Raw genomic sequence first — 57671 nt, forward strand, 5'->3', positions numbered from 1 at the left:
CAGGCAGGAAGTCGGTATCCGGGGTCTTTTTGGCAGCGACGAACTCGCCCTTGGCCCAGTCGCCCATGACCTGAACAAGCGCATCGCCCTTGATGACCATGGCGGTCGCAAGGTTCCAGTCACGGCCGGAGAAGTTCGGGTCGACATATTCCTTGATCTTGGCAAGGTTGTCGAAAGACTTCTTCATCGTATCTGATTTCAGCGAAGCTTCGTCGAGATCGTTGAAGGCCTTCTTGTAGAATTCAGGACCGCCCGTCGACAGCACGATCGAATCGAACATCGTCGCTTCCTGCCAGTTCTGACCGCCGAGAGCCAGCGGAATGACGCCCGCCGCTTTCGCCTTGTCGAGCAACGCGATCAGGTCGTCGAAGGTCTTCGGCTCGGTGCCGCCGATCTTGTCCATGACGGCCTTGTTGATCCACAGCCAGTTGACCGAGTGAACGTTGACAGGTGCCGCAACCCACTTGCCGTCGTAAACGGAGAATTTCTGAAGAGCCGCTGGAACCGACTTGTCCCAGCCTTCCTTCTTCGCGGTCTCGGTCAGATCGCCCATGACGCCCGCCTGGGCATAGTCGAGAACGGTGTAGCCGAGCATCTGCGACGCGGTCGGATAGGTTCCCGCAGCGACCATCGCCTTCAAAGCGGTCATGGCAGCGTCACCGCCGCCGCCGGCGACAGGCACGTCCTTCCAGGCATAGCCTTCCTTGGCCAGATCGCCCTTGAGCACGTTGAGCGCCGCAGCTTCGCCGCCAGATGTCCACCAGTGCAGCATCTGGACTTCCTTGACATCATCAGCGCGCGCTGCACCGCAGCCCGCTACCATCAGCGCTGCAATCGCAGTCGTCATCATAAACTTGCGCATCGTATTCCTCCCGGTTGCAAGTCGAGACGGAAGCTCCTTCCTCCGCCGTTGAACGCCCTCCCGCCATCACTGGGGTCAAGCAATTCCTCTGCAGTGTTCTCACCGCATGGGATATTTAAAACGTTATAAATTGCACGGAGTCAAGCATCGCGCGGCGTCGTTTGAAACGGAACAGTAAAATATTGAATTGAAACGAGATATCTATGTTTTACGTCGCGCTCATACTACCAGTAGTGTTGCAAAGACTGCGCCATCAACGTTTTCACAAGCGCATTGCCTATCGGTGCGACTGCGGTTAGATAGTCATGTCATCATGGATGGGAGGAACCACGTGAGCGACACTCCCAGGGGAATGGTCCCTCAAACCATTCCAAAGAGCGGCAAGCCCACGCTGCGCACCATATCGGAGATCACCGGGTTTGCGGTGACAACCGTATCGCGTGCGCTCAGCAACGCCCCGCAGATTTCGATCGAAACGCGCAGGCGTGTCCATGAGGTCGCAGCCAACATCGGATATCTGCCGGACCGGGCAGCCCAGCGCCTCAAGACCGGCAGGACCAACGTCATCAGCGTTCTCCTGGACCCGCATGAGGAAATTCTCGGCTACGGCATTTCGATCATGCACGGGCTTGCCAAGGCCCTGAAGGATACGCCCTATCACCTGATCATCACTCCGAACCTCGTCAACGGCAGCAACATTGACGCGGTGCGCCATATCGTGCGCAACGGCATGGCCGATGGACTGATCTTTTCGCGAACCGAACCGTTCGACCCGCGCGTTCGCCTGCTTTTGGAAAACGGCTTTCCTTTCGTCTCCCATGGCCGCACCGAGTTCTCGACCGAACACCCCTATGTCGACTATGACAATTTCAGCTTCGCTTACGAGGCGACGAAGTGGCTGATCGCACGGGGGCGGCGCAAGCCGACGATCATCCTTCCGCCCAAGCGTTTGACCTTTTCCCAGCACCTGCTCCACGGTTTCATGACCGCCGTCAGGGAGGCAGGCGTTGCTTACGAGATCCCCGAAGACATCGACCTTGATTGTCCCGTCGAGCGTATCCGTAGCTATATGAGCTGGCGCGCTGGCCGACCGGAGGCTCCTGACGGCTTTGCCTGCGGCGGTGAGGTCTGCGCGCTTGCCACCATTACCGGGATGAGCGATCACGGGCTGACGCTCGGCCTCGAATACGATGTCGTGGCCAAGCGCACATCGCAACTGCTCAGCCAGATCCAGCCCAAGGTCGAGACGATCTACGAGGACCTGACCGATACCGGAGAGCAGATGGGCCGGTTGCTTCTCGCTCGCATTGCCGGCGAGGAAACGGCCAACCTGCAAATGCTGCTCAAGCCGCAGTTTCATTTTTCCAATCCTGAAAACGCTGCGTGACGTGGCTCCCGGAACCCTGAAGTTCAATCGCCCAGGCGGTGCGTGGACCACACCGCCAGTGGCGCGAGTACGGCTCGGATATCAACCGAAGGGTTTCTCCACTGGCCGGCATCGACCGGCCCTTGCAGAAGCTCAAGGGCCGCTGTTCGTGTCGTACGCAGCCTCGCTCACGAGAGCCGGAATACGTGACGGCCTGGTCAATCCTTAATCGAAGCTCAACTTTTCCCGCTCATTCCGGCAATCCGGCCATGCGATAGCCTTCCGCGAAGTGCTGGACCGCGTCTGCGTTGCGGGCGGGTTGAGCGACTGCCCAGTGAGAAATTTTGAAATACGGCGTCGACGCCATGAAAAGTGTGGCTTCTCGCTTCGCCTCGTCTGTGCGTCCGAGCTGCGCAAGACTAGCTGCAAGTATGCGGCGCGAGGCGCTGCGGTAGGTCGCCTCCATGCGCAAAACCTTGACGGCTTCCTCATACTGGCGGGCCGAATAGTGCGCGAGTCCAAGCTCCCAATAGTACCAGCCCGCGGGATGCGGGTTCAGTCGAAGCGCCCTTTGGATCAGTTCGATCGCCTCTGACGCTCGACCAGCGTAGACTGCAATCTCCGACGTCATAACCAGCGCGTCCGGCTGATTTGGTTCCAACGTGAAGGCAACTGCAAACTCGTGGTCGGACTCGGTCCAGTGTTTTTCATAGGCCAGCAAATATCCGAGAATCCAGTGACTTGCAGCGTCGTTCTCGTCCAATGCAACAGCTCTTCGGGCGAGTTCCAGCGCCCGCGATCGGTTCTCCGCGGTGGGCTCGATGCTGTGTGCCCACAATTGCCAGTGAACGAAGGCCAGCCAGTAAATAGCCTCCGCATATTCGGGATCGATCGATATTGCCCGGCCCAACAGCATCTGAGCCTCGCGGATCGCATCCGGAAAGCTGGTGAACACACTGATTAGGCGTCGCCCCCGAACACAGATGTCGTAGGCCTCCAGGCTCTTTGGACGATATCGCGCTGGCAAGGCCGCCAATCGTCCGACCAGCGCCTCGACGATCTTGGCTGTAACTTCGTCCTGAACGCCGAAGATGTCTTCGACGTCCCTATCGAAGCGCTCCGCCCACAGGTGATCTCCTCCAATCGCATCGATGAGCTGAACGTTGATACGCACACGACTGGCGACGCGTCGTGCACTGCCTTCGACGATGTAGCGAACTCCCAAATCGCGCGCGATCAATCGAACGTCGACCGATTTCCCCTTGTAAGCAAAGGTCGAGTGGCGTGCGATAACAAACAGGCTGGCATTTCTTGAAAGATCGGTAATTAAGTCTTCGGTCAACCCGTCCGTGAACACGGTCTGCTCCGCTTCACCGCCCATGTTGGTGAACGGCAACACGGCGATGGAAGCTTTGACAGGTAGCGGCAACGCCGCTTGTCCGTCATGCCAGATCTTTGCGCCGGGTTCAAAGAGAACACGATAGACATGAACCGGTTCGGCAATGTTCCTCAGGGATTTCGGTCCGAGATCGTCAAAGTCAAACGCGAGCTTGCGTTTGACTTGATCACGGATGCCCGCCGACACGTAGATGGCGCCCGGCTCGGCCAGGCTTTGTAGTCGTGCTGCGATGTTGACACCATCGCCGTAGAGATCACTGCCGTCTATGACGACGTCGCCGAGATTGATGCCGATGCGCAGGACGATGCGGCGCGCCTCCGGTAACGCACCGTTTGCCTCCTCCATCTTCCGCTGCAACTCAATCGCTCCGGCCATGGCGTCGACCGCGCTTGGGAACTCCAGGAGAACCCCGTCTCCCATCACTTTGACGACCCGCCCGCCATGCGCGTGCACCACCGGCTGGAGAATTTTGGACCGGCGCGCCTTCAGCGTGGTCAGTGTTGCAACCTCATCCTCCTCCATCAGACGCGAGTAACCAACGACGTCCGCGATGACGATTGCTGCAAGACGGCGTTGGACGCGTTCTTCGGCCATTGGGCAATATACCCGAGGAGGTGGAACCGCGCCTACGGTATTTGCAACTTGCGCAGAAGTCCATGATCAGCGGACGCACGGTGACTGTGCGTCACGATCCTCGATCGACGTTCGCTCTTCGGAACGCATCAGGCGTTTTCTTCGTCCATTTGCGGAATGCGCGGAAGAAGGCGCTGGGCTCGGAATAGCCGAGCTGTGCAGCAATATCGGCGATCGTCCTTGATGTGTTGGTCAGCAACTCGACAGCCAGGTCGCGGCGGATATCGTCCTTGATGGCTGCATAGCTCTGCCCCTCGTCATGCAGGCGATGGCGCAGCGTCGATGGCGGCATGCGCATCGCGGCCGCCAGTTCCTCAAAGGTCGACCAGGCGGAAGGGGACACATCCGCGAGGCGGCGGCGCACATTGGACGCGAGGCCGGCATCGTAGCGGTAGCGGACAAGGATGTTTGCCGGAGCTGCGCTGAGGAACTGCTTCAGCGCCTGCTCCGTTCGAGAAATCGGCAGGTTCAGCATGGCACTGTCAAAGCCGAGGCGGCTGGTCTCCTGGGAAAAGCGTACCGGCGCGCCGAAGAAGAGCCGATAGTCCGCCCCCTGCTTCGGTTCGGCGCATCGAAAATCGACCATTCGAATAGGAATGCGCCGCCCCACCAGCCAGCATGCGATCCCATGCAGGATGATCCAGTAGGTCCGATAGGCAAATGCAGATCGGGGAGCGCCTGCATCCATCAGCTCGATTTGCGCCAAACCATCGCGCACGACGAGTTCACCGCGGGGATCATCGAGCACGACATCCAGGAAACGCAAGGCCCGGCGCAACGCGTGGCCGAGCGTCGGGGCATGCAGGACACAATGGCAAAGCAGGGTGAAACTGCCTCTGCGCATCGGTCTTGCACCCATGCCGAAGAATTCATCGTCGAGTTCGGCTGCAATCGCCAGCCACAGCGCTCCATAGCGCTCTGCCGAGATCGGCTGGTCGACCTTCAACGGCAGGCCAATGCATTCAAGGAGCGGTGCCGTCGGCCTTGCGAAACGTCTAAGGCTATCAAGAGCCTCCTCGACGAACCCCGGGGCAATCATGCGTCTGTCGGTCTCTGTCACACCCGTCATCACTCATCTGTCATTTAGCCGTCTGCCATTCGCAAGTGGCAAAACTGGCCGATATATTGAAGCAGTTCTGTCATCGCCTGCAATAGCGCGGCGACGTAGACTTGTTGAGATTGTGGCCCTGACCAACGCGGCGAGGAGCGTCTAGCGAACGGCAGGGGCCGCCATTGCAGGACTGTGGGAGCAGAACCATGCAGATCCGTGGAGGAAGTTTTATCGTCACCGGCGGCGGGTCCGGACTTGGTGCCGCAACCGTGCGCATGCTGGTCGAGAACGGCGGTCGCGTCGTTGTCGCCGACCTCAATGACGATGCAGGACAGAGCATCGTCCGGGAACTCGGGGCCGATGTGGTTCGGCACATCCATGCCGATGTCACAAGTGCCGAGGATGGAGAGCGCGTGACGGAATTGGCGCTGAATGCGTTCGGCGGCCTTCGCGGTCTGGTCAATTGCGCCGGCATCGCGCCAGCGGAAAAGGTGATCGGTCGCGACGGACCGCATCATCTGGATAGCTTCGCACGGGCAATCAGCATCAATCTTGTCGGCACATTCAACATGATCCGGCTTGCGGCTGCGGCGATTGAGATGCAGGAGCCGGATACGGACGGCGAGCGCGGCGTCATCATAAGCACCGCCTCGGCAGCGGCCTTCGACGGGCAGATCGGTCAGGCCGCCTATTCCGCATCCAAGGGTGGCGTTGTTGCCATGACGCTGCCGATCGCCCGCGAGTTGGCCCGCTATGGCATTCGCGTTATGGCGATCGCACCCGGGATCTTCGAGACGCCGATGATGGCTGGCATGCCGCACGAGGTTCAAGACGCACTCGGCACGAGCGTTCCCTTCCCGTCGCGGCTCGGCAGGCCGGCGGAATTCGCAGCCCTTGTCCACCACATATGTGAGAACAGCATGCTGAACGGCGAGGTCATCAGGCTCGACGGCGCATTGCGGATGGGCGCGCGCTGACACTGCGTCCAGGAGGAAATGGAATGACACATCAGGATCCCATCGTGATTGTCGGCGCAGCCCGCACTCCGATTGGCGGCTTTCAGGGCGCTCTTCGTGAGGCAGCAGCCCCTGATCTCGGATCAGCAGCCATCCGGGCGGCACTCGAGCGCAGCGGGCTTGCAGCCGAGGCCGTCGACGAGGTGATCTTCGGTTGCGTGCTTGCCGCCGGTCAGGGCCAGGCGCCCGCAAGGCAGGCGGCGATCGGTGCCGGCCTGCCCTTCTCGACGTCCGCCAGCACCGTCAACAAGATGTGCGGCTCCGGCATGAAGGCTGCCATGATCGGCCATGACGCGATTGCTGCGGCAAGCGCCTCGGTCGTCGTCGCAGGCGGCATGGAAAGCATGACGAATGCGCCCTATCTTCTGGATCGTGCCCGCAGCGGCTACCGGCTCGGCCACGGACGCATGATCGATCATATGTTCCTCGACGGGCTGGAGGATGCTTATGACAGGGGGCGCTTGATGGGGACCTTCGCCGAAGACTGCGCCGAGGCCTACCAGTTTACACGCGAGGCTCAGGATGCCTATGCGGTCTCCTCGCTGACGCGCGCGCAAACGGCAATACAGGCGGGTTCCTTCGCGGCCGAGATCACGCCGGTTGTCGTCAGATCGGGCAAGGGCGAAGAGACCGTCAGTCTCGACGAACAGCCGGGCAAGGCAAGGCCAGAAAAAATCCCTTCCCTGAAGCCCGCTTTTCGCGATGGCGGAACGGTGACGGCCGCCAATTCAAGTTCGATTTCCGATGGCGCGGCAGCGCTTGTGATGATGCGCCGCTCCGAGGCCGAACGCCGTGGTATCCGACCGCTTGCAACCATTGTCGGCCACGCCACACATTCCCACGCACCGAACCTCTTTGCCACCGCCCCGATCGGCGCCCTCCAGACGCTGTCTGATCGCACCGGCTGGGCGCTCGCCAGCGTCGACCTTTTCGAGATCAACGAGGCTTTCGCAGTCGTGGCGATGGCCGCCATGCGCGATCTCGATCTGCCGCACGACAAGGTCAACATCCACGGTGGCGCCTGCGCGCTCGGCCACCCGATCGGAGCGTCGGGTGCCCGCATCATCGTCACGCTTCTCGCAGCACTCGAGCAATACGATCTGAGGCGCGGGATGGCAGCGCTTTGCATCGGCGGTGGCGAGGCAACGGCAATCGCTGTCGAACGGCACTGACGGAAGCCTTGAGGAACGAAACGATGATCCTGTCCGACGTTCAGCAGCAGATACGTGATCTCGCCCGCGATTTTGCGCGCGAGCGCCTGGCGCCGGGTGCTGCCGCGCGTGATCGCTCGCACGCCTTTCCGCGCGAAGAGCTGAAGGAGATGGGTGAGCTCGGCCTGCTTGGCATGCTGGTTCCCGAGGACTACGGTGGCTCTGACACCGGCACGGTAGCTTACGCCGCAGCACTTGAGGAGATCGCCGCTGGCGACGGCGCCTGCTCGACGATCATGAGCGTCCACAGTTCGGTCGGATGCGTGCCTATCCTGAAGTTTGGAACCGACGAACAGAAGCAGCGATTTCTGCCGAAGCTGTCGACCGGCGAATGGATTGGCGGCTTTGCGCTCACAGAGCCGCAGGCCGGCTCCGATGCCTCGAACCTTCGCAGTCGCGCTCGCCGCGACAGTGCTCACTACGTCCTCGACGGCGCCAAGCAGTTCACAACCTCGGGCAAGAACGGCCAGGTGATCATCGCCTTCGCCGTTACCGATCCCTCGGCCGGCAAGAAGGGCATCACCGCCTTCATCGTGCCGACCGATACGCCGGGCTACGAGGTCATCCGTGTCGAGGACAAGCTCGGCCTGCACTCGTCCGACACCTGCCAGATTGCCTTCAACGACATGCGCATTCCGGTAGAACTCCGGCTCGGCGCCGAAGGGGATGGCTACCGCATCGCGCTTGCCAATCTTGAGGGCGGACGCATCGGCATCGGCGCGCAGGCGGTGGGCATGGCACGAGCCGCGTTCGAAGCGGCACGCGACTATGCCCGCGAACGCACCAGTTTCGGCAAACCGATCATGGAGCATCAGGCGGTCGCCTTTCGCCTTGCCGATATGGCGACGCAGATCGAGGCAGCGCGCCAGCTCGTCTTCCATGCAGCCTTGCTGCGGGAAAGCGGGCTTCCCTGCCTCTCGGAAGCATCGATGGCAAAGCTTTTCGCGTCCGAAATGGCAGAACGTGTTTGCTCCGATGCGATCCAGATCCACGGCGGCTACGGCTATATCGCCGACTATCCCGTCGAGCGGATCTACAGGGACGTGCGCATCTGCCAAATCTATGAGGGAACAAGCGACGTGCAACGCATGGTCATCGCGCGCAATCTATAGTTCAAATGAAATAGGCCGTCCCGTTCCTGGAGGAGGAGCGGCACCGGCAAAGGGAGGAATGATACGACATGACGGAACCCGCTCAATTGAGCCTGCATGTCCCTGAACCCGCCGTCCGTCCGGGCGGCCAGCCCGATTTTTCCAACGTCAAGATCGCCAAGGCGGGTGCCGTGCCCCGCCCGGAGGTCGATGTCGCCTCCGAAGAGATCCGCGATCTCGCCTATTCCATCATCCGCGTCCTCAATCGCGATGGCGAAGCAGTTGGCCCCTGGGCCGGGATGCTGTCTGACGCGGAGCTGCTTGCCGGCCTTCGCAACATGATGAAGCTGCGCGCTTTCGACGCCCGCATGCTGATGGCGCAACGCCAGGGCAAGACTTCCTTCTACATGCAGCATCTCGGCGAGGAGGCCGTCAGCTGCGCGTTTCGCAAGGCGCTCAACAAGGGCGACATGAACTTTCCGACCTACCGGCAGGCCGGCCTCCTGATTGCCGACGACTATCCCATGGTCGAGATGATGAACCAGATCTTTTCCAACGAGAGCGATCCGCTGCGCGGCCGCCAGTTGCCGATCATGTATTCGTCGAAAGAGCATGGCTTCTTCACGATCTCGGGCAATCTTGCCACCCAGTACGTGCAGGCCGTCGGCTGGGCGATGGCCTCGGCGATCAAGAACGACAGCAAGATCGCTGCCGCCTGGATCGGCGACGGCTCAACGGCCGAGTCCGACTTTCACTCCGCGCTCGTCTTTGCCTCGACCTACAAGGCGCCGGTCATCCTCAACATCGTCAACAACCAGTGGGCGATCTCCACCTTCCAGGGCATTGCCCGTGGCGGCTCGGGCACGTTTGCGGCGCGAGGCCTTGGCTTCGGCATCCCGGCATTGCGCGTCGATGGCAACGACTACCTCGCTGTCCATGCGGTTGCGCGCTGGGCCGCCGAGCGCGCACGCCGCAATCTCGGCCCGACACTGATCGAGTATGTCACCTACCGCGTCGGTGCCCACTCGACGTCGGATGATCCGAGCGCCTACCGACCGAAGACCGAATCCGAGGCCTGGCCGCTTGGAGATCCTGTGCTGCGGCTGAAGAAGCACCTTATCGCCAAAGGAGCGTGGTCAAAAGAGCGTCACATACAGGCCGAGGCGGAAATCATGGACGACGTCATGGAGGCGCAGAAGAAGGCCGAGGAACATGGGACCCTGCACGCCGGCGGCAGGCCATCGGTGCGCGACATCTTCGAGGGCGTCTATGCAGAAATGCCGCCCCATATCCGCCGCCAGCGGCAGAAGGCGGGGTACTGAGATGGCTCGAATGACGATGATCGAGGCCGTGCGCAGCGCCATGGACGTATCGATGGCGCGCGACGACAATGTCGTGGTCTTCGGCGAGGACATCGGCTATTTCGGCGGTGTCTTTCGCTGTACGCAAGGGTTGCAGGCCAAATACGGCAAGACGCGCTGCTTCGACACGCCAATCAACGAATCCGGCATTGTCGGTACGGCGATCGGCATGGCGGCCTACGGGCTCAAACCATGCGTCGAGATCCAGTTCGCCGACTACATGTATCCCGCCTACGATCAGATCACCCAGGAGGCGGCGCGCATCCGCTACCGCTCGAACGGGGATTTCACCTGCCCGATCGTGCTGCGCATGCCGACGGGCGGCGGCATTTTTGGAGGCCAAACGCACAGCCAGAGCCCGGAGGCGCTCTTTACACACGTCTGCGGCCTGAAGGTGGTGGTGCCCTCCAATCCATACGATGCCAAGGGGCTTCTGATAGCGGCGATCGAGGATCCGGACCCGGTCATGTTTCTGGAGCCGAAGCGGCTCTATAATGGTCCTTTCGACGGCCACCACGAGCGCCCGGTCACGCCCTGGTCGAAGCACGAGCTCGGCGAAGTGCCCGACGGCCACTACACGATCCCGATCGGCAAGGCCGAGGTCCGGCGGGCGGGATCAGCTGTCACCGTGATCGCCTACGGCACCATGGTTCACGTGGCCCTTGCCGCCACCGAGGATACCGGTATCGACGCGGAAGTGATCGACCTTCGCGGCCTGCTGCCGCTCGACCTCGATACGATCGTGCAATCGGTGTCGAAGACCGGCCGATGCGTCATCGTCCACGAGGCGACGCTCACCTCCGGTTTTGGCGCAGAGGTGGCAGCGCTCGTCCAGGAGCATTGCTTCTATCACCTCGAGGCGGCCGTAGTGCGTGTCGCCGGTTGGGATACGCCCTATCCGCATGCCCAGGAATGGGACTACTTCCCCGGCCCAGCGCGTGTTGGGCGCGCCTTGATCGATGTCATGGAGGCCTGAGATATGGGCGAATTCACCATCAAGATGCCCGATGTCGGCGAAGGCGTTGCCGAGGCAGAGCTCGTCGAATGGCACGTCAAGGCAGGTGAACCTGTCCTGGAGGACATGGTGGTCGCAGCCGTCATGACCGACAAGGCAACAGTCGAAATCCCGTCGCCGGTCACCGGCACCGTCATCTGGCTCGGCGGCGAGGTCGGCGACACGATTGCCGTCAAGGCACCACTCTTGCGCATCGAAACTGTCGATGACGGCGGGGCGGCGCAACCGGTTCCCCCAACACCTCTTGGCGCCGCGCAGGCGGCCAAGCCTTCCGCAGCAGCGCAGCAGGCACCGATCGCGTCCACCGGTGCGGCAGGCTCCTCTTCCAAGCCGATTGGCGATCGAGGCGACAAAGCCGCGAGCAAGCCCTTCGAGGGGCCAGCGGAAAAGCCCCTCGCCTCACCCTCTGTGCGCTTGTTTGCCCGCGAGCACGGCGTCGACCTGAGGCAGATACGGGCAAGCGGTCCAGCCGGTCGTATCGTGCGGGAAGACATCGAGCAGTTTCTGGCGCGTGGCGCCGTGCCCTTGTCCGCGCAGCCCGGCACCGCACGCAAGACGGCAACCGAGGAGATCAAGCTCACCGGCCTCAGACGACGCATTGCCGAAAAGATGTCGCTCTCGGCATCGCGAATACCTCACATCACTTATGTCGAAGAGATCGACATGACGGCGCTGGAAGAACTCCGCGCGACCATGAACCGCGATCGCAAGGCCGAACAGGCAAAGCTCACCGTGTTGCCCTTCCTAATGCGGGCGCTGGTGAAGGCGGTTGCCGAACAGCCTGACGTCAACGCCACCTTTGACGACGACGCCGGAATTGTCACCCGGCACGCAGCCGTCCATATTGGAGTTGCCGCCCAGACGCCGTCCGGGCTCGTCGTTCCCGTGGTGCGCCACGCCGAGGCGCGCGGCATATGGGATTGCGCAGGCGAGATCGCACGATTGGCGCAGGCCGCGCGCACTGGCACGGCAACGCGTGACGAGTTGAGCGGCTCGACGATCACGATCAGCTCGCTGGGCGCGCTCGGCGGGATCGTCTCGACGCCTGTTATCAATCACCCCGAAGTCGCTATCATCGGCGTCAACAAGATCGCCGTGCGGCCGGTCTGGGACGGTACGCAGTTCGTGCCGCGCAAGATGATGAACCTGTCCTCCAGCTTCGACCACCGTATCGTCGACGGATGGGACGCGGCAACCTTCATCCAGCGCATCCGGGTGCTCCTGGAGACGCCGGCACTCATCTTCATTGAAGGCTGAAATCCATGAAAGAGATCGTCTGCAAGCTGCTTGTGATCGGTGCCGGGCCCGCTGGCTATGTCTGCGCCATCCGAGCCGGCCAGCTCGGCATCGACACTGTCATCGTTGAGGACAAAAGGCCCGGCGGCACCTGCCTCAACGTCGGCTGCATCCCCTCCAAGGCGCTGATCCATGCAGCTGAGGAATTCGATGCTGTCAGGCTCATGGGGGTCGGCAAGCATCCGGCCGGCATTCGCGTGGAAGGAGCCACCATCGATCTCGCGAGAACCGTCGCCTGGAAGGATGGCATCGTCGGCCGGTTGACCAGCGGCGTCACCGCACTCCTGCAAAAGGCAAGGGTAAAGATCGTCCATGGCAGCGCGGTCTTCCTCGATGGTAAGTCGGTGGAGGTCGAGACGGAGACCGGCGCCGCCCAGATCATCCGCGCCGAAAATGTGGTGATCGCCACTGGCTCGAAACCTGTCGAACTTCCTGCCCTTCCCTTCGGCGGCGCTATCATGTCCTCGACCGAGGCCCTTGCATTGAAGGAGCTTCCGAGGAGGCTTGTGGTGGTCGGAGGCGGATATATCGGACTGGAGCTCGGCACCGCTTTTTCCAAGCTGGGCTCCGAGGTGACGATCGTCGAAGCCACCCCCCAGATCCTGCCGCAATATGATGCGGATCTCATCCGTCCGGTGCAAAGAAAGCTCACGGAACGCAATATTCGCGTGCTGACCATGACAAGGGCGCTTTCAAGCGATGGGCTTGGGCTCCTCGTCGAAGCCGCCGATGGCACGCAGGAGCACCTTTCGGCGGAGGGGATTCTCGTGACCGTCGGCCGCGAACCAAACACATCAGGGTCGGGCCTGGAGCAGCTCGATCTCGATCGCTCCGGTCGCTTCATCCGGATCGATGATCGCTGCCGGACATCGATGCGCGGCATCTATGCGATCGGCGACGTCACCGGCGAGCCGATGCTTGCCCACCGGGCAATGGCGCAGGGTGAGATGGTGGCCGAGATCATCGCCGGCCGAAAACGTGCCTGGGACAAGCGCTGCATAGCAGCCATTTGCTTCACCGATCCGGAGATTGTCACCGCCGGTCTCGCACCCGACGAGGCCAGGAGCCAGGGCTACGACATCCGCGTCGGCCAATTCCCCTTCACTGCCAACGGACGCGCCATGACGATGCAATCGGATGAAGGCTTCGTGCGGATCGTGGCCCGTGCCGACACCAACCTGGTGCTTGGCCTGCAGGCAGTCGGACAAGGCGTTTCGGAGCTCTCCGCCGGGTTTTCGCTGGCGATCGAGATGGGCGCTCGGCTTGAGGATATTGCCGGCACGATACATGCCCACCCAACCCGCAGCGAAGCCATTCAGGAGGCTGCCCTCAAGGCACTTGGCCATGCCCTGCACATCTGACAAGCGACCGCTCGCACCGCAATGCTGAGTTGTGGGCCGGCTGTTGGTCAGCCGGGGATCATGAGACCCGTCAACCACTGCGGATGCGGGACCCATGTTTGTCGGTGGAGCCTGGGCGAGACAAGCTCGCCCGTGCCGGTGTTACTTGCGCGCGCCGCCCGGGCGACTCTTTCCACCCTGACCACTGCCGCCAGAGGTCTTGGCGTCATTGGCCTGGCCGAAGTTCGTCCCTCCGAGATGGCCGCCGCCACTCGAGTTGGCAACGTGGCGCTCTGTTCTGCGCTTAATCTCAGCCGCGTCGGTCTTGCTCATTGGATAATCCCTTCGATCGCATAGGTTATCGCCTCTGGCGCCAGGCCAGATGACGTGTAAATCGATTTTGAGAGAAAAGGTCAGCTTGAACGCCAAAGCGGCGTGAAACAAAGCTCGACTAGCAATTTCGACAGCTCAGTGTTGCATGTTGAATGTGTTCAAAGCAAGTTTTAACACGGCGTGGCGGTGGAGCTGGACTGGCTTGTTGCCGGCGTGAGAACCCGCATCCAAATCGTCTTCCGAAATTGCACCGAACGTTGGCCGATTGATGTGGAGTTGGCCCTCTTTGTCGTCAAGGCAGCAAACGGGCAATGGGATTTCAATCGCGCAGCTATAGCGCACGCGCCGCGAGTGCCTCTTCGGCCTCCTCCCGGCTCATGCCGAGAATGGTCTTGGCAAGGCCAAAGCTGAAACCGTTGCGGGCAAACGCCGCTATTTCCTTCGCCTGGCGATCTTCCGCCGCGCCGTCGCGACGAAACGGGCCAAATGCGCGCTTCCTGGCAAATATCACCGCAGCCGGCAGATCGTCGGTCTCCTCGAGCGTCGCAGCGACCGTCTCGCGATCGACGCCCTTGGCCGACAGTCGTTGCGCAATCAGCCGCTTCGACCGCCCGTTGCGCACACCGGATCGTGCGCTGATTTCCGCATAGGCGACGTCGTTCAAGCCACCCAGTTCATAGGCAAATCTGACTGCGGCCTCCGTGACAGCCTGGACCTGGGCATCGGTGATACCCTCGAACTTCTGCCTTGCCTTTCTGGAAATCGCGTAAGACAGCTGCTTTTCGGTCATCATCCTTCGCTCGAGGCGGTAGATGGTGGAGTTTCTCGCCCAGCTCAGCATGCGGGTCGTCGGAGTGTCTGAATGCGTGTCGTCGTCGGCCATGAGTTCACTCTGAGAATCGGTGGTGCGCTATTGTTGCGCAGTAAGCGGCATGTGCGCCAGAATGGCTGGCACTCGACATTGATCGATGCAGCATGCATTCGGTACATATCATTGAAGGCTCCCCCTTTGCCGGTGACGCCCGACCCCGCAGCCGAAACGCATGGCGCCTTTTTTGCTTGTTTTGAGATCCCAAGGAATACCTCGCCAGGGCACGGAAACCAGGGCACGGCACCGACTAACCTCCTGTGTCCCTCGGAGAACCGCAAGCGCTCGAAGCTGCGCGGTACCCGCGAACGCAAGCGCCGCGAGACCGGCAAGAAGGTCGGGGGCCGCAAGACCTACGCCGAAATCGACGGTGGACAGGAGATGGTAGCATTTGCGAAAAGGCTGACTGAGGGCGTGCTCGCAAGCGTTGCTACCGTCACCTACACCATCACCTGGGCCGCGATCCGATCTCGAAATGAAGTCTTGCCGAACAGCCTATTCGGTCTGATAGTGAGCGCCGGATGACGAATACGCTGGCGGTCATTTTTTTGCTATTGGTGTTGATGGGAATGGTGCCGACATGCGCATCATTCGCCCAGTTTCTGCTCGTCGGCCTTCACGGCATCTGGAATCACTATTCCCGGATTGGGCCCGGCACGCCGCGCGTAGCATTCGTGCTGCCGGCATGGAATGAAGCGGATGTGCTTGGCCCCAGCATCGATGCGCTGATGCGCATCGATTATCCGGCTGGCTCCTGGCGCCTCTACATTGTGGACGACGCCAGCACCGACCACACGCCCGAAGTCATGCATGCCAAGGTGGCGCAGTATCCCGGTTCTGTCTTTCATCTGCGACGTGAAAGAGGTGGTGAGGGAAAGGCACACACGCTGAACCACGGGCTTCAGGTGATCCTTGCCGACGATTGGGCCGAGGCCATCATGATCATGGATGCCGATGTCCTCTTCGAGGCAATGACCTTGCGGCGCATGGTCCGCCATCTCGCCGACCCGGAAGTCGGCGGTGTCACGGCATATGTGAAGGAGGGTAGTCATCCCGGTGGGCTGCTGTCGCGGTTCATCGGATTTGAATACATCGTGGCCCAGGCGGCAGCGCGACGTACGCAGAACGTCATGGGCGGGCTAGCCTGTATGGCTGGTGGAGCGCAACTCCACAGTCGCGCCAATCTGATCGCAATTGGTGGTGAGATCGACACCAGTACGCTGGCTGAAGACACCTACACAACATTCCAGACGCAACTCCTTGGTCATCGCGTCCTGATAGAGCCCAATGCCGTTGTTTGGGCTGAGGAGCCCGACAGCCTTGCGGCCTTCTGGAGGCAGCGTCTCCGTTGGGGGCGCGGCAACCTGCAGATCATGCGGGCCTTCAGTGATATCTGGTTCAAGCCCGGCCGCAGCGCACTACTTGGCAATTGGGCGTTCGGCATACTGTGGTTCAGCATAACTCTGATGCCGTTCTTCATGTTCGCAGGCTCGATCGGCGTCATCGGCCTCTATCATCTCTGGACACCCTGGGCGTTGGAAGCCTTCTATGTTGCATCAGGCGTTACCTTGGTCGCCCATCTCTTCCAGACAATGTTCTCCTTTGCCATTGATCCGACTGCCGCGAGACGCTCGTGGTTCGAGGGTATTGCCTTTCCCGGACTGATCTCAATCGGAGTGATGACGATCGCCCTTCTGATGCCTTTCGTCGGCGTCGCCAAGCTGGAAAAGCCCGGCGCTTGGTCGTGGGGCAATCTCTTGGTGCATGCCATCCTCGGATGGTCGGCAATCTCGATCGCGGCGGCGTGGTGCGTCTACCGTATGGACAAGGCAGGCGCGCCAAAGTGGCTGCGCAATGCAATGCTGGTGCTCGTCGGCTACGGGCCAATGTTGGGCGCGATCGCACTCGCCGCGATCGTGGCCGAAATCAGAAAGGCGGATCTCAAATGGGACAAGACGATCAAGACCGGAAAGGTGAGGATTCCAACGAAAGAGCGGCCGTCAACATATTCGATACACTAAAGTCTCATGACACCCGCAATGAACGACGCATCTTCTGGTGCGAAGTGGCGATAATCCACATCACTGCCTTGCTGGTGATCGCCTATCTCGTTGCGTCATCGATTAGTCTTGGCATTCTTTCAGTGCCTCTCCTGTGAGTTCGACGATCTCGCAATTAGCCATTGGTCGGGCGGTTTCTTCGTTCCGATAGCGCTTCATCCAGTCCGACGAGACCGTGAAACCCTCTTTCAGGCCGAATAAGTAGGCGCTGAAGAACTGCCCATGGCCGACGACTACAACGAAGTCACTGTCGGCCGAGATTAATCGATGATGGAACTCAAGCAGTCTCGTCATGAATGACCGGAACGATTCGGCATCCGGCCCATCCCTGAAGTCAGGATCGCAATGAAGCCAATACGCCTCGACCAGGGGGCGACGGATCTCGGCCGTCGACCCGTGACACCGCGCCGGGCTGAGATAGGTCAGTTCGTGGATCGGCCATGTCTCGCATCGTGCCAGCGGCCAGCGGGCACGAATTGGCTCGGCGGTGGCATGGGTACGCAGGAACGGTGACACGATCAGCATGTCAGGCTGGCGCTGGACCCTGTTCGCGACTTCGCGCGCTTGCTGGTGGCCCAGCGCAGTCAGCGGAACGTCGCTGTATCTGGTCGCTGGCAGGCCAGCATTGGAGGTGCTTTGGCCATGCCGGACGAGCCAGGTCAATGCGGGGGGCATAACGCTTCCCATTCGCGGGCATCAAGGTAGTGCTCGGTCCAGTAGCGAACGACCATTAGCTCCTTGAAAGGAAGCAGCCCGGCCGGCAACTGATGGCCCGCGAGTTCGTCTGCCATCAGCCTTGGCATGTCGACGCCCGCTGCGCCGGTCAACGGAAGCGTTCCGGGAAAGCGCGGGTTGACTTCGAGGAGCTTGAACACACCATCTGCCGAGCGCTTGAACTGAATGTTGGCGGTACCGCGAATGCCTATGATCTCAGCTGTGCGCACAGCTGCTTCGGACACTTCAGGCGCCTTAATCGTACGCGAAGCGACAGCGATGCCCGAATCGACCTTCATGCGAACGCGCGGAACGACGGCGATGACACGGCCGTCCCGGCTCACGTAGATGTCAACCGAATACTCCTCGCCCGGCAGGTATTCCTGCAACATCAGCGAGCCGTCCTTGGGCTGCTTGTCGAGATCGGCGCGGCTGTCGATCCTGGCGACGCCACGCGACCCCGCGCCCTCCCGTGGTTTGACGAAGCGGGGGAAAGAAACAACACTAGCGGCCACCACCTCGGTGAGCGGCTCGCTGTCGGGGATCGGTACCTTGCCCCGCACTGCGTCCATCAGGAGCTGCTTGTCGCGACAGGTGCGCAGGCATTCTACGGGCGAGATCGGCAGCTCGACACCAATTGATGCGAAGCTGTCGCGCGCGGCGGCCAGTGGTGCCAGCTCGGCGTCGACCGTCGGCACCAGAGCCTCGATGTGCCGTTCGTTGCAGGCGCGAAGGAGATCCGGAACGAGCTCGGGCGCGTCGCCGCGCGGAATAATGAGCCGGCGGTCTGGCGGGACGAGGTAGAGGCCGGTGGCCAACGGATCGATGTCGGCCATGTGAAGTTCATGGTCCGCCGAAAGGCTCTTCCAGATGCTGATAGCAGATGCGCCGCCCGCGCCCGTCACCAGCATCCTCATGCTTCGCTCCCTTCACTGTCGTATTCGGCGATTGATGAGATTGCCGCGGGCCCGATCCTTGGCCGGCGCGGGCCCGAATTGCTGTCGCGCTCGCGAACGATCTGCAGCGGCTCGGCCAGCACGTGGCCGGCAAACCGGCCCCAGTAACGAGCTGTCGAAAGGATCATGTCGGGCTGAATCGACTCCATGCAATCTACCTGGCTCTTGTGGGCTCCGATCAGGTCGATCTTCCTGTCGATGTAGTGCGTAATGTCGACGAAACGGTGGGGCTTGAAGTCCATCGTCGAGGAGGGAGACTGATAGCAATATAGGTTGGGCACGCCGCGCGCTGCCACCAGACTGGCGGCGTGAACCGCGCGATGGTCCTGGTGCGTGTCCTCGTTCGAATGTGTGTATACATGCGTGGCTTGCAATTCGCCGATCGCGGCCTCGATAATCGAGATCGTCTCCGCACCTGCGTCGATGCCAGTGTCGCGGAGGTTCTCCAACTTAAGTTGTGCGCCAACCATTGCGGCGGCGTTGCGCGCCTCGGCCATGCGGATGTTGGTATCGCCGCCCGCTGCTCCACGCGACAGCGTCAGAATATGGAGCAAATCGTATTCGTCGTAGTGCGCGGCCAGCGCGCCGCCGCAGCCAATCTCGACGTCGTCGGGATGGGCACCGATCGCCAGCACGCGCTTCTGCTGTCGACGGCGACGCGCACTGGCCTCCCTGGCGAGAAGCAGCGCCTGCTCGACGAACTCGGCGGAACCCGCCGGCCTGAACAACAAACCGTCGACACCGCAGCCGATCGCCTTGCGCAAAAACTGCGGCTCCTGATTGTGAGTGGCGATCAGAGTTTCGGTCCAGCGGTAGTTGTCCTTGATGTACTTAAGAAGCGCGAAGCCGCCGGAAGAAATTGCCGGATCCACTGCCACGAGGTCGTAGGGCTCGACCGACAACAGCCGGATTGCGGTCTTTGCGGACGCAGCCACCTCAAGTGCAGCGTCGGCCACGGAGTTGAATGCGCTCCGCAGCTTACTTGTCGCGGCGGAATCAGCGTTGACGACCAGCAAACGCAATCGCTCGCTGGGAATGTGTTGCACGACGTTCAGCCGGCGATTTCCCCGTACATGATGCATTGGCGCGGCTTGATCCTTTCACCAGTTGAATAGAAGGCCAGCTGCTACTCTCGTTGCTGTGTTAATCGTATCGTGGGACACATTGAGTTGTAAGGCAACGGTGTCGGTGATGGGCAGGGATGCGCGTACGTGCAGGTCGACGTTGTCAATGGAGGGGCTAGCGCCGATACCAGCGACGACAAGCATGTTGTGCGGTCCAAGGTAGGTAACGTCTATCACCCCGCTCCACAGGTCGCGAGAATCTTCGAACGCGGCCTGCCGCGAATCGTAGACCGTGGCCGTCACCAGCCAGGATGGCGCGACGGTGGCGGTGAGGCCAGTTCGAATCAAATGGCCGTCGTACTGGTCGGCGCCGAAGGACCAACGGTAACCGCCGAACCACTGCAGATTGTCGGTAATGTATATGGTGGTGCTGCCTTCGAGCCAGTGTTCGGTAGGCTGCACCGAGTAATCACGATAGTCGTATACTAGGGAAAAGGCGTAGCTGAGTGGCACCAGCCGATGGTAACCGACAGTGATGTCTTGCGACGGCAGGGTCGAGAGGCCGGTTTCCGACACCGTCGACAATTCATCGCTATAATGGCGCCAGCCTAGCTCCAGCGTGTCGAATGCCGTGATACCCGCCGTCCCGCGCACTTGGAAGCCCAACGATGTGCCTTCATCGGTCGAAACCGCCAGGGGACTGGTTTCGAGCTGATAGCGGTAGACGTCCCGAGAACTCGACAGGCCGGTTTTCGCTTCCTCATTGGTCGGTTCGATTTCGAGCACGTGCTCGAACTTGGCACGCGCTTGATTTCGGTTGCGTTGAGCCAGGTCCAGCCAGGCCATGCCGTTCAACGCCTCGGGATCCTGAGGGTCGACCGAAAGCAGGCGCTCGTACAACCGGCCAGCCTCGTCGAGTTTGTTCTGGCTGCGTGCGACCCGCGCCAGTCCGAGCATGGCCGGCCGCGAAGCAGGGTCGCGCCCCAGGAATTGCTCATAGACGAGTCGAGCCTCTTTCGGGCGCTTCGCTTCGAGGGTGACGCCAAGCTCGAGCGCCGGATTTGGCTCCTGTGGTGCCATCGCATTTGCTTTGCGCAAGTTCGTGGCTGCCAACTCGCGGTCGCCGGCATCCCGAGCGATGACGCCAAGGAACATGTAAACGCGATAGTCTGTCGAGCCGCTGACACGACATGCCTCAAGCAGGCGCTCGACTTTTGCCGTCGGGCGAGGATTTTGGCCGAACAGGCGTTGCGCTTCCTCGATCTCGCAACCAGGCTGTGCCGCGGCGATCGAAGGGAGCGACGCAAATACCAACGCCAGCAAGCGAGTGGTACGCTTCCTCAATGGTCTTTCGCCCAGTAACCGGGAAAAGGAGAAACGCCTCACGTGACCTCGTTTAGACCGATATTCCCCAAATGGCGTGCCGCCTGAGGTTAGTATGGTCGGATGCATCCTTCGGATCAAGTGCTTCTTTAATCGGGCCGCCTTCGCCCGGACCGCTTCAGCAAAGGCACGCAGCATAAAGGCAAGTGCGACTTCGGGCGCGCTTCGGCAGGTCGGTGATCTGGATGGGCTCGACCTTGCGAAGCGGGAATCGCTCGCCGAAATGGCGCAGGTCCGGCGTAAGGCACGAACGCGGAGACCCATTTGCAGGATGCGACTGAAAACCGGCGTTTTTGACCGATCCGGGTCGATACGATCGTTCTCGGCGCGGTCGAGGTAATCGTCGATCAGCTGTGGGCCGAGGCATGTCTTTGCTCTGCATGCAGGCGAACAGGAGGGCTGTCCCACGATCTTGAGACAATTGCGGCCGAGCAGCAGGCGGTCGTATCCTTGGGCCGGTCTATTTGACTGAGGTACTCTAGACCTCTGCCATTTTGAATGGCTCCCTTTAACTATTCGGGAGGGTCTCTATGTCTAGATGGGGGAATAAATACAGTTTCCTCCGAGGTCAGCATGCATCCGCTTCGTCTTGCAGCAGCCGCGCTCGCAATCGCGCTCGCACCACATGGGACTGGAGCAGCCGCTTCAATGCTGCAGCCCGTGAGAACGATCGGCGCGCCCCAGCCTTTCATCGCTGCTTGTCATCGCTACGCGTGGCTTTGTGGCAGCACTTCAGGCCGCGCGATGAGCGACGTCGACGCGCATGCACTCCTTGCCCGCGTTAACAAACAGGTGAATTTTACCGTCAGTCCTGCCGACGATCGTTCGGCAACGGGCAAAGACGATGATTGGTCTTTGCCGGTCAATGGCAAGGGCGATTGCGAGGACTTTGCGCTGATGAAGAAGAAGAAGCTGATCGACGCGGGCTTCCTGTCGAACCGGCTGGCGATGACTGTAGTGCTCGACCGGCGCGGCAACAACCACGTCGTGTTGATGGCGCGGCTAGCCGATGGCGATTACGTGCTCGACAATCTGAGCCACAGCGTCAAATCCTGGGAAAAAACCGGCTATACCTTCGTTGCCCGCCAGAGCTTCGAGAACAAGCGGGTCTGGCAGGTCATCCTCGCCGGGCCTCGAGCAAGCGGGATCGCTGCGGCCGACCGTCGTGCCGGGCATCCGTCATAACGACAATTTTGTCTTGGGCTCAAATTACCTCGGTCGGTGCTGAAACGTTTTGCATATCCTGGCGAAATGGTTTGGAGCAAATGACCAAACGCACCGAACTCGTCCGCATAATGGGCCGTGGCCGCTTTATCGCAAAGCGTCATGGCGTTTGTATCGACATGAACGTTGCGAAATGCGACCGCGCAGCCTTGTTGCTGAATACGACTTAACCGTCCTCGCCTGCGCCGTGTACCAGTATAACAAACCTGCGGAAAATTCACGCTTCGAGTCACAATATTCATCGTCACTCCCTCCCTTGTTGTAGTCGGGCTCAGCTCATGCCAAGCCGCTACGCACACGGAAGAGGACGTCAACACCATATGGTTGGACGTCGTGACTTAAATCTTCGGCCGCAATTCTCCGTTGAGGCTTTAAGGGTTAGCTCCTAAATGCCTTTTACGTGCCACTTCGGCTTGCAGTGAAAAAAGAGGCCCCGCGAGGCCTCTTTTCAGGTTCAGAGAGTTGGCACTACCGATTGCGGCCGTTACTTTTTGCCGCCGTTTCCGTTTCCGTTTCCGTTACCGTTACCGTTGGCATTGCCGTTACCGTTACCGTTACCGTTGGCATTGCCGTTGCCGTTACCGTTACCGTTACCGTTGGCATTGCCGTTGCCGTTGCCGTTACCGTTGGCGTTACCGTTACCATTGCCGGGATTGCTCGGGTCGGCGTGGCCCGGGTCGTTGCCATTGCCGTTGTCGTCGTGTGTCTTGCTGTTGTCCGCGGGTCCGGTATCGCTAGTGTCAGTGGGTCCGCCGCCGGTGCTCCCCTGGCCGCCGGTGCTCCCCTGGCCGCCGGTGCTCCCCTCGCCGCCGGTGCCACCCTGGCCGCCGGTGCCACCCTGGCCGCCGGTGCTACCCTGGCCGCCGGTGCTACCTTGGCCGCCGGTGCTACCCTGGCCGCCGGTGCTACCCTGGCCGCCGGTGCTACCCTGGCCGCCGGTGCTAGCCTGGCCGCCGGTGCTAGCCTGGCCGCCGGTGCTACCTTGGCCGCCGGAGCTCACCTGTACCTGGCCGCCGGAGCTGCCTTGACCCCGACTGTCGTGGTGGTTAGTGCCCACGTCCTGTCTTCCGCGCGTACCGAAGGTTGTTTTTGTCCGTTCTGTCGTCTTTATAGTCGCTGTCGGCTTGCAGAGGATTGCCTCGACAGTGCCCTGTATGGCTCTACGGCAATTTGCTTTCGATTGAGCGCTTACGACATGAGTACCCTTGGCGCTCGCCAAAAGTGCTTTCTTCGATGCGGCAAAGGATGGGCTGCCAATGAAGGATATTCCGAGGACAATTGCCAAGGCAGTTGTATTCGCGCGTTTCACATTTCCAAACATATTTTATCGCTCCGCAAAAATCGCTCCGACACCATTTTGCCGGTTTGCTATGAGTGATGTAGCTATTGCGAAGCGATGCCGGTTGCTCTTAGCTGCCAATTTCGCGCGGTATTCTGCCAAAGACATTGATTGTTGATCTAATTGCCTCCGTACGCACCGCGGCCCAACCCTAAGTGAATGGTACAACTGTTACGATACTTGCGAGAATAGTAATACAATATGGCGTTGGGAGACCCGCTCGATCGCCTGATTTATGTGTTCACGTCACGCTTACATTTGTTCCGGAAGCCAAGAGAAAAATGTACATGCAAATTCAATAGAGGAGCGGCAACCATGCCTAAGGTGATCGGAACGGCTTTCAGACGCTAGTTTCTGCGTCCACCGCCATGGAGCAGGCTTCCCGCTTGTTCTCTCCTGGATCAAGCGGGGAAACATCAATCCGCTGCCGCTGCTCAAACGAGCCAACTGAGCGAGGCTGTCCTCAATGAGCGAAAACGCGTCAGTATCGCATCACAGGTGAGCTTCCTCGGCGAGGTATCTCGCGCGCTCGACGACGAGTGGCTGGGCCTCACTCTGGCGAAGCAGTTCGACCTGCGAGAGATCGGCATGATCTACCTACGTCGCCGCATCCTCGCGAATATTTCATGACGCTCTCCGTCGTGTTGTCTGTTACGCTCGCTTGGTAAGCGAAGGGCTGGAGCTTCGGATCGACCAGCAGGGCGCAACCCTAAACATTGGGATATCCTATGCGGGATTTCACCGACACGCGGACCGGCGTCAAGCTGAATTCTTCGCCTTGGTGCTCCTGCGGATTTGCTGCAAACTGATTGGACATCAAGTTCCTCCAGTTGCAACTTTTCGTTCATCAGCGGTCGGATACGGCACAAATCCGGAGGCTGTTCGGCGCGACGTTCAGTTCGGTTGCAATGCCGACAGACTAAACATCGACGCAACGCTGCTTGATCATGCCGTTATTGATGGCGATCCCTATCTCGACGAATTGATGGCCAAGCTTTGCAATGAGGCCATCGACACCCGGGCAACGAACTTCAGTTCGTTTCGCGCACTTGTAGAAAACACCTTTACGCCGCTTTTGCCACATGGCGAAGGCAGCGTCGAAAATGTTGCCCGCCAGATCGGCGTCGGCGAGCGGACTTTTGCCCGTCGTTTGGCGTCAGAGGCACGGGGTTTGCCGAGATCTTAGATTGCCTAAGGCATGAGATGACCATCAACTATCTTCAGGAGGGTCTGAATGCATCTCAGATAACCTGGATGCTCGGGTTCCGTCAAAAGAGCTCCGTTACCCAAGCTTGCGGTCGATGGACGGAAAAACCCCTTCCTAACTTCGTCACGTCCATGGCCTTCGTTGATGACCGACGCACGGGGCTATGCTCAGCTCGCGCCTGCGCCGATACCACCGCAAATGCATTTGGCATTGCGGAGCAAACAATTGGCACCTCTAAGCAAGCAGCGCTTTCTATTGCTTCCTATGTGTAAGGCAGGCAGGGAATAGTCCATGCCGAATAGGGAACAATAGACATCATGAAGAAAATGATCTTGGCGGCGACTCTCTCGCTGCTCGCATCTGCAAGCATTTCGTTCGCTGGCGGCGCAACCATCGACCACAACAACAACTCAAAGTCGCAGGGCTCGGCAATCGGTAAGGCTTCGTCCGCCGCCACGCACAACGGCGACGTCGTATCCGGCAACGGTACCGGTACAGGGTTCTTCTCCGGCGACCAGACCACCTACGCTGGCTCGCGTGCCGATGCCGTTCACAAAGCACAGGCAGAAGCTGGCGAGTAACTGATACGCGGTGTCGTTAGCCCAATCACGTAATGTTGGGTGCGGGTATCGGTGAAAACAAAATGATGGCGGTTCGAACTATCGCACCGCCATCGCTGCCTTGGGGCTCGAGTCCTCAACAACGGTCTGTGCGGCCGATCAGTCTCGGCTGCTCGACTTCTTCTTCCTGCTCAGGGTCAATTTTTGCTTGTCATCATGCCCCAGATTCAAACCTGCCGAGCGGCAGCTTCGAAGGTGCGCCACGCCCCAATTAACGTGGGACTTGAGAGTCTGCAGGATTGGAGCAAGGAAGCGCATTACGCCGAACTGCCCCCTCACGCCGCCAGCGCGCGTTTTTGCTTCCTGGAGTATTGAAGCACTCTTGCTCCGTCGCCATATCAGATCGGTGATTGATAGGAGCCTGTCATGAAAGCCATGATCTACAGTTCGTTTTACGCCGCTGCGGTTTTCGTCCCGTCGATAGCCCTTGCGTCGAAGCTAATCGGCAATGGCTGACCGTATTGAGGCGGCCCGCAGGGGGCCATTTGGCAGCAGGCGCATGATCCAGGTGGTGCCACTGCGCGATCCTTCGAACAGAATATTCCGCCGAACCTGAAGCACCACCGGCACGCCACTTTTTCCACTTTTTGTCCCCGCAAAGACGGTGCGTGATAAAGGCCTAACAGTTCAACCAGGAAATTGCGGTGTTCATTCGTAACGCGAAATTGCGTTGCGAGCGCCACGCCATCGCGGTAGGCGGACACATTGCAAGTGCTTTCCCTTCGAGTTTAATGGATCCCCGCCCCAAATGAGCTTCGAGTTTTTCTATCGATTTTTCGATTTCTTTAGCCTGTCAAAATCCAAGTATCGCAATCACGTCGTGCCGTTCCCGATGGATTCACAAATCATCATATCCCCGAACGCCTACGGAAAAATTGTCGGCTTTTATACCTCGAATTCGTTCTACGAGCAGGAGGCGGCACGGATGGCAGCATCCGCCAAGCGCCTCGGGCTGCGCGTTCACACAACTGCGGTGACCAGTGCCGGCAGTTGGGTCCGCAACGCCGCACTCAAGCCCACTTTTCTCCTGAAAGCACGCAAGGAACATCGCGGGCCATTGCTTTATGTGGACGTGGACGCTGTTTTTCACCGGGATCCCTGGCCGGTTTTGATGGCCTGCGGTTGTGATCTCGCCGTTTACCGGGAGGAGGATCGCCTGATTTCAGCAACCATCCTCCTGAATGATACGCCTGCGACGCTCAGGCTGTTGGAAGTCTGGAAAGAACGGTGTGACCGGGATCCCGACATATGGGATCAAGTTGTTCTCCAGCAGATTCTTGATGAGGATCGCGCAAGTGAGAGCCCGCAATACCAGGTTGGCGAACTGCCCGCTTCGTTTTGTTGGATCTTCGACCGGCTTTCAAACGAAAGAACCGATGCTGTCTATATCGAACAACTGCAGGCAAGCCGGGAGGCCACCGCTCACGAGAAGCGGGGTCGCAACAAGTGGCTCGAGCGGCGCAAGGAGCGCATCGAAACGATTGAGGAGATCCTCGCGCCGCTGATGAATGCCACTGTCGACGAACGACCGAAGCTGTAACGACGAACGCGGAACCTCAACATGCCTCAAGGCGTGGCCGGTCGGGTGAGCATTCCTCCCGAGATCAGCCGGGCGGTTTCAAGACGGTCGACGCGCCGTCCGGCACGGGAGCGGATACCCCGCGGCGGGATAGCACTTGATGCCTCATGCAGCGGGAGTGAATGTCCGCTCTCTTCGCAAGTGCACCCCGTCACCCTGCTTGCCGGTAAAGGTCGGCCCATCGACGATGGTCTTGCCCCGGAGCAGAACACGTACCGGCCAGCCTTTGACCTCGAGCCCCTCATAGGGCGTGTAGTCTGCGCCGTGGTGCAGGATGTCGTTTGTGATGGTGACCGATCGTGTCGGATCCCATAGCGCGATATCGGCATCGGACCCGATCGCAATCGTGCCCTTTTGCGGATAAAGACCGTATTGCTTGGCATGGTTGGTGGCAGACAGGGCGACAAAACGGTTGATGTCGATCCGTCCCTTGCTCACGCCTTCGGAAAACAGGATCGGCAGCCGCGTCTCGACGCCGGGAATTCCATTCGGGATCCAGCGGAAGTTTCGTTTTCCCTTCTCGTTCAACTTGCCCTCATCGTCGTCATAGCGGAAGGGGCAATGATCGGACGAAAACAGCTCGAAGGTGCCGTTCTGCAGACCTTCCCAGCAGGCAATCTGGCTCTCCTTGTCGCGCGGTGGCGGCGAGCACACGAATTTCGCCCCTTCGAGCTCGGTTGCATCGAGATCATCGGCGGTCAGAAGCAGGTATTGCGGGCAGGTTTCGCCCCCGACTTTGCTGCCGCGCAGGCGTGCGCGCTGGATCTCCTCCATCGCCTGGCGGTTCGAGACGTGGACGATGACGATCGGCGTGTCGACGACCTCGGCCAGCGACAGCGCCCGATGCGTGGCTTCGCGTTCTGCTGCAACGGGCCGGCTTAAAGCATGGAATTTCGGCGCAAATTCGCCTTTCTCCTCGTGGCGACCGATGAGATAGCGGATCGCATCCTCGTTTTCGCAGTGGACCATGACAAGCGCGCCCGAGCGGCGCGCACTGTCGAGTGTATCGAGAATCTGATCATCGCGAAGCCTCAGGTTCTCATAGGTCATGAATACCTTGAGCGATGTGTAGCCATCCTCGACCAGCGCCGGCAATTCCTGGCCAAGCACATAGGCGGTAGGATCGGTGATCACCAGATGGAACGAGACATCGATATGGCACTCACCATCGGCCTTTGCGTGATAGTCCTTGAGGGACTGGCGCAACGTCGTTCCCTTTTCCTGCATGCAGAAAGGCAGGATCGTGGTGTTGCCGCCGAACGCCGCCGACAGCGTGCCGCTCGCAAAATCATCGGCCATGACGATGCCGTCGCCAGACGGCTGGGCGATGTGAACGTGGCTGTCTATTCCGCCGGGCAGAACGAAGAGCCCCGATGCATCTATGATCTCGTCGGCATCGGCAAGGTCATCGGCGAGCGCCGCAATCTTCCCGTCGCGAATGCCGACGTCGCTCCTGAAGGTGTCGCTCGCCGTGACGACCGTGCCGTTCTTGATGATAGTGTCGAACCGCATCTTCACGCTGCACCCTTTCGCGCAACCCCGTCGCGGCCAAGAATTTCATCGAGCGCCGCCGTCAGCCGGTCAACCTCGGCAAGGGTGTTGTAGTGGACCATGGAGACGCGGACGGCGCCATTATACTGCGGCAGGCCCAGATGGTCTCCGAGCCGGCGGGCATGAAAATCGCCGAAACGGATGGCGATCTTGTAGGCATCCATCGCCTTGCAGATGTCCTCGGAATTGCGACCCTCGAAGACGAAGCTGATCGTGGGAATGCGGCGCCCGTCGCGGTTGGTGCTTTCGCCGATGATGCGGCAGTCGTTGCGGCTGCGCAGGTACGCCAGCAACCTTTCGGTCAACGCATTCTCCTGGATGGCGATGGCGTCGAAGGCTGCAATGATCCGATCCCGGGCAGAACCGGTGGCGCCTGCCTTTTCTCCAACTTCGCAGAGGTAGTCGACGATCCCCGTCAGGGAATAGGCAAGCTCGTAATTGGGGTTTCCGGGCTCCAGCTTGCCCGGCACCTTATCGCGGCCGTAGAAGAAGTGGTAAAGCGGATCGAGCTCCAGCAGATGCTCGTATTTTCCGTACATCATGGCGTAGTGCGGGCCATAGGTCTTGTAGAGGCTGAAGACGTAGTAGTCGACGTCCCAGGCGCGGACGTCGATGGCACGATGCGGCGCATAGGCCACGGCATCGACGCAGATGCGCGCGCCATGCTCATGGACGAAGCGGGCGATATCGGCGACCGGGTTGATCGCGCCCAGGATGTTTGACACATGCGTCACGCAGACGAGCTTCGTTTTTTCGCTCATGAGCGGAACAAGATCGGCGATGTCGAGCTCATAGGTGCGCGTATCGAGCGGCCAGAACTTGATGACGATGCCCATGTCGCGCAGGCCGTCCCAGGGGCCGATGTTGGATTCGTGATCCGAGATGGTGACGATGATCTCGTCGCCGGCCCTGAGTTGGCTGCGCATGGCGCGCGCAAGGTTCTGAATGAGCACCGTCGTCGAACTTCCGAAGACGATTTCCTCCGGACGTGCGGCGTTGACAAGGTGCTGGCCCGCCATGCGGCCCTCAAGCAGTGCCTTTGCCGCCTCTTGCGAGACCTCGTAGCTGCCACCGATCTGGACGTTCTTGTCGTAAAGAAAGCTATTCATCCGCTCGACGGCGCGCTTGAGGATCTGCGATCCCCCTGCATTGTCGAAAAACGTCCAGCCGTGGTCCAGCCCGGGAAACTGACTGCGAACGAAGTCGATGTCGAGTTGGGTTTGAGTTTCCATGGGTTCCTCCAAATTCTCTTGTTAATGATTGAGTACGGCGCGCAGGAAGCCTTTCGTGCGTTCCTCCCGCGGCGTATCGAAAATCTCGTTGGGTGTGCCGGCCTCGACGATGCGACCGCCGTCCATGAAGATCACCCGGTCGGCGACCTGTTTGGCAAACCCCATCTCGTGCGTGACCACCACCATGGTGACGCCGGTCCCGGCAAGCTTGCGCATGACGTCGAGCACTTCGCCGACCATCTCCGGATCAAGGGCAGACGTCGGCTCGTCGAAAAGGAGAACCCGCGGCTCCATCGCAAGGGCACGCGCAATGGCGACACGCTGCTGCTGGCCGCCAGACAGCTGCTCGGGGTACTTGTCGGCCTGCTCGGAAATGCCGACGCGGGCAAGCAGCTCGGTCGCCTTGCGTTGCGCCTCGGCAACGGACGTGCGGCGAACTCGCATGGGAGCGATCATGATGTTCTTCATGACGGTGAGATGCGGGAAGAGATTGAACGACTGAAAGACCATTCCGACCTCGGCACGCACCTTGGCGAGGTTCTTGCCCTTTTCGACCCTGATGCCATCGACCTCGACCCTGCTTTCGGGTGAAAAACTCTCCAGATGGTTGATGCAGCGGATCAGCGTCGATTTTCCGGAACCAGACGGGCCAATCACGCAGACGACTTCACCCTCCAGGATCTCAAGATCGATGCCGTGCAGGACCTGGAAATCCCCGTATGCTTTCTTGAGATTGTGGATGCTGACGATCGTTCTCATGAACGCCTCCTCGTGTTGAACCGGTTTTCGAGGCGGGCGACAATGCTGACGAGCGGCCAGAGAAAGGCGAGATAGATGATTGCCGCGCCAATCAGCGGCGACGGGTTCGCCATCAGGGCTTGTGCCTGCGTCGCCTGCTTCAGGAGGTCGGGCATGGCCACCACGGAGGCGAGAGCTGTATCCTTCATGACGTTGATGCAGTTGTTGGTGAGCGGCGGAATGACGATCTTGACGGCCTGGGGCAGGATGATCTCTGCCATCATGTGTCGATATGAGAGCCCGAGCGCTTCCGATGCCTCGAACTGGCCGCGCGGGATGGCCTCGATGCCGGCACGAAAAATCTCCGCGGTGTAGGCCGTCGAAACCAGCGTCAGAGCGGTGACGGCCGACAGAAAGGGGGACAGGCGGATGCCGACGAAGGGCAGCGCGTAATAGATGACAATCAACAGGACAAGCAGCGGAATGGATCGGAAGATGTCCGTATAGATCTTGGCAAGCGCCCTCACAAAGGGCGCCGCGTAAAGCCTGAGAAGGGCGAGGATCAAGCCGCCGACGAGGCCAGCGACGATGCTGACGACGCCGAGTTCAAGCGTGATCCAGAGACCGGAAAGGAGCAGCGGGAAGGAGCGCTCCAGAACCGCGATGTTGAAGAAAGTCGTGAAAATATCCATTGCACCACCGGCATGTCGTTATGGGACGGGTGACGACCTCAGTCGCCACCCGGATATCGACCGGCCGATCTATTTGGCGGCAGGAATTTCGGCGACCTTGACGGTCGACGTCGTGTCCTCAGGCTTGGCGCCGAACCAGGTCTCGTGCAGCTTGGCGATGAAGCCTTCGCCCTTGAGCGTGGTGATCACGGCGTTGACCTCGGCGGTCAGGGGATCGCCCTTGTTGAACATGATCGAGTACTTCTCGCCGGTCGGAATGCGTTCGACGACCTTCAGCTCAGGCTTGTCCTTGACGTAGTATTGCAGGGCGGGAATGTCGCTGATGTAGCCGTCGACGCGGCCGGCGACGAGATCGAGCATGGCGGGCTGAAGACCCTCGAAGCGGCGGATTTCTCCAAGGCCGTACTTGCCCGTGTTTGCCGTTGCCCAGACGTCCCCTGTCGAACCTGTGTCGACGCCGACGACCTTGCCGCCCATGCCACCGAGCCCTGTGATGCCACTCGCCGCCGTGACTGTCAACGACTGATCGCTGTCGTAATAGGGCTGCGCAAAGCTCACCGATTCCAGCCGCTTGTCAGTGATTGTAATGGAGGAGACCGCCATGTTGATGCGGCCGGACTGAACGGCCGAGAACAGGCCGTTGAAAGGAATGTTGACGAATTCGACCGACTTGTTCAGCCGCTTGGCAATCTCGGTCACGAGATCGATTTCGAAGCCGACCGTCTTGCCGCTTTCGTCCTGGAATTCCCATGGAACGTTGCCGATGTTGGCGCCCACGTTAAGGTCTGCCGCATGAGCCGCGATCGTCCCGGTCAGTGCCAAGACGCCCGAGAGCAGCGCGGTCTTCATGAAGGAAAATGTACGCATTTTGGGTTCCCCTTGATTTGATTTGCGTATACTTGTTGTGGCCTGACTGGTCAGACCAGTCAGGCCAATGAAACATGGCCGCTCGGCATTTGCAAGACAGCGACCAACTAAATTAATGTCGTGGCTGTATGAACGCCGCGGAGGCGCCAGGGAGGCCGGACAGCATGCTCAACAGGACATTGGTTCCGCAATCGGCAGCGCGTGCCATTCAGGACATGATCCAGAGCGGCGAACTTCCCGCCGGACAGAAGATCCCCTCCCAGCGCGAGTTCTCGATCAAGCTCGGCATCAGCCGGGCGTCCCTGCGCGAGGCGCTCCTGACGCTCGAAACGCTTGGGCTTTTGAAGACCGAAGCCGGCCGGGGAACCTTTGTTGCCGGCACACGTCCCTCTTCCGGCAATGCCATGGCGCCCTGGCGTTATTCCGACAGCTATTCGGTCTTTGATGTGTTTCAGACACGCATCATGCTCGAGGGCAGTATCGCCGCCCTGGCGGCCGGACGATTGACCGGCAACCAGCTTCAGGCGATGGAAGACGCAACGCGACGCATGGAGGATTGCTGGGCAAACCAGGATCTCGTCGCCAATGTCGAGGCGGATCTGGAGTTTCACGGCATCATCGCGTCTGCATGCAGCAACGCGATGATGCGGGCGCTCTACCAGGCCGTTCGCGATCAGATCACCGAAACACAGCGCCAGCCGATCCCCATTACCGAGCCGGCCCGCATGCAGGCCTCCATTGCCGAGCATCGCAGGATCATATCCGCCCTGCGCGACAATGCGCCTTCCCGCGCACGTGAAGAAATGGAAACCCATGTGCGCAACACAGCGCGATGCGCGGGGCTCAATCCCTGAAATCGCGGCTTTTCGGCCGCGTCCGGCGCTCTGGTCGGCCTCCCGTAGCCCCTCCGGCCCGCGATCAGTGCACCGGCTGTTGCTTTGCCCTTGCCACGATCTGCGTCGGATTGACGAACTGCAGTGCGATCACCAGCCAGAAGAGTGTCGTCACCATGTAGACGACCGCCATGGCGTCAATCGACTGACCAGCGCGCACGCCTGAGGCAAACACCGCGTAGTAGAGGGACACCACGAGCGTCTGCGTGGTCGGGCCCGCAATCAAGAATGTCAGTTCGAACATGGCAATGGTGCGAACGAGCACCAGCAGGAGTGCTGCCAGCATGCCGGGCAAGAGCAGCGGCAGCAGGATGCGCAGGAACAGGCTTGTCGTTCCGGCGCCAAAAACGCGGGCGGCCGCTTCGATGCGCGGATCGATCTGCTCGATGAACGGGATCATGACCAGGACGACGAATGGCAAGGAGGGCACGATGTTGATCAGCACGACGCCCCAGAATGTCCCGCCGAGCCCCAATCGGTAAAGAACGGTCGCGAGCGGAATGCCATAGGTCAGCGGCGGGATGAGAAGCGGCAGCAGAAAGAGGAGGATCACCAGTCGCTTGCCCGGAAAGTCGCGGCGCGCCAGCGCATAGGCCGTCATGACGCCGAGAATGCCGGAGATGATGACAACGGTAAAGACGATCTCGAAGGTCACGAGCACGACGCTCGAAAGCTGGAACTCCTTCCAGGCGCTGAAATACCACTTGGTCGTCCAGCCTGCCGGCAGCCACGTGCCGAGCCAGCGCGTCGCAAATGAGTTGACGACAACAGCGGCAATGACCGCAAGAAGGTTGAGGATGAAGAGCGTGGCAAGTGCCCAGATGGAGACACGCCAGATCTTTGAGGTGAGACCTTGATCGCGGATCATGACTAGCCTTTCGTGCCGCCGGCGGGGCCGCGATAGAAGAACGACCGGGCGCCGAGCACCGCAAGCACCACGACGAGTTCGACACCACCCATGATCAGCGCGATCGCAGACCCCAGCGAATGGTCATATTGCTCGAACGCCGCCTGGTAGGCAGCAATCGAGATCACCCGCGTCGGGCCTGCCGGCGCGCCGAGCAGTACGGCCGAGGGGAAGACGGCAAAGGCCTGGACGAAGGCAAGGCAGAATGTGACCGCAAGCCCGGGAACGAGCAGCGGCAGAAACACCCGGAAGAAGCGCCGGCGCGGCCCTGCCCCCAGTGTTGCCGCCGCCTGCTCGATCGCAGGATCGATCCCGGTGATGTAGGAAAGGGTCAAAAGGAACGCAAAGGGAAAGCCGGTGATCAGGAGCGAGGCGAAAACGCCCCAGTAGTTGTTGGTCAGCTTGACCGGATTGTCGAGGATGCCGAGGAGGAGAAGCGTGTGGTTGAACCAGCCGCGCGGCCCGAGAAACGTCAACAGACCATCTGCCACAAAAACGGTGCCGAGCGTGATCGGCAGCACAAGAATGGTGGTCAGCAGGCGCTGCCTTTGCATCAACCGGACGCGAAAGGCAATCGGCACGGCAAGGGCGAGATTGATGATCGTCACCGGAAGCGCCAGCCACAAGGTGGCAGCGATGGTGTTGTACTGGAAAGGATCGTCGAAGAATTTTGCGTAATTGGCGTACCAGGCGCCGTCCTTCGGCATCAGCGAATCGGCAACACCGTAAAAAAACGGATAGACGAAGAGCGCCATCATGAAGGCAAGGCCGGGCAAGAGCAGCATCGTCGTGCCGTCAAGCCCGCGCGCCGCAAGCCGCGTCCTCAGCGACGGCCCGCTCATCTTGTCGTGTCCTTGAACAGCAGTGCTCTTCCTGCAACCGGATGCAGCCGGGTCGGTGCGCCACGGGCCAACACGTGGTCGGCGCGGAAATAGAGTTCGGAGCCATCACTGGCTCGCGCCAGGCCAAAGAATGCCCGGCCGCGATATTCCATGCTGGCGACCGTCGCCGGAATGCCCTCGCGTTCCGATGCGACGAGATCTTCGGGCCGTACCGACAGGATGGCGGCATCGCCGAGCTTCAAAGGCGTGCGCATGGCGCCCGATATGCGTGCTCCAGCGATGTCGATCTCGGCCTCGTCTCCCGAGACCCCTGTTATGTGACCTTTGATGCGGGTTCGAAACCCCATGAAGTCGGCCACATCGACATTCACCGGCCGCTGGTAGAGATCCTCCGGCGTTCCGATCTGCTCGATATGCCCCTGGCTCATCACCACGATGCGGTCTGCCAGCGACAGCGCCTCGTCCTGATCGTGGGTCACATAGATGGTGGTCGAGCCGATCTGGTCATGGATGCCCCGGATTTCGGCGCGCATTTCAAGGCGCAGCTTCGCGTCGAGGTTGGAAAGCGGTTCGTCCATCAGGACGATAGGGGGGCGGATGACGATGGCGCGCGCGATCGCCACACGTTGCTGCTGGCCACCGGACAGCTGGCCGGGAAGCTTCTCCGCCTGGCTTTCCAGGCGAACCAGCGCCAATGCATCGTTGATGCGCCTATCGGCTTCCTGCCCCTTGATGCCCTGCATGGCCAGGCCGAAGCCGACATTCTTGCGCACGCTCATATGGGGAAAGAGCGCGTAGCTCTGGAACACCATGCCAAACCCGCGTCGTTCGGGCTCCAGCTGATCGATCCGATTGCCGCCGAGCCGGATTTCACCGCCCGACAGTCCCAGAAGACCGGCAATGCAGTTCAATGCCGTCGACTTGCCGCAGCCGGACGGGCCGAGCAGCGCCACGAATTCGCCGGGCTCGATCGTAAGGTCAATGCCGTCCAACGCATTGTAGGCGCCGAAGGATCGGGACAGTCGATCAAGTTCGAGGCGCGCGGTGTTACGTGCTGATACGGCTGCGTTTGAAACCGAATTCAAGCCAATCTCCATTCACTGACGCAAACGAGCCCGCTCCGATCGTCGCGATCGGAGCGGGCCTACTTCGTGATCAGCCCTTCTTGGCGCCGATCTTTTCGTCCCAGATGCGGAATGCCTGGACGAGCAGCTTTGGTTCAAGCGGCACTTCCAGCGGATTGTTGGCAATCCAGTCGGCATATTCGGGTCGGCCAAATTCCTTGATCGTGTCCTGGCTTTCCTGCGGCGCCATCTCGAGCGTCACGTCCTTGACGGCGGGACCCGGATAGAAATAGCCGGCATCATAGGCAATCGCCTGCTGCTTCGGCTGCAGAATGTAGTTCAGAACATCGATCAGAACCGCAATCTTCTCGTCGGAGACGCCCTTGGGGATGACCGCGTAGTGGGCGTCGGTGACCCAATGGAAGCCCTCGAGCTTCTGCACCTTGGCCTCGGCTGGAACAATGCCCAGCGCGCGGGGATTGATGTCCCAGCCCGTGGTGGACACGACGATGTCACGTGTGCCTTCGCCGAGTTCCTTCATCACCTGTCCGGTGCCGGTCGGGTAGTATTCGATGTTCTCCCCGAGTTCTGCAAGATAAGCCCAGGTCTTGGCCCAGCCATTGACCGGATCGCGAGGATCGCTGTCACCGAGCAGGTAGGGCAGACCCATCAGGAAGGTGCGCCCGGGTCCGGAATTTGCCGGCCTTGCATAGATGAAGCGGTTCTTGTTGGCCTTTGCCCAGTCGAGCAGTTCCTGCGCCGACTTCGGAGGGTTTGCGACCTTGTCCGGCATGTATTCGATCAGCGGACCGGAGGGGTAGTAGGTGATGACTACGCCCTGATCCTTGGCGAGTGCCTGCATCTTTAAGGCCTGCGGCTGCAAGATCGCTTCCAGATTGGGCAGTTCTGCCTTGTGCGCGGACAGATCGATCCACAGACCCTGATCTAGACCGGCAGACAGCGCATCGGTGCCCGTCAGGACAAGATCGATATCAACCTTGCCGGCAGCCTGCTGCGCCTTGATCTTTCCCGGCAGCTCGGGAGCCGGGGCCTTGGTGAATGCAAAACCGGAAACCCAGTCGGGTTTTTCGGCCGCATAGGCCTCGAACATGCCTTGCGTCAGCGCCAGGTTGCCGGCCACATCGGCAATGGTGATCGCGACCGGGCTCGCCGGCTTCTTTGCCTGGGCCCAGACCGTGACCGGAAGCATGCTTGCGACAGCCGCGCTCGCGGCAGTGCTGACAAATGTCCTGCGGGTGATTTTCATGCTGTTCTCTCCTCCTCTTGTTCTCTTGTAGGAACATCGGCCGGTTGCAGCGTCCTTGCGCAGCAGCACGTGCCGACCCGTCAACCAACGTTAAAGCGTTCTATCGCTCGCTGTGCAGAACCTCCTGAATAGATTGCCAAAAGTACCGTTCCTCCTCGGTGCATCTTGGCAGTAGGACATAATTGATATACTAGTATGCTTAAGCAAGTCAATAATTAGGATATGTCATGCCGTCAGCAGCCGGTTTCGCAGCCACCTCCTTTGCGGCTCTTGCCGAGAGGCCGGCAAAGCTGCGGCGCGTGACGACAGCGGACGCAATCTTTGATCGGCTCCATGCGGATATCCTGTCCCTTCGCATGCCACCGGGAATGCTCCTGCAGGAAAAGCGCATTGCCGAGACCTTCGGCGTCAGCCGAACACCGGTCCGCGAAGCGTTGCTGAGGCTCTCTGAAAGTGGACTGGTCGAGATTTACCCGCAGTCAGGCACCGTCGTGTCGAAGGTCTCGGTCGGCTCCATCCCCGAAGCCGTTGTCGTGCGCAAGGCGCTCGAGGGAACGACGGTCGAACGGGCAGCCGAGATCGCAACAGCCGCTGATCTCGCCCGCCTGGACGCCATCATTGCCAGGCAGCAGGCATTTGAGGCTCTTGGCGATACATCCGGCTTCCACGGTGAGGATGAGGCATTCCATGAAGCGATCACGCAGATTGCCGGCTATCCCGGCATCTGGACAATTCTGAAGACCGTCAAGGTCCAGATCGACCGCGCGCGGCGGCTGACGCTTCCCGCACTCGGGCGAATGAACAATGTCGTGTGCGAACACATCCTGATCCGCGACGCGATCGCCGCCCATGATCTTCAGGCAGCGCGTGCCGCAATGACCCATCACCTGAGTGCGGTCATACCTGATGTGGCCGAACTTCGTACGCGCTATCCCGACTATTTCTGCTGACAGTCGCAGCAGACTGAAAAACAAGAAAACAGGCACGAAGGAGGAGACAGATGCGCCAGGGTTGGAGATGGTTCGGACCTGAAGCACCGGTAACACTCGATGAAGTCAGACAGACCGGGGCGACCAATATCGTCTCGTCGCTGCATCATGTGCCGATCGGCCGTGCCTGGACGCAGGCCGAGGTCGGCGAGCGCCAGGCGATGATCGAAACGACGCCGGCCGGGCGTTCGACGCTCACCTGGTCCGTGGTCGAGAGCATTCCGATCCCTGACGCCGTCAAGCGAAAGGGTGGGCAGGCAAAAGCGGAAATCGAAGCGTGGATTGCAAGCCTTGAAGCGGTGGCCGCCTGCGCCATTCCGATCGTCTGTTACAATTTCATGCCTGTCGTGGACTGGACCCGTACCGACCTCGATCACGAGATCGAGACCGGCGCGACCGCAATGCGCTTCGATCATGAGAAGTTCGCTGCATTCGACCTGTTCATCTTGCAACGCGACGGTGCAGCTCAGGCATACTCGGACGAGGACAAGGCGCGCGCCCGGATCGTCTTTGATGACATGTCTGAGAATGACATCGCCGATATCACGCGCAACATCACCTCCGCGCTGCCGGGCTCGACGACCGAGCCACTGACCATACCCGAGTTCCGTGACAAGCTCGCCGCTTATGCCGGTATCGATGCTGCCAGACTGCGCCAGCATCTGATCGAATTCCTGCAGGCCGTAACGCCTGCGGCCGAAGCCCGTGGGGTAAAGCTGACACTGCACCCCGATGACCCGCCGCGCTCGCTCTTCGGCCTGCCGCGCATTGCCTCCACTGCAGACGACTATGCGGCCCTTTTCGACGCGGTGCCGTCGTCGGCAAACGGAATGTGCTACTGCACCGGCAGCCTCGGCGTGCGCGCCGACAACGATCTTCCGGCGATTGCCCGGCGATTTGCCTCTCGCATCCATTTCGCACATCTGCGTGCCACCAGGCGCGAGGGGGATGGCCGAAGCTTCCATGAGAGTGCGCATCTCGAAGGTGATGTCGACATGGTTGCCGTTCTCAAGGAACTTGTCGCGGAAGACAGCCGCCGCAAGGCCGATGAGACGATCGTGTTTCGCTCCGACCACGGCCACCGCATGCTCGATGATCTCAACAAGCAGGTGACGCCCGGCTATCCCGCCATCGGACGCCTGCGGGGCCTTGCCGAGCTTCGCGGCATTCTCCACGCACTCGGATCCAAGCCGAACTGAGCGGCAGCAGGATGAGCGCTGATGAGCGCCATCGGGATGAGCGGCAGCACTCGTCGCCCATCCCTGTGGTCAAGCAACACGCCTGCAAGGCCAGCCAAAGACCGCTGGAACAGAGCCGGATCGCGTCATCGCAGTGCAGCCGTGAAATCAAGTGTGCTGCGGACAGCCGCAGCCCACCCCTGACAAAGTCGATCACGGGCCAATTGCTCCATGTTCGGCTCGAAGCGTTTGCCAGATGGCAGATCCTTCGAAAACGCAAGCTGGTCGGGCCAGATACCGGCCGCGTTGCCGGCAAGCCATGCAGCGCCCAGCGCGCTGATTTCAGCGCTCGCTGCGCGATCAGCGGCAAGATCCAGAATATCGGCGAGCCGCTGCATGGCCCAGTCGTTACGTGCCATTCCTCCATCGACGCGCAACACCGTCTGCGCCCGATCCGAACCACGCTCGTGCATTGCGTGGAGCAGGTCGCGCGTCTGGAAGCAGACCGATTCCAGAGCCGCGCGGGCGAATTCGGCGGGGCCTGTACTTCTCGTCATTCCAAACATGGCTGCGCGGGCATGGGGATCCCACCAGGGGGCACCAAGCCCCGTGAAGGCGGGAACAAGATAGACCGATTGGGTTGCGTCAGCGCTCTCGGCAAGACCTGCCGTCTGGTCGGCGCGATCGATCACTGCGATCCCGTCGCGAAGCCATTGTACCGCTGCCCCGGCGACGAAGATCGAACCCTCGAGCGCGTAGGTTATCTCTGGTCCGATCTTGTAGGCGATCGTCGTCAGGATGCGATTGTCGCAGACCACCCGCTCAGTGCCTGTGTTGAGAAGTGCAAAGCAGCCCGTTCCGTAGGTTGCCTTGATCATCCCGGGTTGAAAGCATGCCTGCCCGATCATCGCCGCATGCTGATCACCGGCCATACCGCGAATGGGAAGGGCCACCCCGAAGATCGCCGGATCCGTCACTCCGAAATCGGCCAGGTTGTCGCACACTTCCGGCAGCATCGCTTCTGGAATGCCGAACAGGGAAAGGAGATCATTGTCCCAACCTGCCCTGCCAATATCGAACAGCAGGGTTCGCGACGCATTCGTGATATCGGTGACATGGCGCCTTCCACCCGTCAGCTTGTAGACCAGCCAGCTGTCGACTGTCCCGAAAGCGAGATGACCGGCTTCAGCCGCCTGCCTCGCCCCGGAAACATGATCCAGGATCCAGCCGATCTTGGTTGCCGAGAAATAGGCGTCGATCCGAAGCCCCGTCTTTGCCGCCACCAGTGCGCAAGCCCCCTCCTCGCGCAATCGTGCACAGTGGTCGGCCGTGCGTCGGTCTTGCCACACGATCGCATCGTGAACTGGCTCACCCGTCCGGCGGTCCCAGACGATCGTCGTCTCGCGCTGGTTGGTCAGTCCGACCGCTGCAATGCTCGTGGCATCTATCCCCGCTGACGCGATCGCGTTTCGGGCCGTTTCCACGGTTGCGGCCCACAGGTCATTCGGATCATGCTCCACCCATCCCGACTTCGGGAAGTGCTGCCTGATCTCGCGTTGATCCGAGCCGCAATTCCTGTAGGTCTTATCGAAAATGATTGATCGGGTTGACGTGGTCCCCTGATCGACAGCAAGCACATAGGCGCCCATTCCATACTCCAGATCGTCCGCCGCGTCGGGCTGGTTATCCCGAGCGGGGCGCGGGTTGCGCACCGCTCGCAACACTCGTTACAGTCCTGCCAGGCAGACATATTTGAGCTCGAGGAAACCCTCGATGCCGTATTTCGAGCCTTCCCGACCCATGCCGGACTGCTTGATCCCACCGAAGGGCGCCATTTCGTTTGCGATCATGCCGGTGTTTACGCCGACCATTCCTGCTTCCAGCGCCTCGGCAACGCGCCAGACGCGTGCCATGTCGCGCGCGTAGAAATACGAGGCAAGGCCGAATTCGCTGTCATTGGCCATGGCGATCACGTCATTCTCATCCGCAAACGAAATGATCGGCGCGAGCGGCGCAAACGTCTCTTCCTTCGCCACCTTCATCGCCTGGGTCACTCCGGTGATGACCGTCGGCTCATAGAAGTTGCCGCCAAGCACGCTGCGTTTACCGCCTGCAAGTAGCGTTCCGCCCTTGCCAAGTGCATCGGCAACATGCTCTTCCATCTTGGCAACAGCACGCTCGTCGATCAGTGGCCCCTGGTTGACCCCCGGCTCCGTGCCCCGGCCAAGGCTGAGAGCGGCAACCTTGGCCAGCAGCTTCTGGGTAAAGGTATCGACCACGCTCTCCTGGACATAAATGCGATTGGCGCAGACGCAGGTCTGACCGGCATTGCGGAATTTGGAGATCATCGCCCCTTCGACAGCAGCGTCAATGTCGGCATCGTCGAAGACGATGAAGGGCGCGTTTCCGCCGAGTTCCAGAGACAGCCGCTTGATGCCATCGGCGGCTTCCTTCATCAGCCAGCGGCCGACGCCGGTCGAACCCGTGAACGTGATCTTGGCAACCTTCGGATTGTGGCAGAACTCCAGCCCGATCGGCTTTGCCTCGCCGGTGACCACCGAAAAGACGCCCTTGGGCACACCGGCACGTTCTGCAAGAACGGCGAGCGCCAGTGCCGAGAGCGGCGTTTGCGACGCGGGCTTCAAAATCATGCTGCAACCGGCCGCAAGGGCCGGTCCCGCCTTGCGAGTGATCATGCCGTTCGGGAAGTTCCAGGGCGTGATGGCCGCGCACACCCCCACCGGCTGCTTGAGAACCATGATCCGTTGGCCAGGATTGGCGCCTGGGATGATGTCGCCGTCGATGCGCTTTGCCTCTTCGGCAAACCATTCGAGATAGGAAGCGTTGGACATGACCTCGCCCTTGGCTTCCGAGAGCGGCTTGCCCTGCTCGGTTGTCAGGATCAGGGCCAGATCGTCTGCATTGGCGACGATGAGATCAAACCAGCGCTTTAATACCCGCGCCCGCTCCTTGGCGGTGCGCCTTGCCCAGGCCACCTGCGCTTGCGCTGCAGCGTCGATTGCCTGACGAACAGTGTCGCGACCGAGGTCTGGCACCTCAGCGATCACCCCGCCGTCGAAGGGATCGGTAACAGCAAATGACTTGCCATCGGGCGCGCAGATCCATTCGCCACCGACGAATGCCTTGTTCGTCAGCAATGAAGGGTCCTTGAGGTCGATCTTGCGAATGTCGGTCATGAAAAGTCTCCCATGATGTTGAGAAGGGCGGGTAGAGCCAATGAAAGCCCGGAGATGAGAAGCAGCACGAATGCCAGACGGCGCAGCGACAGGTTCGAGATCGGTGGCGGCCAGCGCTTGGCGGCAAAAGTGAGCGCGACGACGACGGGAATGGCGGTCAGACCCCACCAGAATCCGGCGTGCGGCATGTCGCCGCTGAACGCGACGACGAAAAGCCGGATGACGGCATTGATCGCAAAGACCGCGACCAGCGTCTCGCGGATCGCGGCCGCCGACATTGGCTGACGATAGAGATGATAGACAAGCGGTGGGCCTGCGGTGGAAAACAATCCACCCATGACGCCGGCAACTGCCCCGAAGAAGGCAAAGGAACCACGCGAGGACACCTGCGCCAGCGGCGCGGGTTTCAGCGCCAGCTGAATGCTGGACACGATGATCACCATCCCAAGCACGAGCTTCAGCCAATTGATCGACGCAGCCGCCATGATGGTGAGGATCCAGTAGCCGGCCAGAAGTGCCACGGCGCTGGAAACGACCACCGGGACGAATGCGCGCAGCGCAATGTCCCGCCAACCCTTCACGAGCACCTGCACGGCATTGACGAATGTCAGGCAACTGACGAGGACCGCTGCATCGGGCAATGCGATGACGCCGGTCAGTCCGACGCCACCCATCATGATCAGCCCGAACGCAAACCCTGTCAGGGTCTGCAGATAGGCCGCCACGGCCGCAAGGGCCAACACTGTGGCGAGGCTGGCGATGTCCATCCTCACAGTGTCCGCAAGGCGGCAAAATGCTCGGCGAACGTCGCGTCCGCTCTGTAGAACACCGGGGGCTGCCCAAGCGGCGAAGCGACGGTGACGTCGTTTCCGCCACCATATTCCTTGCCACTCCAGGCGTGGATCCAGCTTGAGCCCTCCGGAAGATAGAGCGTGCGTTCGCTCTGGTTGGCCTGCCAAACAGGCGCGACGAGAACGTCCGACCCGTAAAGGTAGCTGTCCTGGATGTCGTATGTCCTGCGATCATGTTCGTAGTGGAGGAAAAGCGGACGCTGGACCGGCAGGCCACGTGATGCAGCGATGGCGGAAAGTGACTTGAGGTATGGCGCCAGATGCACGTATATCCGCGTCATCCGGGCAAAATGGGCCATCACCTCTTCGTCCTGATCGATCTGCACGTTCTCGCGGGGGCGATTGCCCTCATGGCTGCGCATGACCGGGGTGAAGGCCGCCATTTCGGCCCAGCGCATCAACAGCTCCGGCGTGCGGACATTGCCGAACAGGCTGGTATAACCGCCGATATCGGAATGGTGATAGGCATTGCCCAACAGACCGGAGGAGAGCGCGGCGCAGATGACGGTCACAAGCCCGTCATGGCGAGAAAAGTCCACCGACTGGTCACCACCCCATAGCAAGGGGCAATGCTTCTGGACGCCGGTGAAGCCGGCGCGCATGAAGAAAAGAGCCTCGCCTGTCTTGCCGCGGCTTTCGACGGCCCTGGCGTTCACTTCAGCCCAAAGGGTCGGCCACTGATTGTGCATGAGCTTGGCATCGATACCGTTGGCAAGTTCGACGTCGATCGGCAGATATTCGCCGAAGTCCGCCATCCAGCCTGACAGACCATAGTCCAGCATCTTGCCGCCTATGATCTCATCGGCGAACCATTCGGCCGCAGCCGGATTTGTGAAATCCACGACGCCACAATCGAACTCTCCGAAATCGACAAGAGCGGTGCGGCCGAGCCGGTCCTTTGCGAAATAGCCCGCCGCCTCCGCGTCTGAAAACAGCGGTCCGTCGACACAAAGGTAGGGATTGACGTAGCCGAGGAACCGGATGCCCTCGGTGTGCAATTGGGCGATGCGTTGACGCAGTGCCGGATATCGTTCCTCGTTGGCTTGCCAGTCCCAGAAAAGGCGCGCGCCGAACGAAGTCTGGCGCAGCCCCACCCAGTCCTCGCACCAGAGACCCGAGACGCGAACCCCGGCCTCGATCATTTTATCAAGGCGGTTAAAGGAGTTGTCGCCGTCTTTTAAACCGACGATTGCGCCGCTGTAGACCCACTCCGGTAGTTCCGGCTGCCGTCCGAAACGCAAAGAGAGCGCCTCGACCAGACCGACAAAGGTCGGCGCGGTGAAGAGCTCGATGCGCTGCGGAATTGCCCAGATCTCGATTTCATGGAACGTCTTGCGTCGGAAGTCGAAGACGGAATAGGCCGAGGTCTCGACGTGCAGTGCATATCGAGCTGAGGAAACATAGGTCGGTTGCGGATAGTTGGTGTTGAAGTAGTCGCCGCCGGCCTTGTCCTTGACGTTGGACCTGAAGGTGATTTCGCTCATCTTGTCGCGTCCGACACCGGGCTCCGAGGTCCACAGAGGGAACCGCCGCCCCCGCATGTCGAAGTAGGACATCTGTTCGCCACCGCCCCAGACATGCTCGTCGTGATCGGCCACGGTCCGGATCCAGAGCCGGTTGACGGTCGGATCCGGCGCTTCAAATTCAATGGCATTGCCCGCAAGCGTCAGGACCAGACGCGGTCTGTCGCCCGCAGATCTGCAAAGAACGATCCGGTCGCCGGCAATCTCGGCATGACGCAAGGCACTGCGCTCGATGACGTAGTCCTCGATCTCGAAATTGCCGCGATACATGTCCATCCGCTCCTCGCCGTGGCCGGCGAAGACACAGGGAGACGACGGGCTGTGGTGCAGGATGGCACGACCGTCGAGCGAGATGGTAAAGCCGTTGGAAGTCGTTTCAAGTTTCATGTCATTCACACTCAGTTTTGTGTAAGGCCGGCATCGACGAGAAAATTGGCGCCCGTGCAGCCGCTGCTTTCGTCAGAACCGAGAAACAACGCCATCCGCGCAATATGGCTGGCGTCGAGCCGGAATTTCAGCGCCTGAAGGTCGATGAATAGCTGGTTCTGCTCTGGCGACGTCCAGAGTTTAAGTTGGCGTTCGGTCACGATCGCTCCAGGAACGATGCAGTTCACGCGGATCCCGGAAGGGCCAAGCTCGCGGGCGAGCGTCCTGGTCATGCCGTTGATCGCGGCCTTGGCGGTGGTGTAGCCGATCATCCCGGGCCGTCCGCGCATCCAGGAAATCGACCCCAGCATGATGACCGAGCCGGCTCCCTTTTCCGCCATTTTTGCGCTCACGGCCTGGGTCGCGAAGAACTGGTGATCGAGGTTGAGCGATAGCGCCCGCCGCCAGTCCTCGGGTTCAACGTCGCTCATCGCGTGGCGATCGTCCTTGCCGGCGTTGTTGACGAGGACGTCAATACCGCCCCGCGCCTGCTCCACCTCGGCGATAACCCGCCGCAATGCGAAAGTATCGGTGATATTGCATTCGTAAAACGCCGCTCCGGTCGCAGCGGCAACCCTTGCGCCCTCGCCAGCGTCAATATCGAGGAACGAAACGTGAGCGCCCTGGCCGGTAAAGGCCGTGACCATTTCCGCACCGATACCCGACGCCCCACCGGTGATCAGGACAGCCCGATTTTCGAGCGATGAATAGCGAACACTGTCATAGTTGAAAGGCATGGTTCAGACTTCCGGGTTGAAAAGGGGCTTGGCCAGGCCCGCGACGTCGGTGCGCATGGCAAACACCCCTCCAGACAACGGAAAGGCCGATAGCTCGTCGTCAGGGCGACCGATCCTGGCTGACGTGCAATAGAGTGTGCGCATGTCCTTGCCGCCGAAGGTGATCATGGTCGGGCACTTCACGGGAACCGCGTATTCGGAAAGGAGCACTCCATCGGCGCTGTAACGCTGCACACGCCCGCCCTCAAACAGCGCCGTCCAGTAGCATCCCTCAGCATCGACCGCGCCGCCGTCAGGACGGCCCTTGTCGATGTCACTGCCAAACCGGGCAAAGACCTGTCGGTTGGCGGCAACACCCGCATCGCAGTCGTAGTCATAGGTGTAGAGCGTGTAGCGAAGCGTGTCGGCGTGGTAGAGCCGCCGACCATCGGGTGAAAAGGCCACGCCATTGGAGGTGAGAAGCCCGCCAGCCAATGGAGCAAGCCCGCGGCGGTCGTAGCGATAGAGCGTTGCGATCCCCTTCTCGCGCGTCTCATCCACAGTCCCGGCAACAAATCGCCCCCTTGGATCGACCATGCCATCGTTGAAACGGCTGATCGCCTGGTCCTCCGGATTGTCAGCAAGTTTGCGAAGTGCCGTGCCATCTGCGCCTATCAGCCAAAGCCCCGACCGCAGACCGGCAATAAACCCGCCGCCGCGGGAAAGGCCGATGCACCCGACCTCCTCGGAAAGCTCGACGGTCGTCAGTCCTTCGGTGGAAGGGTCAAATCGATGGATGTGACGACGCTTGATGTCGACGAAATACAGCACCTGCTCAGCCACAGACCACAATGGGCATTCGCCGAGTGAAGCCTTAAGATCAAGAACGGGTTCGAAGCCGGTTTTCACGGGGATGATCCTCAATAGGCTGCCGCTGGGGCGACAGCGACCGGCTCGCCCTTCAATGCGCCAAGCCAGTCGTTGGCGCGACCGGTCATCATGGCGATATCGGACGCGATGGCCGCGAAATCGTAGCCGTACCCCAGGAACCGCTTCACCATCTCCGGATTGGGACCAACGATGCCGACTGGCTTGCCGGCGGCATGCGCATCCTTTGCGGCCTTTTCGATCAGCGCCTGGACCTCGGGGTGGGCAATGTTGCCGATATGGCCCATCGCAGCAGACAGATCACCGGGGCCAACAAACAGCGCATCGATGCCATCGACCGCTGCAATGCCCGGTAGTCTTTCGATAGCGTCGGGCGTTTCGAGCTGCACGATCGTGCAGACCTCGCCGTTGGCCCGCTTCAGATAGTCCGGGATCGTCCCGAATTTCGAGCCCCGATGAACTGCGGCAACGCCGCGCACGCCCTGAGGCGGGTAGCGAGTGTAGGAGGCGGCAGCTCGCGCCTCCTCTGCCGTCTGCACGAAGGGCAGCATGACTGTCCTTGCGCCAGCATCAAGGACCCGCTTCACCAGGACTTGGTCGTTCCATGCGAGGCGAACGACAGCCTCGGCCGGCGTGCACCCGATAGCGCGCAAAATGCCTGCCACATCCGAGACCTCGATCGGAACATGCTCCATATCGACGACGAGAAAGTCGAAGCCCGCATAGCCGAGCGCCTCGGCCGTGGCGGGTGCGGCCGCCATAAGCCAGGTCCCCAGAGGGGCCGGCCGCTTTTCCTCGGCAAGCCACGCCTTGAAATGGTTGGTCAGGCTCATGGTCGTCTCCTCAGTAGATCGCGGGATCGGGCACGACTGCGGTGCCGCTTAGAAAATCGAAGTCACAGCCCTGGTCAGCCTGGCTGACATGCTGCTGATAGAGAGCGGCGAAGGACCGTTGATAGACAGGTGGCGCAGGCTTCCACGCCTGGCGCCGCCGGTTAAGTTCGGTTCCATCGACCCGCATGTTGATCGTGCCGGCTTCGACGTCGAGCTCGATCAGATCTCCTGTCTGGAGCAATGCCAGCGGTCCGCCGATTGCCGCCTCCGGGGAGACGTGCAGGATGCAGGTGCCATAATGCGTGCCGCTCATGCGCCCGTCACAGATGCGCACCATGTCGCGCACACCCTGCTTGAGCAGTTTTTTCGGGATCGGGAGGTTGCCCCATTCCGGCATGCCGGGTGCACCGACCGGACCGGCATTGCGCAGCACGATCACCGTATCCTCGGTGATGTCGAGGTCGGGATCGTCGAGCGTTTTGTTCATGACGCCGGGATTGTCGAAGACGATTGCCGGGCCGACATGCTTGAGGAACTTGGCACTCGCTGCCGAAGACTTCATGACCGCACCGTTCGGCGCCAGGTTGCCACGCAGGACCTCGAGTGTCTTGCCGCGCGATAGCGGCACGACAGGATCGTCCTCACCGCGGATGACATCGTCATTCCAGCACTCGGCACCCGCAAGGTTCTCACCGAGGGTCCGGCCGTTGATCGTGGGCCTGGTAAGGTCGAGATGACGTGAGAATTTCTTCAAAAGTGCAAGCAGTCCGCCGGCGAAATAGAAATCCTCCATCAGATACTCGCCCGATGGAAAGATGTTGGCGGCGACCGGAACCTTGCCAGCCATTTCGGCCATGTCGTCGAGCGACAGGTCGACACCGGCGCGCCGCGCCATGGCGACCAGATGGACGGCGGCGTTGGTCGAGCCACCGAGCGCCATATAGGCAACGAGACCGTTCAGAAAGCTGGACTTGTCGAGGATGTCCGACGGCTTGAGGTTCTCCCACACCATCTCCACGATCCGCACGCCGCAAAAAGATGCCATGCGCGGATGACCGGAATCGGTCGCCGGAATGGATGACGCACCGGGCAAGGTCAGGCCCATTGCGTCAACGATCGACGTCATGGTCGAGGCGGTCCCGATGGTGTTGCACGTGCCGGCAGAGCGGGTCATCCGGCTCTCGAGATCGATCCAGTCTGACTGCGTAATGTTGCCGGCGCGAAGCTCATCCCAGTATTTCTTGGTATGGGTGCCCGCGCCGGTCTTCATGCCGCGCCATTGGCCGTTCGACATCGGGCCGGCCGGGCAATAGATGACCGGCAGATCCATGGAAATAGCACCCATCAAAAGCGCCGGCGTCGACTTGTCGCAACCACCGAGCAGAACCGCTCCATCGACCGGATGGGAGCGCAGGAGCTCCTCGCATTCCATCGCGAGGAAATTGCGGTAAAGCATGGTGGTCGGTTTCACCATGACCTCGCCCACCGACAGCGCGGGCATCTCGACCGGATATCCGCCAGCCTGCCAAACGCCCCGCTTGACGGCCTCGGCCCGATCGCGAAGGTGCGCGTGGCAAGGGCTCATCTCGCTCCAGGTGTTGATGATACCGATGACGGGCCGGCCCATGAACTCCTCGCGGCGCATACCCATCTGCTGGGTGCGCTGCCGGTGGGCAAAGCCACGCATGTCGTCAGAGGCGAACCACCTCTGGCTGCGCAGTTCGGAAAGATCGCGTCTTTTCGGTACCCCGCTCATCCCTTGATACCCCCCGCGGTCAGGCCCGAGACGACGCGCTCCTGGAAGATGACGATCAGGACGGCCACCGGTACGATGCCGACGACCAGCGCCGCTGAAATGACAGGCCAGGGAAATGCGAACTCGCCCTGATAAAGCTGGATGCCGACGGGCAAGGTGCGCAGCGACGGGTTGGAATTGAACGACAGCGCCAAAAGGAACTCATCCCAGGCATTGACGAAGGCAAGGATGCCGGCGGTAAATACACCTGGCGCGCAGAGCGGCACCACCACCTTGAAGAGGGCCCCGAGGCGGGTGCATCCGTCGATCATGGCGGCATTTTCCAGATCGCGCGGAATACCTTCAAAGAACGAGACCAGCATCAGCGTGCACACGGGAAGGCTGAGAACCGTGTAGGGCAGGACGAGTGCCGTCCAGCTGTTGAGGAGATTGAGCGCCCGCATGATCTCGAACAGCGGCACCAGAAGGGTTACCAACGGAAACGTCGAAACGGCGATGATCAGCGACAGGATCAGCCCGCGATAGGCAAGGTTGAGACGTGCAAGGGCATAGGCGGCCAGCACCGCGATCAGCAGCGTCAGCGCCGTTGACAGCAGCGCCACCATGACGCTGTTGAACAGGAAAAGATGCAACGGCTGGTCTGAAAAGGCCTGTACGTAATTCTGCAGCGTAGGGGCATGCGGGAACCAGGTGATCGGCTTGGCGGTCAGTTCTGCTTCCGTCTTCAACGAGGTGAAGAGGATCCAGAGCGCCGGGAACATGCCATTGATCAGGAGGATTGCTGCAGCGATGAAGCGAAGCGGCTTTCCGGACAAAACCGGTATCGATCCGGACGTGGTGGCGGTACTCATGGCGATTACTCCTTTGTCCGGATGAGGCGCAGATAGACAGCCGTCACGCACATCGACAGCGCGAACATGACGACGGCGAGTGCAGATCCGTAGCCGAGATCGAGGAACGAAACGGTGTTCTGGTGGATGTACATGGCAAGCGTCGAGGTCGACGTGCCCGGTCCGCCACCGGTCATCATGTAGGGGATGTCGAAGGTCTGCAGCGCGGTAATGGTGCGGAAGATGAGCGCAACCACGATCGAAGGCTTGAGAAGCGGCAAGGTAATTTCGAAGAACTGCCGCACACGTCCCGCCCCGTCGACATCGGCCGCCTCATAGAGCGAACGCGGGATCGTCTGAAGACCAGCAAGGATGATCAGCGCCATGAAGGACGACGTCTTCCAGATGATGGTCAGGCAGATGGCGGCAAAGGCCAGGTTCGGCGAGTTGAACCAGATGACCCCCTCAAAGCCAAGCCGCTGGAGCACATCGTTGACAACGCCATATTCGGAATGAAAGAACCAGGCGAAAATCAGACCGGCGAACGACAATGGCAGCGCCCAGGGGATGAGCAGCGACAGGCGCACAGGCCACTGCATGCCAAAGGGCAGGTTCGCCAGCAATGCGAGCGCCAGACCGACAAGCAACGCGCCTGGTACGGTGATCAGCGTGATCAGGACTGTGTTCCAGGTCGTTTCCCAAAAGACCGGATCGTCGATCATCAGCCTGTAGTTTTCGAGCCCCACGAACTCGGCCGGCAGTCCGGAGGTCAGCGAAAGATTGAAAAAGCTGGTATAGAGCAGCCGACAGACCGGATAGACAATGATCAGCGCCAGCAGGATCGCGGCCGGGGCCAGGAGCAATACGGCAAGGGCGCGGTCACTGAGGTCGAACCAGCGTGTCCAGCCAGGAGCGCGGGTCTCGCTCGCATGTGTCACCTTGTATGTGGTCGTCGTCGCCATGGTTTCATTCCGAACCGTTGAGAGATCAGGGCGCAAAGCCACCCCCTTCGACCGGGCGAAGGAAACTGACTTCGGCTATCTCATGAGTGGGCCCTCTCCCCGGCTGATCAGGGAGAGGATGAAGCTGGTATCAGAACCCCGTCACCGCAGGATGCGCTTGAGGCGCGCTTCGATCTGGTCGGCGCCGGCTTCAGGCGTCGTCACCCCGGCAAGCACGGCATTGACGGTGGTACGGATGACTTCGCTGACTTCGTTGTAGCGCGGCGTCACCGGACGTGGCTTGGCGGTCTCGACCACCTGGCGCGCATCGGCAAACCATGGGGCGCTCTTGGTGATGTCGGCGTCACGATAGAGGTCCGGATAGGTCGGCAACAGCGCGCCATTGATGGCCATGAATTTCGACACTTCCTGCGAGGACAGGTATTCGACCAGCTTCTTGGCCTCGTCCTGATGCTCGGAATAGGCAGAAACGCCCCACTCCCAGCCGCCAAGGCAGGTTGCCTGCTCGCCACCCGTCATCGCCGGCAGCCGGGCAACGCCGACCTTACCGGCAACCGCCGAATCCTTTCCCTGCGCCTGCGCCCAAGCATAGGACCAGTTGACGGCAAAGATGACGTTGCCTGACTGAAATTCCTTGCGGGTATCATCCGTGCCCACTTCGGCAATGTTTTTCTTGGAAATGCCTTCGTCGGCAAAGCTCTTCCAGAGGCTTAGCGACTTCACCGCGGCATCGTGGTCGAACGTAAGACGGCCGTTTTCGGTCAACGCCTTGCCCTGGCTCCAATAGGGAAGAAGAAAGGTGCAGACCGCGCCCTCGATTGCCTTGCCCTGGAAGGAAAGGCCCTGCAGATTGGCGTTCCCCTCGCCCCCGGAAATCGTCTTCACCGCCGCCTTGAGCTCATCCCAGGTCGTTGGGGGTTTGATACCGTATTTGTCCAGCAGGTCCTTGCGGTAATAGAGAAACTGCGAGTCCGCAAAGGCCGGCAGCGCAATCACCTTGCCATCGACCGTGTTTGCGCCTGAATAGGCAGGAAGGTAGCTCGACATGTCCTTGCCCTGGAAGTCGCTGGTCCAGCCCGCGGCGGCAAACTGGGCCGGACGAATGACGTCGAGGATGAGCACATCGAGGGACGTATCCTTGGCAGACATGACCGTGTTCAGGTACTGCGCCTGCGCTTCCGACGTATTGCCGCCGGTTTCGATCTTGACCTTGACGTCCGGATTGGCGGCTTCGTACTTGTCGAGCGCCTTGCGCCAGACATCGGGCTGATGCTGGCTGGAAATATAGACGTTGAGCGCCGTCTGGGCCGAGGCCGGTGCTGCAAAAGCAAGCATCGTGCCGCCGATGAGTGCGCCGGCCAATTTTGAAAATGTCATGGTTTCCTCCCATTCTGGTTCGTGGATGCGACCGCAAGACCGCAATGTAGTCGTCTGTGGATGCGTCAGTTGATCGTGCGCTCGCTCGTCGCGTCAAACAGATGGATCTTTGCGGGATCCAAGCCGATTTTCAGCGTTTCACCAGCGCCTACACGCGTCTCCGGAGGCATGCGGGCGGTCAGGGTTTCGCCACCGACGGCAAAGTGCACCAGCGTGTCGGAGCCCAGCGGCTCGACGACTTGGACGTGGCAGGTCAACACCGGTCCCGATGCCGTCGCCGGTCCGAAATGCTCCGGCCGAATTCCGACAATGAACTCGCGTCCATCAACAGCCCCGGCCTTACCGGCGGCCTGAACGGCAGATAGTGGCAAGGCATCGCCATTGGCAAAGACCAGCTTTTCACGGTCAGCCCTTGCCCGCGCAAAATTCATGGCGGGAGAACCAACGAAGCCACCGACGAAGACGCTTGCCGGGTGGTTATAGACCTCATCGGGCGTCCCGACCTGCTCGATGACGCCGCCCCGCAGGATCACGATCCGGTCAGCAAGTGTCATCGCCTCGACCTGATCATGCGTCACATAGATGATTGTCGTTCCGATTGTCTGGTGCAGCTTCTTGATTTCGGTTCGAACCTGGCCGCGCAACTTTGCGTCCAGATTGGACAGTGGCTCATCGAACAGGAACACCTGGGGTCGGCGGACAATGGCACGACCCATCGCGACACGCTGGCGTTGACCACCCGACAACTGGCCAGGACGACGATCCAGAAGGTGCGAAATGCCAAGCATGTTGGCAGCCTCATCGACGCGAACGGACGCCTCGCCGGCGGCGACACCGCGCACCTTCAGGCTGAAGCCCATGTTCTCGCGAACCGTCTTGTGAGGATATAGAGCGTAGTCTTGGAACACCATCGCAATGTCGCGCTCGCGTGGCGGCAGGTTGTTGACAACACGATCGCCGATCCTCACCTCGCCACCCGTGATGGGCTCAAGTCCAGCGACCATGCGCAGGGTCGTCGATTTTCCGCAGCCCGAAGGGCCGACGAAAACGACGAACTCACCGTCTGCGATATCAAGATCGATGCCCTTCACGATTTTGAGCGCACCATAACTCTTGTCCAGCGCCCGCAGGCTCACTCCCGCCATTCCAGCCTCCCGAAAGCGGCACCTAAGCAGGCGCCCATCATTGTCATTGCGAAAATAATAGCGCTACGATTTACAATTTGCAAGCCCACTTGTTTTTGACGACCGCCATTCGCCTGCGAGACGGGACGAAACATGGCGAAACGTAATTAATGGCATTCCAATCAGATATTTGATGCATTTCGAGAAACAGGAATTGTTCTCGACGAGCCCATGGGTTATCATCGAAAGTAATAATAGCGCTATTATTCAGATGGTGAAAATGGTGGATAACGCAGGCTCGATGAAACCAACGCGCAAACGCCGCAAGATCCAGCGCGTCACGATGATGGACGTCGCCGCCGCGGCGAAGACCTCGCCGTCGACGGTCTCCCTTTACCTGCGCAAGCCGGACGCGGTTTCCGCGGCCGCAAGCGAAGCCATCGCCAAGGCCATCGATACGCTGAGCTACGTCCCCAACCTCATGGCGGGCGGACTTGCGGCGGCCTCCTCGCGAGCTGTCAGCATCATCGTACCATCCGTCAGAAATGCGTTCTTTGCCGAAACCGTGGCCACCATGCAGACGGAACTCGGCAAGGAGCGATTGCAGGTCCTGCTTGGCCACACCGAATATAGCGAGCGTGAGGAGGAGAACCTCGTTCGCATGGCGCTGTCATGGGCGCCGGCTGCCATTGTCTTGACCGGTCTTTCCCACAGCAATGCGACGAGAAGACTGCTTCGCGAAAGCACCATTCCCGTGGTCGAAATTTGGGAGCTCGGATCAGAGCCGATCGAGATGGCGGTCGGATTTCACCATGAGGATGTCGGTCGCTCGGCAGCCGCCCATCTTGTTCAGCGAAACCGCAAGCACCTGGTCTATCTCGGTGCCCGCTTGCACGAGGACAGGCGAGCCGCCCATCGCGCCGACGGCTTCATGGAGGAGGCCCGAAAGGTCAAAGGCGTGATGGCTGACATCATCCAGCATCCGGCACCTTCCAGTGCGGAGGTCGGGGCCATGCTTCTTGGAGAAACCATTCGCAAGTTTCCGAAGGTCGATGGCATAGCGTGCTCCAACGACCACGTAGCGCTCGGCGTCATATTCGAATGCCAGCGGCTTGGCATAGACATCCCGGGACAGCTGTCCGTGGTCGGCTTCGGAGACCTGAGCTTCAGTGCGGCCTCAAATCCTTCGCTGACCACGATCCGTCCACCCGGTGATCTGATCGGGACCGAGGCGGCGAGACTGATCCTCGAGCGCATTGCATCAGGCGGCGACAGAACGCCGAAGACCATTGATACCCGCTTCACGCTGCTTCATCGTCAGAGCAGCTGAACCGCGTTTTGGACATTGATTTACAAATGGCGCAAACAACAAACGCTCTCTTCTTCCGAGTAGGCCACCGCCTGTGATCACAGCTGCCAGTGCCAGAGGGACATGACTGTAAACAAGTGCGCTGCGCTCGCACCGGGACCGGGCTGGAGGTATAAGCCATGACAAATGCATGCGAAATAAGCTGGTTTTCGGCGCTCTGCGACGACGACTATGAATTTCTCGGCTCTCCTGATCCGCGGTTGCAATCGAGCTTCGAGCATTGCCGTGACATTGTACTGCAGGCCGAGAGCGGCGGCTTCGACAACATCCTGCTTCCATCCGGCTATGCGCTCGGTATCGATACGACCGCCTTTGCCTCAGCCATGGCCGCACTGACACACCGGATCAAACTCCTCATGGCCACCCGAATCGGCGAAAGCTGGCCACCACAACTTGCACGTCAGATTGCTACCATTGACCGCATGAGTGGCGGGCGGCTTTCCGTCAATATCATTTCCAGTGAGATGCCGGGTGAAACCCTTGCCAGCGCCCCTCGCTACGCACGCACCATCGAGGCCATGTCGATCCTGCGCGCACTTCTTAACGGCAAACATGTCGATCATGACGGGACGTTCTGGAAGTTGAAAATCGATCCGCCGCGACTTGCGCCGGTCTCCGGACGCTGTCCGCAATTCTATTTCGGTGGCCTCTCCGAGGATGCGCGCGAGGCAGCCGCGGCTGGAGCCGACATCTACCTGATGTGGCCCGACCGCATGGCCGTTGTCCGCGAAACAATCGCGGATCTGCGCGCGAGGGCAGCGGCGCGCGGTCGCGCGTTGCGCTTCGGTTATCGCGTGCATGTTGTGGTTCGCGAGACAGAAGCGGAGGCACGGCTTGCAGCAGATCGCTTGCTGTCGAAACTCGATGATGCCGTGGGGGCAGCCATCCGCGCGAAGTCGCTGGACAGCCAGTCCGCCGGCGTCAGAAGACAAGCAGAGCTGCGCGAAGAGGCTGGCAAGGAAGGTTATGCGGAAGACAACCTGTGGACAGGGATCGGGCGAGCGCGTTCGGGCTGTGGCGCTGCGATCGTCGGAGATCCCGATCAGGTACTGAAAAAACTGGCGGCCTATCGCGAAGAAGGAATTGAGGCCTTCATTTTCTCCGGCTACCCGCACGCTGCCGAAGCTGATCTTTTCTCACGCTATGTCCTGCCCAGGATAGATCACGGACCACTCTAGGTCACGCATTCATAAACTGCTGGCGGTAGCTGCAAGGTTCTGATTCAAGCTTCTTGAAGGGAGCTGCTGATGGGCCAGCCTTGTCAGACTCGCTTCAGAAAATCTGGATGCGCTTTACGAGTCGGTGAGCTAGAAAGGCCCCTCGGACGCTCGGAGAGGCGTTCAGACAGGAGCCGACCATGATCAAGATGAGCGTCTACTATCCGGCCGATGGCGGCTCGAAGTTCGATCACGACTACTACCGCACTCACCACATGCCACTGATCCAGGAACGGCTCGGCGAAGCCTGCCTGCGCTACGAGATCGACAAGGGCCTTGCGGGTGGCGAACCTGGAAGCGCGCCGGAGTTCGTCGCGGCGTGCCACATCTACTCGCCGACCCTGGGGACATTCCAGGAGGCCTTCGGTCCTCACCGCGCGGAGATCGTCGCGGACGTCGCCAACTATACGGACATCGCGCCCATCGTGCAGATCAGCGAAATCGTTGGAGGGTAGAGGGCTTCGGCGCGTCAGGCGTAGCCGTTGAATTTTCCAAGATCGGCGTAGTGCTGGTGCACCTGATCCATGGTGACGTAGCCGGTGCCGAACCGATCGACGATCGGGAACATGTGGTTGCCGTTGAAGCGAAAACTACCTTGCTCTCGTCAAGCTCGCTTCAGCCAAAATCTGGATGCGCTTTATGAGTCGGTGACCTGGAGATGCACCATGGTTGCGCCCTACCGACCTTGGTCCGTAGGCGCCGGATCGCCTTGTCCTCTAGAACGACAGGTCCAGGGCACGCCCTTCGAACAATCGATCCCTCGACCCTTCAAGATGGGTCTTCATCAGATCACGCGCCTCCTCCGCGCGCCCCTCGGCGATCGCCTTGTAGATCGCGTTGTGCTCCTGGAACACCTGTTCGAGGCCGGGCCTCGGGCCAAGCAGCGACAGTCCGTGCAGATGCATGCCGACAGCGATATGTGCCTTCAGGGCGTCGATCGAGGCCGTGTAGTAGTGATTGTTTGCCGCTTCCGTCACAGAGCGGTGAAAATTGAAATCGGCATCTGTCCGGTGAAGCTGGTGGCTGGTCGCCTCTCGAAGATCGGCGAGCGCGGAAGCGATTTTCTGGATGGCGGCGTCATCGCGCCGCTTTGCTGCGAAATAGGCCGCCGCCGGTTCGATGGTCAGGCGAAACTCGTAGCAGCGCTGGATGTCCGCAATCGTCTTGACCGGCGAATAGGACAGCTGCGTGGTGGGCGAGCCATGCGCACTGACGAAGGTGCCGGCACCCTGGCGCGCATAGACCATCCCCTGATCCCGCAGCTTGGCCAACGCATCACGCACGATCGGGCGCGACACGCCAAGCAAGGAGGCAAGCTCGTGCTCCCCCGGCAGGCGCGAATCCGGCGGGTAGTTTCCGGAGCGGATACGCTCCAGAAGCTGGTCGAAAACGCG

General features: G+C 60.4%; 54 protein-coding genes (1 of these 54 running past the window's edge). 22 read left to right on the top strand and 32 right to left on the bottom strand.

What is annotated here, in order from left to right; all coding sequences use genetic code 11:
• Positions 1-862: ABC transporter substrate-binding protein (locus AC1D2R_RS20905; RefSeq protein ID WP_477970042.1), on the bottom strand; the 862-nt coding region annotated here is incomplete at its 3' end.
• Between the two features lie 352 nt (positions 863-1214).
• Here AC1D2R_RS20905 and AC1D2R_RS20910 point away from each other — a divergent pair.
• Positions 1215-2249 carry a LacI family transcriptional regulator gene (locus AC1D2R_RS20910; RefSeq protein WP_477970316.1) on the top strand — a complete coding sequence of 345 codons (1035 nt, stop codon included), beginning with the start codon at positions 1215-1217 and terminating at the stop codon, positions 2247-2249.
• Positions 2250-2478: 229 nt separating this feature from the next.
• On the opposite strand, the gene AC1D2R_RS20915 is transcribed toward AC1D2R_RS20910, so the two are convergent.
• Both AC1D2R_RS20915 and AC1D2R_RS20920 read right to left on the bottom strand, forming a co-directional pair.
• Positions 2479-4221 carry an adenylate/guanylate cyclase domain-containing protein gene (locus tag AC1D2R_RS20915; RefSeq protein ID WP_477970044.1) on the bottom strand — a complete coding sequence of 581 codons (1743 nt, stop codon included), beginning with the start codon at positions 4219-4221 and terminating at the stop codon, positions 2479-2481.
• Positions 4222-4312: 91 nt separating this feature from the next.
• Positions 4313-5320, bottom strand: coding sequence for an AraC family transcriptional regulator (locus AC1D2R_RS20920; RefSeq protein WP_477970318.1), 1008 nt, complete (start codon positions 5318-5320; stop codon positions 4313-4315).
• A 197-nt stretch (positions 5321-5517) separates the two neighbouring features.
• Here AC1D2R_RS20920 and AC1D2R_RS20925 point away from each other — a divergent pair, with 197 nt between their 5' ends.
• The 7 genes from AC1D2R_RS20925 (at position 5518) to lpdA (ending at position 13662) form a co-directional block, all read left to right on the top strand.
• Positions 5518-6288 (top strand): 3-hydroxyacyl-CoA dehydrogenase, encoded by a 771-nt coding sequence (locus AC1D2R_RS20925; RefSeq protein ID WP_477970046.1) that lies wholly within the window; start codon positions 5518-5520, stop codon positions 6286-6288.
• Between the two features lie 23 nt (positions 6289-6311).
• A complete protein-coding gene (locus AC1D2R_RS20930) occupies positions 6312-7499 on the top strand; it encodes an acetyl-CoA C-acyltransferase (protein WP_477970048.1) in 1188 nt (395 codons plus the stop codon).
• Positions 7500-7522: 23 nt separating this feature from the next.
• Positions 7523-8650: an acyl-CoA dehydrogenase family protein gene (locus AC1D2R_RS20935; protein ID WP_477970050.1), complete on the top strand. Its 1128-nt coding sequence runs from the start codon at positions 7523-7525 to the stop codon at positions 8648-8650.
• Between the two features lie 68 nt (positions 8651-8718).
• Positions 8719-9951: a thiamine pyrophosphate-dependent enzyme gene (locus AC1D2R_RS20940; protein ID WP_477970052.1), complete on the top strand. Its 1233-nt coding sequence runs from the start codon at positions 8719-8721 to the stop codon at positions 9949-9951.
• A gap of 1 nt (position 9952) precedes the next feature.
• On the top strand, positions 9953-10966 hold the full coding sequence (locus AC1D2R_RS20945) for an alpha-ketoacid dehydrogenase subunit beta (protein ID WP_477970054.1): 1014 nt from the start codon (positions 9953-9955) through the stop codon (positions 10964-10966).
• Positions 10967-10969: 3 nt separating this feature from the next.
• Entirely contained in the window at positions 10970-12262 is a 1293-nt protein-coding gene (locus AC1D2R_RS20950; protein WP_477970055.1) for a dihydrolipoamide acetyltransferase family protein, read from the top strand.
• Positions 12263-12267: 5 nt separating this feature from the next.
• Positions 12268-13662, top strand: a complete 1395-nt coding sequence (lpdA, locus tag AC1D2R_RS20955) for a dihydrolipoyl dehydrogenase (RefSeq protein ID WP_477970057.1) — start codon at positions 12268-12270, stop codon at positions 13660-13662.
• Positions 13663-13803: 141 nt separating this feature from the next.
• Here the strand turns inward: lpdA and AC1D2R_RS20960 are convergent, their stop codons facing one another.
• Positions 13804-13974 carry a hypothetical protein gene (locus tag AC1D2R_RS20960; RefSeq protein WP_477970059.1) on the bottom strand — a complete coding sequence of 57 codons (171 nt, stop codon included), beginning with the start codon at positions 13972-13974 and terminating at the stop codon, positions 13804-13806.
• 331 nt (positions 13975-14305) lie between these two features.
• A complete protein-coding gene (gene recX, locus AC1D2R_RS20965) occupies positions 14306-14857 on the bottom strand; it encodes a recombination regulator RecX (RefSeq protein ID WP_477970061.1) in 552 nt (183 codons plus the stop codon).
• On the opposite strand from recX, the gene AC1D2R_RS20970 reads away from it, so the two are divergent.
• Both AC1D2R_RS20970 and AC1D2R_RS20975 read left to right on the top strand, forming a co-directional pair.
• Entirely contained in the window at positions 14837-15367 is a 531-nt protein-coding gene (locus AC1D2R_RS20970) for a hypothetical protein (protein ID WP_477970063.1), read from the top strand. The genes recX and AC1D2R_RS20970 overlap by 21 nt on opposite strands.
• Positions 15364-16863, top strand: coding sequence for a glycosyltransferase family 2 protein (locus tag AC1D2R_RS20975; RefSeq protein WP_477970065.1), 1500 nt, complete (start codon positions 15364-15366; stop codon positions 16861-16863). The genes AC1D2R_RS20970 and AC1D2R_RS20975 overlap by 4 nt, the downstream gene beginning before the upstream one ends.
• Positions 16864-16965: 102 nt before the next feature.
• On the opposite strand, the gene AC1D2R_RS20980 is transcribed toward AC1D2R_RS20975, so the two are convergent.
• Genes AC1D2R_RS20980 through AC1D2R_RS20995 form a run of 4 tightly spaced genes read right to left on the bottom strand, consistent with a single transcriptional unit; the run spans position 16966 to position 20959 of the window.
• On the bottom strand, positions 16966-17565 hold the full coding sequence (locus AC1D2R_RS20980) for a histidine phosphatase family protein (protein ID WP_477970067.1): 600 nt from the start codon (positions 17563-17565) through the stop codon (positions 16966-16968).
• Positions 17562-18533, bottom strand: a complete 972-nt coding sequence (locus AC1D2R_RS20985) for an ATP-grasp domain-containing protein (RefSeq protein ID WP_477970069.1) — start codon at positions 18531-18533, stop codon at positions 17562-17564. Before AC1D2R_RS20985 ends, AC1D2R_RS20980 begins: the two co-directional genes overlap by 4 nt.
• Positions 18530-19654, bottom strand: coding sequence for a PIG-L family deacetylase (locus AC1D2R_RS20990; RefSeq protein WP_477970071.1), 1125 nt, complete (start codon positions 19652-19654; stop codon positions 18530-18532). Before AC1D2R_RS20990 ends, AC1D2R_RS20985 begins: the two co-directional genes overlap by 4 nt.
• Before the next feature lie 18 nt (positions 19655-19672).
• Complete coding sequence (locus tag AC1D2R_RS20995) at positions 19673-20959, bottom strand: tetratricopeptide repeat protein (protein WP_477970073.1); 1287 nt, start codon at positions 20957-20959, stop codon at positions 19673-19675.
• A 633-nt stretch (positions 20960-21592) separates the two neighbouring features.
• Between AC1D2R_RS20995 and AC1D2R_RS21000 the strand changes: the two genes are divergently transcribed.
• On the top strand, positions 21593-22204 hold the full coding sequence (locus AC1D2R_RS21000) for a transglutaminase-like cysteine peptidase (protein ID WP_477970075.1): 612 nt from the start codon (positions 21593-21595) through the stop codon (positions 22202-22204).
• Positions 22205-22727: 523 nt separating this feature from the next.
• Here the strand turns inward: AC1D2R_RS21000 and AC1D2R_RS21005 are convergent.
• Positions 22728-23300, bottom strand: a complete 573-nt coding sequence (locus tag AC1D2R_RS21005) for a hypothetical protein (protein ID WP_477970077.1) — start codon at positions 23298-23300, stop codon at positions 22728-22730.
• Positions 23301-24080: 780 nt separating this feature from the next.
• Here AC1D2R_RS21005 and AC1D2R_RS21010 point away from each other — a divergent pair.
• The 5 genes from AC1D2R_RS21010 (at position 24081) to AC1D2R_RS21030 (ending at position 26949) form a co-directional block, all read left to right on the top strand.
• Positions 24081-24212, top strand: coding sequence for a hypothetical protein (locus AC1D2R_RS21010; protein ID WP_477970079.1), 132 nt, complete (start codon positions 24081-24083; stop codon positions 24210-24212).
• Positions 24202-24768 (top strand): AraC family transcriptional regulator ligand-binding domain-containing protein, encoded by a 567-nt coding sequence (locus tag AC1D2R_RS21015; protein ID WP_477970320.1) that lies wholly within the window; start codon positions 24202-24204, stop codon positions 24766-24768. Before AC1D2R_RS21010 ends, AC1D2R_RS21015 begins: the two co-directional genes overlap by 11 nt.
• A gap of 17 nt (positions 24769-24785) precedes the next feature.
• The gene (locus AC1D2R_RS21020; protein ID WP_477970081.1) at positions 24786-25061 is read left to right on the top strand and encodes a hypothetical protein; all 276 of its coding nucleotides are present in this window, start codon (positions 24786-24788) and stop codon (positions 25059-25061) included.
• Between the two features lie 45 nt (positions 25062-25106).
• Positions 25107-25370: a hypothetical protein gene (locus AC1D2R_RS21025; protein WP_477970082.1), complete on the top strand. Its 264-nt coding sequence runs from the start codon at positions 25107-25109 to the stop codon at positions 25368-25370.
• A 787-nt stretch (positions 25371-26157) separates the two neighbouring features.
• Complete coding sequence (locus tag AC1D2R_RS21030) at positions 26158-26949, top strand: putative nucleotide-diphospho-sugar transferase (RefSeq protein ID WP_477970084.1); 792 nt, start codon at positions 26158-26160, stop codon at positions 26947-26949.
• A gap of 144 nt (positions 26950-27093) precedes the next feature.
• Here the strand turns inward: AC1D2R_RS21030 and hydA are convergent, their stop codons facing one another.
• From hydA to AC1D2R_RS21055, 5 genes are all read right to left on the bottom strand, one after another.
• Positions 27094-28500 (bottom strand): dihydropyrimidinase, encoded by a 1407-nt coding sequence (gene hydA / locus AC1D2R_RS21035; RefSeq protein ID WP_477970086.1) that lies wholly within the window; start codon positions 28498-28500, stop codon positions 27094-27096.
• Between the two features lie 2 nt (positions 28501-28502).
• Entirely contained in the window at positions 28503-29771 is a 1269-nt protein-coding gene (locus AC1D2R_RS21040; protein ID WP_477970088.1) for a cysteine desulfurase-like protein, read from the bottom strand.
• A 21-nt stretch (positions 29772-29792) separates the two neighbouring features.
• Positions 29793-30530, bottom strand: coding sequence for an amino acid ABC transporter ATP-binding protein (locus AC1D2R_RS21045; RefSeq protein WP_477970090.1), 738 nt, complete (start codon positions 30528-30530; stop codon positions 29793-29795).
• Positions 30527-31201 (bottom strand): amino acid ABC transporter permease, encoded by a 675-nt coding sequence (locus AC1D2R_RS21050; protein ID WP_477970092.1) that lies wholly within the window; start codon positions 31199-31201, stop codon positions 30527-30529. Before AC1D2R_RS21050 ends, AC1D2R_RS21045 begins: the two co-directional genes overlap by 4 nt.
• A 69-nt stretch (positions 31202-31270) precedes the next feature.
• The gene (locus AC1D2R_RS21055; protein ID WP_477970094.1) at positions 31271-32068 is read right to left on the bottom strand and encodes an ABC transporter substrate-binding protein; all 798 of its coding nucleotides are present in this window, start codon (positions 32066-32068) and stop codon (positions 31271-31273) included.
• A gap of 164 nt (positions 32069-32232) precedes the next feature.
• Between AC1D2R_RS21055 and AC1D2R_RS21060 the strand changes: the two genes are divergently transcribed.
• Positions 32233-32922 (top strand): FadR/GntR family transcriptional regulator, encoded by a 690-nt coding sequence (locus tag AC1D2R_RS21060; protein ID WP_477970096.1) that lies wholly within the window; start codon positions 32233-32235, stop codon positions 32920-32922.
• 64 nt (positions 32923-32986) lie between these two features.
• On the opposite strand, the gene AC1D2R_RS21065 is transcribed toward AC1D2R_RS21060, so the two are convergent.
• Genes AC1D2R_RS21065 through AC1D2R_RS21080 form a run of 4 tightly spaced genes read right to left on the bottom strand, consistent with a single transcriptional unit; the run spans position 32987 to position 37041 of the window.
• Complete coding sequence (locus AC1D2R_RS21065; protein ID WP_477970098.1) at positions 32987-33829, bottom strand: ABC transporter permease; 843 nt, start codon at positions 33827-33829, stop codon at positions 32987-32989.
• A 2-nt stretch (positions 33830-33831) separates the two neighbouring features.
• Positions 33832-34710 (bottom strand): ABC transporter permease, encoded by an 879-nt coding sequence (locus AC1D2R_RS21070; protein WP_477970100.1) that lies wholly within the window; start codon positions 34708-34710, stop codon positions 33832-33834.
• Positions 34707-35807: an ABC transporter ATP-binding protein gene (locus AC1D2R_RS21075; protein WP_477970102.1), complete on the bottom strand. Its 1101-nt coding sequence runs from the start codon at positions 35805-35807 to the stop codon at positions 34707-34709. The genes AC1D2R_RS21070 and AC1D2R_RS21075 overlap by 4 nt, the downstream gene beginning before the upstream one ends.
• A 58-nt stretch (positions 35808-35865) precedes the next feature.
• A complete protein-coding gene (locus AC1D2R_RS21080; RefSeq protein ID WP_477970104.1) occupies positions 35866-37041 on the bottom strand; it encodes an extracellular solute-binding protein in 1176 nt (391 codons plus the stop codon).
• Between the two features lie 227 nt (positions 37042-37268).
• On the opposite strand from AC1D2R_RS21080, the gene AC1D2R_RS21085 reads away from it, so the two are divergent.
• Together AC1D2R_RS21085 and uxuA are read left to right on the top strand one after the other, a co-directional pair.
• Positions 37269-37991 carry a GntR family transcriptional regulator gene (locus AC1D2R_RS21085; protein WP_477970106.1) on the top strand — a complete coding sequence of 241 codons (723 nt, stop codon included), beginning with the start codon at positions 37269-37271 and terminating at the stop codon, positions 37989-37991.
• Positions 37992-38041: 50 nt separating this feature from the next.
• Positions 38042-39229, top strand: coding sequence for a mannonate dehydratase (uxuA, locus tag AC1D2R_RS21090; protein WP_477970108.1), 1188 nt, complete (start codon positions 38042-38044; stop codon positions 39227-39229).
• A gap of 125 nt (positions 39230-39354) precedes the next feature.
• Here uxuA and glpK read toward each other — a convergent pair whose 3' ends face one another.
• The 12 genes from glpK to AC1D2R_RS21150 all read right to left on the bottom strand — a co-directional run bounded on the left by glpK (position 39355) and on the right by AC1D2R_RS21150 (position 53712).
• The gene (glpK, locus tag AC1D2R_RS21095) at positions 39355-40857 is read right to left on the bottom strand and encodes a glycerol kinase GlpK (protein WP_477970110.1); all 1503 of its coding nucleotides are present in this window, start codon (positions 40855-40857) and stop codon (positions 39355-39357) included.
• Between the two features lie 78 nt (positions 40858-40935).
• The gene (locus AC1D2R_RS21100; protein ID WP_477970112.1) at positions 40936-42405 is read right to left on the bottom strand and encodes an NAD-dependent succinate-semialdehyde dehydrogenase; all 1470 of its coding nucleotides are present in this window, start codon (positions 42403-42405) and stop codon (positions 40936-40938) included.
• Positions 42402-43172, bottom strand: a complete 771-nt coding sequence (locus AC1D2R_RS21105; protein WP_477970114.1) for a TSUP family transporter — start codon at positions 43170-43172, stop codon at positions 42402-42404. The genes AC1D2R_RS21100 and AC1D2R_RS21105 overlap by 4 nt, the downstream gene beginning before the upstream one ends.
• Positions 43173-43174: 2 nt before the next feature.
• Positions 43175-45166, bottom strand: a complete 1992-nt coding sequence (locus tag AC1D2R_RS21110) for an alpha-glucosidase (RefSeq protein WP_477970116.1) — start codon at positions 45164-45166, stop codon at positions 43175-43177.
• Positions 45167-45177: 11 nt separating this feature from the next.
• Positions 45178-45942, bottom strand: coding sequence for an SDR family NAD(P)-dependent oxidoreductase (locus AC1D2R_RS21115; protein ID WP_477970118.1), 765 nt, complete (start codon positions 45940-45942; stop codon positions 45178-45180).
• A gap of 3 nt (positions 45943-45945) precedes the next feature.
• Positions 45946-46830: an SMP-30/gluconolactonase/LRE family protein gene (locus tag AC1D2R_RS21120; protein ID WP_477970120.1), complete on the bottom strand. Its 885-nt coding sequence runs from the start codon at positions 46828-46830 to the stop codon at positions 45946-45948.
• An 11-nt stretch (positions 46831-46841) separates the two neighbouring features.
• A complete protein-coding gene (locus tag AC1D2R_RS21125; protein WP_477970122.1) occupies positions 46842-47642 on the bottom strand; it encodes an HpcH/HpaI aldolase family protein in 801 nt (266 codons plus the stop codon).
• Between the two features lie 10 nt (positions 47643-47652).
• Entirely contained in the window at positions 47653-49398 is a 1746-nt protein-coding gene (gene araD / locus AC1D2R_RS21130; protein ID WP_477970124.1) for an L-arabinonate dehydratase, read from the bottom strand.
• A complete protein-coding gene (locus AC1D2R_RS21135; RefSeq protein ID WP_477970126.1) occupies positions 49395-50249 on the bottom strand; it encodes a carbohydrate ABC transporter permease in 855 nt (284 codons plus the stop codon). Before AC1D2R_RS21135 ends, araD begins: the two co-directional genes overlap by 4 nt.
• 5 nt (positions 50250-50254) lie before the next feature.
• Positions 50255-51190 carry a carbohydrate ABC transporter permease gene (locus AC1D2R_RS21140; protein WP_477970128.1) on the bottom strand — a complete coding sequence of 312 codons (936 nt, stop codon included), beginning with the start codon at positions 51188-51190 and terminating at the stop codon, positions 50255-50257.
• A gap of 141 nt (positions 51191-51331) precedes the next feature.
• The gene (locus tag AC1D2R_RS21145) at positions 51332-52567 is read right to left on the bottom strand and encodes an ABC transporter substrate-binding protein (protein WP_477970130.1); all 1236 of its coding nucleotides are present in this window, start codon (positions 52565-52567) and stop codon (positions 51332-51334) included.
• Between the two features lie 65 nt (positions 52568-52632).
• Positions 52633-53712 (bottom strand): ABC transporter ATP-binding protein, encoded by a 1080-nt coding sequence (locus AC1D2R_RS21150; protein ID WP_477970132.1) that lies wholly within the window; start codon positions 53710-53712, stop codon positions 52633-52635.
• 280 nt (positions 53713-53992) lie between these two features.
• Here AC1D2R_RS21150 and AC1D2R_RS21155 point away from each other — a divergent pair, with 280 nt between their 5' ends.
• From AC1D2R_RS21155 to AC1D2R_RS21165, 3 genes are all read left to right on the top strand, one after another.
• Complete coding sequence (locus AC1D2R_RS21155; RefSeq protein ID WP_477970134.1) at positions 53993-55021, top strand: LacI family DNA-binding transcriptional regulator; 1029 nt, start codon at positions 53993-53995, stop codon at positions 55019-55021.
• 158 nt (positions 55022-55179) lie between these two features.
• Positions 55180-56238 (top strand): LLM class flavin-dependent oxidoreductase, encoded by a 1059-nt coding sequence (locus tag AC1D2R_RS21160; RefSeq protein ID WP_477970136.1) that lies wholly within the window; start codon positions 55180-55182, stop codon positions 56236-56238.
• 179 nt (positions 56239-56417) lie between these two features.
• The gene (locus AC1D2R_RS21165; protein ID WP_477970138.1) at positions 56418-56732 is read left to right on the top strand and encodes an EthD family reductase; all 315 of its coding nucleotides are present in this window, start codon (positions 56418-56420) and stop codon (positions 56730-56732) included.
• Positions 56733-56993: 261 nt separating this feature from the next.
• Here the strand turns inward: AC1D2R_RS21165 and AC1D2R_RS21170 are convergent, their stop codons facing one another.
• A protein-coding gene (locus AC1D2R_RS21170) for a FadR/GntR family transcriptional regulator (protein WP_477970140.1) crosses the window boundary here: on the bottom strand, positions 56994-57671 show its 3' portion. 90 nt of this gene lie beyond the right edge of the window; 678 of the gene's 768 nt are visible here — the last part of the coding sequence; its start codon lies off the right edge, out of view; it ends in the stop codon at positions 56994-56996.

The organism is Rhizobium sp. P1_C7 (genome assembly GCF_056406295.1).

Coding starts and splice junctions, on each gene's coding strand:
- AC1D2R_RS21025 (WP_477970082.1), top strand. CDS start 25,107: ATGAAGAAAATGATCTTGGCGGCGACTCTCTCGCTGCTCGCATCTGCA.
- AC1D2R_RS20945 (WP_477970054.1), top strand. CDS start 9,953: ATGGCTCGAATGACGATGATCGAGGCCGTGCGCAGCGCCATGGACGTA.
- AC1D2R_RS20940 (WP_477970052.1), top strand. CDS start 8,719: ATGACGGAACCCGCTCAATTGAGCCTGCATGTCCCTGAACCCGCCGTC.
- AC1D2R_RS21155 (WP_477970134.1), top strand. CDS start 53,993: ATGAAACCAACGCGCAAACGCCGCAAGATCCAGCGCGTCACGATGATG.
- AC1D2R_RS21040 (WP_477970088.1), bottom strand. CDS start 29,771: ATGGAAACTCAAACCCAACTCGACATCGACTTCGTTCGCAGTCAGTTT.
- AC1D2R_RS21080 (WP_477970104.1), bottom strand. CDS start 37,041: ATGAAAATCACCCGCAGGACATTTGTCAGCACTGCCGCGAGCGCGGCT.
- AC1D2R_RS21065 (WP_477970098.1), bottom strand. CDS start 33,829: ATGATCCGCGATCAAGGTCTCACCTCAAAGATCTGGCGTGTCTCCATC.
- AC1D2R_RS20910 (WP_477970316.1), top strand. CDS start 1,215: ATGGTCCCTCAAACCATTCCAAAGAGCGGCAAGCCCACGCTGCGCACC.
- AC1D2R_RS21020 (WP_477970081.1), top strand. CDS start 24,786: ATGACCATCAACTATCTTCAGGAGGGTCTGAATGCATCTCAGATAACC.
- AC1D2R_RS20985 (WP_477970069.1), bottom strand. CDS start 18,533: ATGAGGATGCTGGTGACGGGCGCGGGCGGCGCATCTGCTATCAGCATC.
- AC1D2R_RS20930 (WP_477970048.1), top strand. CDS start 6,312: ATGACACATCAGGATCCCATCGTGATTGTCGGCGCAGCCCGCACTCCG.
- AC1D2R_RS21100 (WP_477970112.1), bottom strand. CDS start 42,405: ATGACCGACATTCGCAAGATCGACCTCAAGGACCCTTCATTGCTGACG.
- AC1D2R_RS20950 (WP_477970055.1), top strand. CDS start 10,970: ATGGGCGAATTCACCATCAAGATGCCCGATGTCGGCGAAGGCGTTGCC.
- AC1D2R_RS21125 (WP_477970122.1), bottom strand. CDS start 47,642: ATGAGCCTGACCAACCATTTCAAGGCGTGGCTTGCCGAGGAAAAGCGG.
- lpdA (WP_477970057.1), top strand. CDS start 12,268: ATGAAAGAGATCGTCTGCAAGCTGCTTGTGATCGGTGCCGGGCCCGCT.
- AC1D2R_RS21030 (WP_477970084.1), top strand. CDS start 26,158: ATGAGCTTCGAGTTTTTCTATCGATTTTTCGATTTCTTTAGCCTGTCA.
- AC1D2R_RS21050 (WP_477970092.1), bottom strand. CDS start 31,201: ATGGATATTTTCACGACTTTCTTCAACATCGCGGTTCTGGAGCGCTCC.
- glpK (WP_477970110.1), bottom strand. CDS start 40,857: ATGGGCGCCTATGTGCTTGCTGTCGATCAGGGGACCACGTCAACCCGA.
- AC1D2R_RS20960 (WP_477970059.1), bottom strand. CDS start 13,974: ATGAGCAAGACCGACGCGGCTGAGATTAAGCGCAGAACAGAGCGCCAC.
- AC1D2R_RS21140 (WP_477970128.1), bottom strand. CDS start 51,190: ATGGCGACGACGACCACATACAAGGTGACACATGCGAGCGAGACCCGC.
- AC1D2R_RS21160 (WP_477970136.1), top strand. CDS start 55,180: ATGACAAATGCATGCGAAATAAGCTGGTTTTCGGCGCTCTGCGACGAC.
- AC1D2R_RS21075 (WP_477970102.1), bottom strand. CDS start 35,807: ATGGAGATTGGCTTGAATTCGGTTTCAAACGCAGCCGTATCAGCACGT.
- AC1D2R_RS21085 (WP_477970106.1), top strand. CDS start 37,269: ATGCCGTCAGCAGCCGGTTTCGCAGCCACCTCCTTTGCGGCTCTTGCC.
- AC1D2R_RS21150 (WP_477970132.1), bottom strand. CDS start 53,712: ATGGCGGGAGTGAGCCTGCGGGCGCTGGACAAGAGTTATGGTGCGCTC.
- hydA (WP_477970086.1), bottom strand. CDS start 28,500: ATGCGGTTCGACACTATCATCAAGAACGGCACGGTCGTCACGGCGAGC.
- AC1D2R_RS20970 (WP_477970063.1), top strand. CDS start 14,837: ATGCGTGTCGTCGTCGGCCATGAGTTCACTCTGAGAATCGGTGGTGCG.
- AC1D2R_RS20925 (WP_477970046.1), top strand. CDS start 5,518: ATGCAGATCCGTGGAGGAAGTTTTATCGTCACCGGCGGCGGGTCCGGA.
- AC1D2R_RS21135 (WP_477970126.1), bottom strand. CDS start 50,249: ATGAGTACCGCCACCACGTCCGGATCGATACCGGTTTTGTCCGGAAAG.
- araD (WP_477970124.1), bottom strand. CDS start 49,398: ATGAGCGGGGTACCGAAAAGACGCGATCTTTCCGAACTGCGCAGCCAG.
- AC1D2R_RS20915 (WP_477970044.1), bottom strand. CDS start 4,221: ATGGCCGAAGAACGCGTCCAACGCCGTCTTGCAGCAATCGTCATCGCG.
- AC1D2R_RS21165 (WP_477970138.1), top strand. CDS start 56,418: ATGATCAAGATGAGCGTCTACTATCCGGCCGATGGCGGCTCGAAGTTC.
- AC1D2R_RS21070 (WP_477970100.1), bottom strand. CDS start 34,710: ATGAGCGGGCCGTCGCTGAGGACGCGGCTTGCGGCGCGCGGGCTTGAC.
- AC1D2R_RS20935 (WP_477970050.1), top strand. CDS start 7,523: ATGATCCTGTCCGACGTTCAGCAGCAGATACGTGATCTCGCCCGCGAT.
- AC1D2R_RS21000 (WP_477970075.1), top strand. CDS start 21,593: ATGCATCCGCTTCGTCTTGCAGCAGCCGCGCTCGCAATCGCGCTCGCA.
- AC1D2R_RS21145 (WP_477970130.1), bottom strand. CDS start 52,567: ATGACATTTTCAAAATTGGCCGGCGCACTCATCGGCGGCACGATGCTT.
- uxuA (WP_477970108.1), top strand. CDS start 38,042: ATGCGCCAGGGTTGGAGATGGTTCGGACCTGAAGCACCGGTAACACTC.
- AC1D2R_RS20975 (WP_477970065.1), top strand. CDS start 15,364: ATGACGAATACGCTGGCGGTCATTTTTTTGCTATTGGTGTTGATGGGA.
- AC1D2R_RS21055 (WP_477970094.1), bottom strand. CDS start 32,068: ATGCGTACATTTTCCTTCATGAAGACCGCGCTGCTCTCGGGCGTCTTG.
- AC1D2R_RS21110 (WP_477970116.1), bottom strand. CDS start 45,166: ATGAAACTTGAAACGACTTCCAACGGCTTTACCATCTCGCTCGACGGT.
- AC1D2R_RS21115 (WP_477970118.1), bottom strand. CDS start 45,942: ATGCCTTTCAACTATGACAGTGTTCGCTATTCATCGCTCGAAAATCGG.
- recX (WP_477970061.1), bottom strand. CDS start 14,857: ATGGCCGACGACGACACGCATTCAGACACTCCGACGACCCGCATGCTG.
- AC1D2R_RS21105 (WP_477970114.1), bottom strand. CDS start 43,172: ATGGACATCGCCAGCCTCGCCACAGTGTTGGCCCTTGCGGCCGTGGCG.
- AC1D2R_RS21060 (WP_477970096.1), top strand. CDS start 32,233: ATGCTCAACAGGACATTGGTTCCGCAATCGGCAGCGCGTGCCATTCAG.
- AC1D2R_RS21045 (WP_477970090.1), bottom strand. CDS start 30,530: ATGAGAACGATCGTCAGCATCCACAATCTCAAGAAAGCATACGGGGAT.
- AC1D2R_RS20990 (WP_477970071.1), bottom strand. CDS start 19,654: ATGCATCATGTACGGGGAAATCGCCGGCTGAACGTCGTGCAACACATT.